This window comes from Mycobacterium sp. (assembly GCF_035623875.1).
GTDB lineage: Bacteria > Actinomycetota > Actinomycetes > Mycobacteriales > Mycobacteriaceae > Mycobacterium.
The window spans coordinates 1-45,749 of record NZ_DASPSP010000256.1 but is presented as its reverse complement, the minus strand read 5'-3'; the positions used below and the strand labels follow the sequence as shown (position 1 = coordinate 45,749).

Here is a 45,749-nt window from a genome sequence, read left to right as displayed (position 1 = left end):
CCCGGGCAGAGACTTCTACGTCCGACCGGCACCGGGCGCATCCACAACCACCGTGACCGCAACAACAGCGCACAACACCGCCGATCGGGTGCTGACCGGTGTGGCGTTAGAGGGGGCGCCACAGCGATTCACTCCGGTCGCGCTGGCGATACCCGCTGACGTTGCAATCCACTTCGACATCAGCTGGGATTGCGACTGTGAGCATCGCTGAGAACATCACGCAACTGATCGGAAGCACGCCCCTGGTCCGGCTGAACCGGGTTACCGACGGCGCCGGCGCAGACGTTGTCGCCAAGCTGGAGTCCTTCAACCCAGCGGCCAGCGTGAAGGACCGCCTCGGGGTTGCGCTGATAGACGCGGCCGAGGAAGCCGGTCTGCTCAAGCCGGACACCATCATCCTGGAGCCGACTAGTGGGAACACCGGCATCGCGCTGGCGATGGTGGCCGCAGCGCGTGGCTATCGGATCGTGCTGACCATGCCCGAGACGATGAGCATTGAGCGGCGAAAGCTGCTGCGCGCCTTCGGTGCCGAACTGATCCTGACCCCCGGTGCGGAGGGCATGCCGGGCGCTATCGCCAAGGCTGAGGAACTGGCGAAGACCGACCAGCGGTATTTCGTGCCTCAGCAATTCGAGAATCCGGCCAACCCGGCGATTCACCGTAAAACCACCGCCGAGGAGGTGTGGCGCGACACCGACGGCAAGATCGACATCTTCGTCTCGGGTGTCGGCACCGGCGGCACAATCACCGGTGTTGCCCAGGTGATCAAGGAACGCAAGCCTTCGGTGCAGTTCGTCGCAGTCGAGCCGGCCGCGTCGCCGGTGTTGTCCGGCGGCCAAAAGGGTCCGCACCCGATTCAGGGCATCGGCGCCGGATTCGTCCCGCCGGTACTGGACCTCGACTTGGTCGACGAGATCATCACCGTCGGAAACGACGATGCGGTCAACCTGTCCCGGCGGCTGGCCCGCGAAGAAGGACTGCTGGTCGGCATCTCCTCAGGCGCGGCCGCGGTGGCCGCTCTGCAGGTTGCTCGCCGCCCCGAGAACGCCGGAAAGCTCATCGTCGTCGTCCTGCCGGACTTCGGCGAGCGATATCTGAGCACACCGCTCTTTGACGACGTGGCCGACTAACCATGCTCGCGGCGATACGGCGTGACATAGCGGCGGCCAGGCAACGAGATCCGGCCACCCCCACCACACTGGAGGTGATCTTTGCCTACCCGGGCGTGCACGCAATCTGGGGCCATCGGATCAGTCATTGGTTATGGAACCGCGGCGCCCGGGTGGCCGCGCGGACGCTTGCGGAACTCACTCGCATCCTGACCGGGGTCGACATCCACCCGGGCGCGACCCTCGGCCCCGGCCTGTTCATCGACCACGCGACGGGTGTGGTGATCGGGGAAACGGCGGAGGTCGGCGAGGACGTGATGATCTACCACGGCGTCACCCTCGGCGGTAGCGGCAGGGACACCGGCAAACGGCATCCGACGATCGGTGATCGCGTGACCATCGGCGCCGGAGCAAAGGTTCTCGGCGCGATCAAGATCGGTGACGACAGCCGGATCGGCGCCAACGCCGTGGTGGTCAAGGAAGTGCCGTCCAGCTCCGTGGTTGTCGGGGTCCCCGGGCAGATCGTCAGCCGCCCTGGTCGAGGCACCGGGGACGACTCGGCGATGCCGGACCTCGTCGGCGTCAGCCTGCAGTCGTTGCTCACCCGAGTCGCCAAGCTGGAGGCCGAGAGCAACGGCACCCCACAGGCCGGCCGCGTCATCCGGCCGCCGGAAGCCGGGGTGTGGCACGGCGAGGACTTCTCCATCTGAGCCCGCCCAGTTAGGCGGCGCCGGCCTCTTGCCAGGCGCCGTAACCGCCCATCAGGTCGGCTACCTCATGGAACCCCGAAGCCCGAAGAAGACTCGCGGCGACCAGCGAACGGTATCCGCTGGCGCAGTAGGCGACTACCGGCGCCGTGTGATCGAGGCTTTCGATCGAATCGGTAAGGGCCGGCAACGGAATTTCACGCGCTCCGGGAATGATGCCGTCTGCCGTCTCCCCCGGGTTTCGCACGTCCACCAGCTGCAACCCGGGCTCCAAGCTGATCAATTCGGCAAGCTGCCCAGCCGTGAAGCGCAAAGCAGTGTCGAAGAGATCCGGCTGTTGCCTGAAAACACTTGCCAAATCACGCAATTGGCCAACTACCCGGTCAAAGCCGACCCGGGCGAGGCGGGTCTTGGATTCCTGCGCAAGCGCAGGATCGCCGACCAGCACGATGTCACGATCGGGCGGCAACACGATTCCGACGGATTCGGCGAAACGTCCCTGCAGGCCAATATTGACCGCACCACGCAGGTGACCGCGCGCAAACTCGGCCTCGTCGCGACTGTCCAGCAGAATGGCCCCCGCCCAGTTGCGCCGGCAGACGTCTTCAATGTCCAGCAGCGGCGGTGCGCTTTCATCCAGCAGCGGATGCTGCTCACGATTGCGGAGCGAGTCGAACGCGAAGTAGCGCGGTCGCGGGGGCTGGTCCGCGGTAACCGCGGCAACGAAACGCTCGGCGCCGACGATCTGTAGCGCGTAGTTGGTCCGGCGCTGGTCACCGATCGTTGAACTGGTTTCGCTCGACAACTGCTTGCCGCATGCCGACCCGGCCCCATGGGCGGGAAACACCCGCGTAGCATCAGGCAGCTTCAGCAGTTTGTCGTGCAGCGACCCGTACAGCGCCCGGGCCAACGTCTCCGCCGACAGGCCGGTGTCCGCAAGAAGATCTGGGCGCCCCACATCGCCGACAAACAGCGTGTCGCCGGTAAGCACGCCGTAGGGCACCTCATCGTCGGCGTGCTCGTAGACCACGATGCAGATCGACTCGGGAGTGTGCCCTGGTGTTGCGAGAACCTCTAACGTGACTTGGCCGAGCGAGATCCGCTGGCCGTCCCGCAACGGCTCGATCTCGAACTCGACGTCGGCGTCTTCGCCGTAGCAGATCAGCGCACCGGTGGCGGCCGCCAACTCCAAATGACCGCTCAAAAAGTCGGCGTGGATATGGGTTTCGATGACCCTTTCGATACGCAATTGGTGTTCAGCCGCGTCAGTCAAGTAGTCGTCAATGTCGCGACGCGGGTCGACCACGACCGCACGGCCGGTGGTCTCATCGCCGATCAGATAAGACGCTTGCGACAAGCAGTCCAGGTAATACTGTGTGAAGATCATCTCGTCCGTCCCAGGCCGTCCGACAATCACTCCTTATAACTGTTGCGCATCCTTCGGAGCCCCGCTGCGTTGGCGGCGATGTCTCCTCGGCGACTACCGCCGCAATTGCGCAGAACTGGGGTGGTTTTGCGGAAGTAGCGTTCGTCGTCGGCTTTGAAATCACGCTGAGTCTGACAGTTGCGCCACGGCGAGTCAGTGTTCCCGCAGGTCGATTTCATCGAATGAGTGGATCCAACGATGCGGGGGCCGCGGGGAATTCGGCTCCCCGGGGCGGTCGACACCAATCACCGACCAACCCGCGGCGAGGGCTGCGTCGAGTTCGTCAGGATGGTCGGACAGGAAGAGGATCCAATCGGGGGCCAGTCCGATCGTCTTGGCGATCGTTTCGTAGGACGAGCTTTCACCCTTGGCCCCTGCGGTGTTGAGGTCGAACCAGCCGCTGATCAACGAAGCCAGCTCTGCGCCGCGAGCGGTCGCGAACCAATCCTGTTGATTGCGAACCGAACCCGACGAGAATACGTGCAGCGTGATACCCATGTCGTGCCAGGCAGCCAGGGCTGCCGGCACCTCATCGAAGAATTCCCCGTGCAGTTCGCCACTGCGGAATCCCTCCGCGCAGATCAGGCCTTGCGCGGTTTTTAGTGGCCCGGCTTTGACGTCGGAATTCAGCCAATCGCAGAGGATTTGCGTCACTTCTGCCGGGCCGGCGCCGGGTTGCCCGGCCAATACCTGCGTTTCGGCGATCACCGAGTCCGCGGCACCGCCGTGGTTGTCAGCCAGCCACTGCCCAAGGTGCTGCCGGGTGTAGTCGTAGAGTTTCTCTCGCACCGAACTGGTCGGGCTGGTGGTGCCCTCGATGTCGATGACGATCGCCGCGATCATGCCGCGACGAGCTGATCGAGCGTTGGGAAGCGTTCACCGATGACGTCGCCGGTGAAGTCACCGATCCAGCCGTCCTCCTCCTGGAAGAACCGGATCGCTACGAAGTCGGGACGAGCGCCCATGTCGAACCAGTGCCGGGTGCCTGCCGGCACCGAAAGTAGGTCGCCGCCTTCGCACACCACCGCCAGCACTTCCGGCTCCAGATGCAGATAGAAGCAACCGCGGCCGGCGACGAAGAAGCGCACCTCGTCCTCTGCGTGGCGGTGCTCTGCGAGAAACTTCGAGCGAGCGGCGCTGGCCTTGTCATGCCAGCCGGGGTCGCGGTCGTCGGGCTGCAGCGCGGCGACGTCGATGTACTTGTAGCGGCCATCACTATTCAGTGCGTCGACGCGGTCAGCGTATTCGGCCAGGAGCTGGGCGGGCGGCCTGCGTATGTCGAGACCTTGCTTGATCGGCCAACGGTCGAAATCGATATCCCGGGTGGTGAGTTCAGCGCCGATTACGGCCGCATCGTCGGTGCGCAGCCGCACCTCGGTCGCATCGGTTTCGGCCATCACCTGCAGCAATGTCATCTCGGTTCCTCCCGGCTACGACGATGGCGTCGTCAGATCTCGCGGCGGCCGGTCAGCGTCGCCAACTCGCACATCGCCTCCAGGCACTCCGCGCGGTCACGGGCCTGGGCGAGGTCGGCACCCCAGGCCGTAATCCCGTGGCCGGCGATGAACAATACCGGTGGGGCATCGGGGTGCTCAGCCAGGTGTTGCTCGATGTCAGCGCCGATGCGCGACACGTCGGAGTGATTAACAAGAACCGGGATGTCGATTGTTTCTGCTGCGCCCAGTCCTTTGATCAGCTCGTAGCCACTGAACCGAAGCGCCCGCGACGCGCCGACGGACTGACCGGTCGCGTGCGGTGAATGTACGTGGACCACGGCTCCGGCGCTGGTGGCTCGGTAGATGGCAGTGTGGATGGCGGTCTCTGCCGATGGGCGGCGGGTGCCCGAAACCGGCTGGGAGTCAGCGACGGTCACCGTCACTGTGTCACCTGCGGCGAGCTCACCCTTGGACAGCCCGCTACCGGTGATCACCGCGTCTCCCCCGCTACGTACCGAAATATTGCCAGCGGTGCCCGGCATCCAGCCTCGTGCATACAAGCTGCGGGCGATATTGGCAATCTGTTGCCCCACAAGGGTATTCGCGTCAGCGGTCTTTCCGACCACGCCGTTCTCAGTGACAACTGCGGTGATGAGCTCCGGCGGAGTGACGTCGAAGGCGGGGTTGAAGACAGCGGTGCGCTCCGGGGCGGTGGCGACGCCGCCGACATGGGTGATCTCGACTGCCGCCCGCTCTTCCACGACGATCTCGTCTCCGGTCGCCGTAGTGAGGTCGCGAGTCGATTCGGGGGCGACCACGATGAACGGGATGCCGTGCCGATGCGCGGCCAGCGCCAGGGTGTAGGTGCCGATCTTGTTGGCGACCGAGCCGTCGGCGGTGACGCGGTCTGCGCCCACGAGGACGCAGTCGACCTGTTCGGTGGCCATCGCCCACGCGGCGGCGGAGTCGATCGTCAGCCGATGCGGGATCCCGGCCTCGGCCAGCTCCCAAGCGGTCAGCCGGGCCCCTTGCAGCAGCGGGCGCGTCTCGTCGACCAGCACGTCGGCGACCTTGCCGCGGGCGTGCAACACCCGCAGCGCGCCGATCGCGGTGCCGAATGCGGTGGTGGCCAGTCGACCGGTGTTGCAGTGGGTGAGAATACGCAGCGGCCGATCGGGACACAACTCCAGCACCAGGTCCGCGGCGTGAGTGGCGCAGAGCCGGTTGACATGAGCATCCTCGGCCAGCATCTGCTGGGCCTCGGCGAGCACCGCCTCTGAGCCCTCGGGCAGCTTGGCCAGTGCCCGCTGCACGCCCCATCCGAGGTTCACCGCGGTGGGCCGGGCCGACGCGATCCCCGCCGCCTCCAACGTCACCTTCTCGGCATCGCCGGCGTGCGCGAACGCCGCTAGCGCCACACCGAAAGCGCCTGCTACCCCGAGCGCGGGCGCACCCCGAATGGCCAGAGTCTTAATCGCGTCAATGAGCTCGTCGACGGTCGTGATCCGCAGCCGCCGCAACTCGTGCGGCAGCGCGCGCTGGTCGATGGCTAACAATGCGCCATCAGCCCAGGTAATCGAGCTTTCTGCGGGGTGCTCAGATCGCGACCCAACCGATGTCACAACCCACCATTGAAACGCGGCCCAGGCACGGTGACCAGGGTTTGACTCGACCAGACTCGATACCGGACTACGCCAATGAATCGGGCTCGACAGGACAATGGGGCTGATTTGGACAATGATGGTCCGATGCGACTGCACCTCATACTCGCCACCGTCGCCACCATCATCGGCCTGGCCGTGGCTGTGCCGGCGCTGGCCGACCCGAATGACCCCACGCCCGGCCCCGTTCCCGAAGATCCTGCTGCTGATGCAAACTTTCTCGCCTCGCTCAACAAAGCGGGCATGACCTACCGCAGCGGGCCGGACGCCGTCGCGGCCGGCAGAATGGCCTGCAACATGATGATCTCGGGGCGGTCGGAAATGGACGTCGTCAATGAGCTGGCCGTGCGCAATCCCGGATTGAACAACGGCGGCGCCATGAAGTTCGCTGCGCTCGCATCGAGCACTTACTGCCCTGATTACCTGAGTAAGTCGAGCGTGAAGACCACCCAGCCCCTTATCCCCGGTCTTGGTCCCCGACAACTAGGCCAGTGAGTAACGCAGCTAGTTAGATTGACCCCCGCACCATCCGAAACATGCTGCGCGACGGCCGTTTACAAGGCTGGACGCTTGGCCCGCGGGTGCTGCGGATTCGCTTGAGCGACCTCGACGCGGCACTGAGCCCGTACGGGGGGCAACTCCGCAGATATCCACCAGCCAGGCGAACAATTGCAGAGTAGCCGACCTGGTCGGCATCTCAACCGGGGCGGCGATCGCGTCGCAACAGGTGAGCTGGTGGGACGTCCACGAATTCGTCGCGCCGACGCTGGCCGCGGCCGGGTCCTGGCCGATGATCGGCACGCCGGCTAACTGCCTTGGAGAGGAATACACATGGGGTTGCTTGCCATCGCTGCCGTCGTCATCAAAAAATGTACGAGCTCTACACCCCCTTGTTGGCACGCTCCAAAGGAGCGGCGACCGGGGAATGACGGCGAGCATTCATCGAACTAAACTCTGAGTTCATGGACGCAGATGGCGTCCCGCCCGAGAAGACGGCACCCGCAGCGCCCTCGGACGAGACCGAGGCCATCAGCGCGTGGTCGTGTGAGGACGACGGGCCCGACGTCGCGCCCTTCCGGCCGTCCCGATCACGCAGCGCCCTCCTGTGGTGTGTCGCCATCGGCCTGGTGCTGGGGACGGGCGGTGCTGTCGCTTGGTTCGGGGTGAGCCTGTACGGGCAGCGGGGTATACCTGCCGCCACCGCCGAACCACCGTCACCGAGCACCGAGCCGCCGCCGCCGCCCACGCCTGACCAGCAGTTTCTTACGTCGCTGCGCCAAATCGGCGTTAAACCTGAAGCGGACGCCGACGCACTGATCGCCGACGGCCACCAGGTCTGTCAGGACCTCGGCCACCGCGAGCCGCTCAACCAGGTGGTCGCGGACATCCAAGCCAGGGCTTGGGTTAATCCCAGCCAGGCGAATATCGAAACCTCTCAGAAGTTCGCCATGGCCGCCATTGACGTCTACTGCCCGCAATACCAGGCTGGGGGGCCCCCGCCGCTGCTGCGCACCCCGCCGATACTGCTCAACCCGAAATAGGTTGGAAGGGGCTGGGCTTCGCCTGCGGTTGACGGCAAATGTTGATCTACCCACCGGAGTGTTGCTGAGGCATCGAGCCTGCACGGTCGACCAGACACCATCACCGCAGCTTCACATACCCAGCTGCCTACCAGTTTCCATCTGCAACAATTCCTGCTCCCCCGCCTGGACTCGAACCAGGAACCCTTCGGTTAACAGCCGAATGCTCTGCCAATTGAGCTACGGAGGACTGCCCTTTTCCGCGCGCGTGTGGGCGCGGATCGAGGGATGACTCTAGCGTACTGGCTTGCTGAGGCCCAACAGCAATAGATGGCCGACCGAAGGGCGTCTGCTCGCGAGAATGGGGCAGGATGGACTCATCGCACCAACGTCGGGAGGACCGCTTTGATCCGGTATGTCGTCGTGCTGGGACTGGGCTATGTGTTGGGCGCAAAGGCCGGCCGGCGCCGCTACGAGCAGATCGTCGGGACCTACCGCGCGCTGACCAGCAGTCCTGCCGCTAAGTCGGTGATCGAAGGGGGGCGGCGCAAGATTGCGAACCGGGTTTCGCCCGACACGCGGATGGTGACGTTGACCGAGATCGACAACGAAACCAGCGTCGTCGAGCCGCAAAAACCGCGCAGCGCACCCTGACTGCACGCTGCTCAGGCGGTGAGGCCGTCGCCGCTAACCTGCTGCAGCAGGCTGCCCCGATAGGCCTCCAGCGCGACCAGGTCGCCGAACAGGGCGTGGTACTCGTCACCCTGCTCCACCGGTGACATGCGCTGCAGTTTCGACTTGACCTCCGCGATCTGCCGGCCGACCCAGACCTCCTGCAGGCGGGCCAGCACCCCGGCGATGTAGCGCGGCAGCTTGTCGTCGTCGTCGACCCGCATGCTCTCGACGCCAAGCTCGCTGATCAGCCCGGCAGCCGCCGGCGACGGGGCCTTTTGGCGCACCGCATCGAGCCACTCCGCCCCGCCGATGCCGGTCCCGGTGCCGCCGGCCGCCTCGATGGCCGTGCACACCGCGGCGTAGCCGGGATGGGTGAAACTTTCGACGGTCAACGCGTCGAACACCGGCCCGGCCAGCGCCGGGTACTGCAACGCCGACTTGAGCGCCTCGCGCTGCGGCCACAGCGTGGGCTCTTGTGGGTCGGGACGAAGAGCAGCTGACTCGGCCGCGCCGGCTTCGGCTTGGGCTGCGGCGCTACGACGCGGCTTGGCACGGCCCTGGCTGGTGGGGTTCTTCGCCTCCTCACGCACTCGGCCGACGACCTGCGCCACATCCGACCAGCCGACCCAGCCCGCCAGTTGGCGCGCGTACTCGTCGCGCAACGTGGGATCTTTGATCTGGGCGACCATCGGTACGCAGCGGCGCAGCGCGGCCACCCGGCCCTCGGCGCTGTCCAAGTCCACCTCGCTCAGCGCCGCGCGAATCGCGAACTCGAACAACGGAGTTCGCCGCGCCACCAGATCCCGCAATGCGCCGTCGCCGGACGCCAGCCGCAGATCGCAGGGGTCCATGCCGTCCGAGGCGACCGCGACGAAGGACTGGCCCGCCAGATGCTGCTCGCCGCCGAACGCTTTGAGCGCCGCGGCCCGGCCTGCCTCGTCGCCGTCGAACACGTAGATCAGCTCTCCGCGAAAGAAGTTGTCGTCCATCATCAATCGGCGCAGCATCGCCAGGTGCTCGTCACCGAACGCGGTGCCGCAGGATGCGACCGCCGTCGTCACCCCGGCCAGGTGCATCGCCATCACGTCGGTGTAGCCCTCGACGACGACGGCCTGATGCCCCTTGGCGATGTCGCGCTTGGCCAGGTCGATACCGAACAACGCCGACGACTTCTTGTACAGCAACGTCTCCGGCGTGTTGACGTACTTGGCCTCCATCGGGTCGTCGTCGAACAGCCGGCGCGCCCCGAACCCGATCACCTCGCCGGCCGACGTTCGGATCGGCCACAACAACCTGCGGTGAAACCGGTCGATCGGGCCCCGACGACCTTCCCGCGACAGGCCTGCGGCCTCCAGCTCCTTGAACTCAAAACCCTTGCGCAGCAGATGTTTCGTCAGCGAATCCCAGCCCGATGGCGCGAATCCGCAGCCGAAGTGCCGGGCAGCGTCGGCATCGAAATTCCGCTCGGTCAGGTATTGGCGAGCCGGCTGCGCCTCCGGCGATTCCAGCGCCGCCGCGTAAAACTCCAACGCCGCGGCGTTGGCGGCGATGAGCCGGCTGCGACTGCCCCGGTCACGCTGGACACTGGTGGCTGCGCCGGTGTAGCTGATCGTGTACCCGATCCGGTCGGCCAGCACCTCGACGGCCTCGACGAAGCTGACGTGTTCGATCTTCTGAACGAAGGCGTAGACGTCACCGCCCTCACCGCAGCCGAAGCAATGGAAATGACCGTGATTGGGACGGACATGAAACGACGGCGTCTTCTCGTCGTGGAACGGGCACAAGCCCTTTAGCGAGTCCGCGCCGGCGCGACGCAGCTGGACGTAGTCGCCGACGACCTCGTCGATGCGGACTCGTTCGCGGATGGCGGCGATATCGCGATCGGGGATACGGCCGGCCATCGGCTCAGTGTAGAGCGCGCGCTGGCGCCCGGGACGCGAAGATTAACTGTCGGTGGCTAACCGGTGCCGATCACGCCGCACGCGATGCGCTTCTCGGCATCAGGACCATATTCCCCGCCGTGCACCATCAGGGCTGTCTTGTTGCCCGCCAACAGATCGTCCCTGGTGAACGCGTCGGTGGTGGTCACCAGGTATGCGGCGCCGTCCTTGCGCACCTCGAGCGTCGAGAGGTCACCGCTGGGGGGTTCCGCGGTGTGCCCCGGTGCCTGGTAGTGCATGCCGGCCGACATGAAGTCGCCGGGTGGACCGCCCATCGGGTCAACCGAGTTTGGCTCGCATTTGCCGATCTCGTGGACGTGCATGCCGTGCAGTCCGGGCGCCAGGATGCCGTTCGCGGTCGTCTTCACCGTGACAGTGGCATAGCCGTTGGCGAATTCGAAGGCGGCAGTGGCCACCGACCGACCGTCAGCGGTGTGCAGTTCAGCGCTGAGTGTTTGGGCACCGGCTGGAGCGCCGCTCGTTGCGGAGGGCGAGGTACTCGACTGTTGATGGGCGCTGCAGGCGCTGAGCGTGACGAGTGCGGACAACGTGGCGACAACAACCTTGGTGTGCTTGGACATGAACCGCAGCCTAATGCGGTCGGGGCGCGCCGACCATGGTCAAAGGACTCTTGCCTGGGTTGCGTCGATGCGTTCCAGGCGTCCCTCGGTGAACGAGGCGACCTGGTCGACGACGACCCGCAGCCGCTCACCGTCGTCGGCAGCGGAGTTGAAGGCCGGCACGAACACCGGGTCGAGTGTTCGGGGCGCCCCGGCCAGCAGCCACTGCGCCACTCGATGGATACGTTCCCGCTGCGAGCGTTGACGCTCCTGATGACGTGGATCGGACATGATGAACTGCAGCGCCAGTGTCTTGAGTACCGCGACCTCGGCGCGCACCACTTTGGGGACCTGCAAGTCGGTTTGGTAGCGGGCGAGCCGCCCGGGGCCGGCCGCCGCGCGGGCGGCCGCGATCGCCGCTGAGGCGAACCGGCCGACCAGTTCGCTGGTCAACTGTTTGAGCGCGACCGAGGCCGCCAGCGTGGCATCGTATTTGCCGACCGCGGCGACCACCGGTAGCCCGGACAGCCGGTGCGCGGCCGCGACCAGGTCGTCGGCGCGCACCCGGGCGACGTCGCGTTCCCCCAGCTTGGCCAGCGCGGCGGCTTCGTCGTCGTCGGCAAGCACCCGCAAGTCGATCCGGCCGGCCACGACACCGTCCTCCACGTCATGCACCGAATAGGCGACGTCGTCGGCCCAGTCCATCACCTGGGCTTCCAGACAGGCCCGATCTGCCGGCGCATGTTCGCGCACCCAGGCGGCGGCCTCGCGGTCGAAGTCGTAAAAGCCGAACTTGCGTCGATCCCGACCCCGCGTCCAGGGATATTTGGTGACGGCATCCAACCCCGCCCGGGTCAGGTTCAGTCCAACGCTATGTCCTTGCCGATCAAGGACTTTGGGCTCCAAGCTGGTGAGGATCCGGAAGTTCTGTGCATTACCCTCGAAGCCGCCGAATGCCGCCGCGAACTCATCGAGCGCCTGCTCGCCGTTATGCCCGTACGGCGGGTGCCCGATGTCGTGGGCCAAACCGGCCATGTCGACAAGGTCGGGATCGCAGCCCAGCCCGATCGCCATCCCCCGCCCGATCTGGGCCACCTCCAGTGAATGGGTCAGTCGCGTACGCGGGGTGTCGCTTTCCCTCGGCCCGACGACCTGTGTCTTGTCAGCAAGGCGGCGCAATGCGGCGCTGTGCAGCACCCTGGCGCGATCCCGGGCGAAGTCGGTGCGGTGCTGGCCCTCGGTGCCCGGCAGGCCGGCGGTCTTCGGCGCTTCGGAAACCACCCGCTCGCGGTCGAAATCTTCGTAGGGGTCTTGCTGACTCATCGACGCACAGTCTGCCAGTCCCTCCCGCTGGCGCCCCAGTGCGGATTAGATTGTCGAGCATGAGCACAGTCCGCTCGCTCGCCATGTTCATGGCGTTGCTGATCCCTGCATTACTAATGGCGCCGTCTGCCGCCGCGCAGCCGCCCTCCCGGCTGTCCACCTACGTCACCGACGACGCCGGGGTGTTGAACGGCTCGGGTCGCGCCGCGATCCAGTCGGCCACCGGCAAGCTCTACTCCGACCGCCATATCCAGATGTGGGTGGTTTTCGTCGACAACTTCTCCGGGCAGCCGGCCGTGAGCTGGGCGGAGAACACACGGTCCGCCAGCGACCTGGGCGACTTCGACGCGCTGCTTGCCGTCGCCACCGTCGATCATTCCTACGCATTCCTGGTGCCCAACAGGGTGCAGACGATCAACTCAAGTCAGGTCGACGATCTGCGGCGAAACCAGATCGAACCTGCGCTTCGCCGCGGCGACTGGAGCGGTGCTGCGGTCGCGGCGGCCAACGGGCTCGACCGGGGGCATGCGTCGACGAGCCGGAGCGCGCTGTTGATCGCGGCTGGCGTGATCGCGATCGTGGTGGTGGGTTTGCTTGTCGCCGAGGGTTACCGGCGCCGTCGGCGGTACGCGGCCGAACGGGCTGCCGCGCGCCGGGTCGACGCCACCGACCCTGATGCGTTGGCGGCGCTCTCGCTAGGGGCGCTCGACGACCTGTCCCGGTGGAAAGTCGTCGACGTCGACAACGCGGTTCGCACCAGCGCCAACGAGCTGGCGCTGACGATCGAGGAGTTCGGAGAACAGCGGACCGAACCGTTCACTCGTGCCGTCAACAACGCCAAAGCTGCTCTGGCACAAGCGTTCACCGTGCGTCAACAACTGGACGACGCGATACCCGAGACGCGGGCGCAGCGGCGTAACCTGCTGACACAGGTGATCGTCTCGGCGGCGCGGGCCGATCGTGAGCTGGAGTCGCAGCGGGGGGCCTTCGAAAAAATGCGTGACCTGGTGGTCAACGCGCCATCGCGCCTCGACGGCCTGACTCAGCAGATGGTCGAGCTGACGGCGCGCATCACCCCGTCCGAACAGCGAATGACGGAGCTGTACAACGAATTCGACCCTGATGCGTTGACTTCGGTGGCCACCAACGTCGCGACGGCAAAAGACCGGCTGGCATTCGCCGACCAAAACCTCAGCCGCGCGCGTGATCTGGCCGCTAAGCCGGTGACCGGCGAGCAAAGCGGCCTGGTCGATGCCGTACAGGCGGCTGAGTCGGCGCTGGGACAAGCCCGTGCGTTGCTCGACGCGGTGGACAACGCCGCCAACGACATTCACCACGCAGTCGCCACGCTGCCGTCGCTGATCGCCGACGTCCAGACCGGTATCGGGCACGCCGACGAGCAACTGCAGACCGCGCTGAAAACCAAAGCCGCGCACATCCGCGAATTGGCCACCGCCCGGGATGCGGCGAATAAAGCCCTGAACGCTGCCCGGGCGAGCGGTTCGGCCGATCCGCTCGGCGCGTTCACCCAACTGACCAAGGTCGACGCCGACTTGGACCGGCTACTCGCCACCGTCGCCGAAGAGCAGGCAGCCACCGAGCGCCTCAACCGTACTTTCGAGCAAGCGCTCTTCACGGCGCAGTCGCGGATCCACGCCGTCTCCGATTACATCGACACTCGCCGGGGCAGCATCGGACCCGAGGCGCGGACCCGTCTCGCCGAGGCCAGCCGGCAATTGCAAGCCGCCCATGACAAACGCGAGATCGACATCAACGACGCGATCACCCGTGCCAATACCGCAGCGACACTGGCCGCTGAGGCTCAGTCACTTGCCAACGACGATGTGCGATCCGCCCAACTCGCCTACACCGGACGCTACGGCGGCGGCGACAACATGGGCGCGATGATGGGCGGGATCATCATCGGCGACATGCTCGGCGGATCGTTGGGCGGAGGTTTCGGCGGCGGTTGGGGTGGCGGCTGGGGCCCCACGTCGTTCGGCGGGTCGACGGGCTCATCGGACGGCGGCTTCATGGGCGGCGGCGGGCGGTTCTGAGGAACCCGACAAGGGAAAGGCGCGACAGCTCACCACGCCCTAGTGTGCTGCCGCGCCAAGTCCTGAAACGCCGGCCGTCATAATCGTCCGCGTGGCTTGATGATATTGGCCATGTGAGTAACAGTCGATAACGTTGGCGAAAATTTTTTCGCACATTTTCTGCCCCAACTTTTAGCAGGCGCGCAGGCGCGATCCCAGATAATCGGCCACCGCATCGATGGCCACCCGCTCCTGCGTCATCGCGTCACGCTCCCGGATGGTCACAGCGTGGTCCTCGAGCGAGTCGAAATCCACCGTCACGCAATATGGGGTGCCGATCTCGTCCTGGCGCCGGTAGCGCCGCCCGATCGCGCCGGCGTCGTCGAACTCGACGTTCCAACATTTCCGCAACTCGGCGGCCAGATCGCGGGCCTTGGGGCTTAGATCGGCATGCCGGGACAATGGCAGCACGGCTGCCTTGACCGGAGCCAGCCGAGGATCCAGCCGCAACACCGTCCGCTTGTCCAGGCCGCCCTTGGCATTGGGCGCTTCGTCTTCGTGGTAGGCGTCGATCAAAAACGCCATGAATGAGCGGGTCAGCCCGGCCGCCGGTTCGATCACGTACGGCACGTACCGGGTGTCGGTGACCTGGTCGTAGAACGACAGGTCGACACCGGAATGCTTTGCGTGCGTGGATAAGTCGAAGTCGGTCCGATTGGCCACACCCTCCAGTTCGCCCCACGGGTTGCCGGCGAAGCCGAACTTGTATTCGATGTCGACGGTGCGGTCGGAATAGTGCGACAGCTTGTCCTTCGGGTGCTCCCACAACCGCAGGTTCTCGCGGTCGATACCGAGGTCGACGTACCACTGCAGCCGGGTGTCGATCCAATACTGGTGCCACTCCGGCGCTGTCGACGGCTCGACGAAGAACTCCATCTCCATCTGCTCGAACTCGCGAGTGCGGAAGATGAAGTTGCCGGGGGTTATCTCGTTGCGGAAGCTCTTGCCCACCTGAGCGATACCGAATGGCGGCTTTTTGCGAGCGGTCGTCACCACATTGGCGAAGTTGATGAAGATGCCCTGCGCGGTCTCCGGCCGCAGATAGTGCAGCCCCTCCTCGGTTTCGATCGGGCCGAGATAGGTCTTGAGCATCATGTTGAACTCACGCGGCTCGGTCCACTGGCCCGGCTCGCCGGTGTCCGGGTCGCGGATATCGGCGAGGCCGTTGGGCGGCGGATGCCCATGCTTTTGCTCATAGGCCTCGATGAGGTGATCGGCACGATAACGCTTGTGGGTGATCAGCGACTCAACCAGCGGGTCGTGGAAGACCTCCAGATGCCCGGAGGCAATCCACACCTCACGGGGCAGGATGATCGAGGAGTCCAGTCCGACGATGTCGTCGCGGCCGGTTACCACCGAGCGCCACCACTGCCGTTTGATGTTCTCCTTGAGTTCTACCCCCAGCGGCCCGAAATCCCACGCCGATTTGGTGCCGCCGTAGATCTCGCCGGCGGGGTAGACCAGGCCGCGCCGCTTGGCCAGGTTGACGACGGTGTCGATGACTGACGCCACGAGGTGCTGACTCCTGTCTTTCGATGCAGGGACGATCGCGCCGGCCCTGAGCCGGTGAGCATCCGTCATCGTAACGACCGACCCCCGAGCTCTTTGACATGCGTGATCACGCATGTGACAGTGGAACTAGTCGGCAGCATTTTCCAGCGATTCCCAGCAGCCCGCCCGAAAGTGACGGTCATGTCCCCCGCAGCATCAACGGAGAGCCACGGTGACATCGGCTCCGGTTTGAGTGAACGCCATGAGCACGGGGTTTCTGGCTTCACCGAGCTGCCGGCGCCGCCGCCGCGGGAAATTCTAGAGGCCGCCGGTGAGCTGCTGCGCGCGCTGGCCGCGCCGGTGCGGATCGCCGTCGTGCTGCAATTACGCGAGTCCCAGCGCTGCGTCCACGAACTGGTCGACGCGCTGGGCGTGCCGCAGCCACTGGTCAGCCAGCACCTCAAGATCCTCAAGGCCGCGGGCGTGGTCACCGGGGAGCGGTCGGGCCGCGAAGTGCTCTACCGGCTGGCCGATCACCACTTGGCGCATATCGTGATCGACGCCGTCGCGCACGCCGGCGAGGACAAACCGTGACCGCTCGCGCCGGCGAGCGGTCGACCCGACAACGGGCGGCGATCGCGTCGCTGCTGGACACGCTAGACGACTTCCGGTCGGCCCAAGAACTGCACGACGAATTGCGGCGCCGCGGCGAGAACATCGGCCTGACCACCGTCTACCGGACACTGCAGTCGATGTACGCCGCGGGCATGCTCGACACGCTGCGCACCGACACCGGTGAATCGGTCTACCGGCGCTGCTCGGAACACCATCACCACCACCTGGTGTGCCGCAACTGCGGGTCGACCGTCGAGGTAGGCGACCACGAAGTCGAGGCGTGGGCAGCCGAGGTGGCGGCCAGACATGGCTTCTCCGATGTCAGCCACACCATCGAGATCTCCGGCATCTGTGCGGACTGCCGCAGCTAGGCTTAGCCTGTCAGCGCCTGGCGGATCTCGGCGCCCTTGTCGAGCACCATCAGGATCAGCGTGCGCAGCGCGCCGTCGGTCAGGCCGCCGCCCGGAAAGTTGTAGCGCAGCACCACGTCTGCCGTTTTGGTTGAGTTGCGTTTGGCGGTCGGTTCGCCGACCTTCTCCACCAGCACCACCGATCCCAGCAGAGTATTGTGCGCCTGCGCGGCAACGCTGTCACGAATCTTCTTGGTCAGCAGCAGATCCCACGCCAAGATCTGCGTCAGTGACACTAGGTCGAGATCCTCGGTGATGGTCACGACCCGCAACGACGCGATAGTGCCGTCGTGCCGCACGGTCAGCGCTCCGTCGGATTCCTCCTCGACGGGCAGCACCTCGGAAAGCACCGTTACCAATCGCTCCTGCAACGAAGGCATCTAGGCCGTCCCGAATCGTCGATTTCGTGATGCGTACTCTTCGCAGGCTGCCCACAGATCGCGGCGGTCGTAGTCGGGCCAGAGTTTGTCCTGGAAGATGTATTCGGCGTAGGCCGCTTGCCACAGCATGAAATTGCTGGTCCGCTGCTCACCCGACGTCCGCAGTAACAAGTCCACATCGGGAATGTCGGGGCGGTGCAGGTGGCGCGCAACGGTCGCCTCGGTGACCCGCTCCGGATTCAGCCTGCCCGCCGCGGCTTCGCGCGCGATATCCCTTGCGGCTTCGGCTATTTCGGTACGGCCACCATAGTTCACGCAGTAGTTCACTGTGATGACGTCATTGTGCATCGTCATCTCCTCTGCGATCGCCAGCTCGTTGATGACACTGCGCCACAGGCGTGGCCGCGAGCCCACCCAGCGTATCTTCACTCCCATCTCGTTCAGGTTTATCCGCCGCCGTTGCACCACGTCGCGATTGAACCCCATCAGGAAACGGACTTCGTCGGCTGACCGCTTCCAGTTCTCCGTGGAGAAGGCGTAAAGGCTGAGCCATTTGATGCCGACTTCGATTGCGCCGCAAACGATATCGATGACGACGGCCTCGCCCATCTTGTGGCCTTCGACGCGGGCCAGTCCGCGCTGAGTGGCCCAGCGGCCGTTGCCGTCCATCACGATCGCAACGTGGTTGGGCAGCTGTGCCGCGGGGATCCGCGGGGCGGCCACCTTGGAAACGTGTTGTGGGGGCCGGCGCGGGCCGCCGCCGGGTGACGGCGGGAGCGCGGGAAAGACCACCGGCCAGGTGGACTTGTCGGGAAAGGTCGGGTAGTCGTCGGGGGCGGGCGGCAGCTGTGGAAAGTGGGTGGTCTTCCTCGTGCGCTCAGCCTTCCACTCTGAGCGACTCATCCGGCTCGTCCCCATGGGCCACATCCTGCCTGACCAGAGCTATGCGACGGTCGGCGAGGCTCTGATGGACGTGGTCAATCCGGCCCGTCCGCTCGATCAGCGGCAACGTTCGCAGCTGCCGCTCCAAATGCCATTGCAGGTGGGCGGCCACCAATCCGCTGACATGGCTGCGGGCCGATTGCGGTGCGGACTCCGCGGCCTCCCAATCGCCTTCGCGCAGCGCCGACATCAGATCCAGCACACCCAGCGGCGGTGTCGTCGCACCGGCGGGGCGGCAGTATCCGCAGACGCTGCCGCCTGCCGCGATGTGAAATGCCCGGTGCGGGCCCGGTGCAGCGCAGCGGGCGCATTCGGTCAGCACCGGGGCCCACCCGGCGATGCTCATGGCGCGCAGTAGATAAGCGTCCAGCACCAGCTCGCGGGGTCGGCGACCGTCGGCCACCGCCCGCAGCGCACCAACCGTGAGTCGGTGTAATTCCGGGGCCGGTGCCCGCTCCTCACCGGCGAGGCGCTCGGCGGTTTCCAGCATCGCGCACGCGCAGGTGTAGCGGCCGTAGTCGCTGACGATGTCGGTGGCGAACGCGTCAAGCGAGACGACCTGCGTGACGATGTCCAGGTTGCGGCCCGGGTGCAACTGCACGTCGATATGCGCGAACGGCTCCAGTCGCGCGCCGAACTTGCTGCGGGTGCGGCGCACGCCCTTGGCCACCGCGCGGACCAGTCCATGGTCACGGGTGAGCATGGTGACGATCCGGTCGGCTTCGCCGAGCTTGTGCTGGCGTAGCACCACCGCACGGTCTCGGTAAAGCCGCATAGATATCAGTTTGTCACCGCACTGCGACGGCACCTCGCGCACGCGCCGATAATGTCGATACCGATGAGTAACTCTGCCTATCGCCGCTTCCCCACCTTGACCGACCAGCTCTACCAGCTCGCCAGCGGTGAGGTGACTTCCGACGAGCTGGTCCGCCGCTCGCTGCACGCCATCGACCTGAGCCGATCGACACTGAACGCCTTCCGCGCGGTGCTCACCGAGACGGCGCTGGCCGACGCTGCCGCGGCCGACCGGCGGCGCGCCGCCGGGGACCTGGCGCCGCTGCTGGGTGTCCCGATCGCGATCAAAGACGACGTCGACGTCGCCGGAGTACCAACCGCCTACGGCACGTCCGGGTACGTTCGGCCCGCCACCCAGGACGCCGAGGTGGTGCGCCGGCTCAAGGCGGCCGGGGCGGTGATCGTCGGCAAGACCAACACTTGCGAATTGGGCCAATGGCCGTTCACCAGCGGACCCGGATTCGGCCACACCCGCAATCCGTGGTCGCGCAAACACACCCCGGGAGGGTCGTCGGGCGGCAGCGCGGTCGCGGTGGCCGCCGGCCTGGTCACCGCCGCGATCGGCTCCGACGGGGCGGGCAGTGTTCGCATCCCGGCGGCGTGGACCCATTTGGTGGGAATCAAACCGCAACGCGGCCGCATCTCGACGTGGCCGTTGCCGGAGGCGTTCAACGGCATCACAGTCAACGGCGTGCTGGCCCGTACCGTGGCCGACGCGGCGCTGGTGCTCGACGCGGCGTCCGGCAACGTCGAGGGCGATCTGCACAAGCCGCGACCCGTAGCAGTCGCCGACCACGTGGGCATCGCTCCCGGGCCGTTGCGGATCGCGCTGTCAACCGGGTTTCCGTTCACCGGGTTTCCGGCCCACTTACATCCGGAGATCAGCTCGGCGCTGGAGTCCGTGGGCGATCAACTTCGGCTGCTCGGCCACAGCGTGGTTTCAGGCAGTCCCGATTACGGGCTGCGACTGTCGTGGAACTTTCTGTCACGCTCCACTTCCGGACTACTCGACTGGGCCGAGCGGTTGGGTGACGGCGTGGAGCTGGACCCACGCACGATGTCGAATATGCGTATGGGGCGGCTGCTTTCGGAGTCGATACTGCGTGCCGCCCGGGCGCACGAAGCCGCCGATCAGCGCCGGGTGGGCTCGATTTTCCGCATCGTGGACGTCGTGGTGGCGCCGACGACCGCGCAACCGCCCCCGCTGGCGCACGCGTTCGACAGGTTGGGCGGCCTGGCCACCGACCGCGCGATGATCGCCGCCTGCCCGGTGACCTGGCCGTGGAATGTCTTGGGGTGGCCGTCGATCAACGTCCCGGCCGGCTTCACCTCCGAAGGCTTGCCAATCGGCGTGCAGCTGATGGGGCCGGCCAACAGCGAGCCGCTGCTGGTCTCCTTGGCCGCCGAATTGGAGGCACTCGGCGGCTGGGCGGCTAAGCAGCCGGAGGTGTGGTGGACCCCCGGCACCGACACGCCACCGATCTCCAGCGGACCACAGCTGCGGTGAGAGCCGAACCCCGCTAGTCATAGCTCAAAAGCCAAGCCGGCCAAGTTGTTTAGGGTCGCGCTGCCAATTCTTGGCGACTTTGACGCGTAGGTCGAGGTAGACCTTGGTGCCCAGCAGCTTCTCGATTTGGCCGCGCGCAGCGGTACCCACCTCGCGCAGTCGGGCGCCACCCTTGCCGATCACGATGCCTTTCTGGCTGTCGCGCTCCACGTAGAGAACAGCGTGCACGTCGATCAGGTCGTCACGCCCCTCGCGCTGATTGACTTCGTCGATAACCACCGCCAGCGAATGCGGCAACTCCTCGCGCACGCCCTCCAGGGCGGCTTCCCTGATGAATTCGGCCATCAGAATCTCCTCCGGCTCATCGGTCAGCTCACCGTCGGGGTAGTACGCCGGCCCGGGCGGCAACGCCGCGGCCAGCACGTCGATCAGCACGTCGATCTGCTCACCGGTGACCGCCGAGACGGGGACGATCTCGGCTTGACGGCCGTCGGAGATCCCGACCAGTTCGCCGACCGCGGCCAGCTGCGCGGCCAACTTGTCCTTGGCCACCTTGTCGATCTTGGTGACGACGGCAACCAGTGTCGTTGTGGGCGCAACGGATCGGATCTGCTCGACGATCCACCGGTCCCCCGGGCCGATCGCCTCGTCGGCGGGTATGCACAAACCGATCGCGTCGACTTCCGCATAGGTGTCGCGGACCAAGTCGTTGAGCCGCTTACCCAGCAGGGTCCGCGGCCGGTGCAGTCCCGGAGTGTCGACCAGGATGATCTGGAAGTGCTCCCGGTGCACGATGCCGCGAATCGTGTGCCGGGTGGTCTGCGGTCGGCTCGAGGTGATCGCCACTTTTGAGCCGACCAGCGCATTGGTCAGGGTTGACTTCCCAGTGTTGGGTCGCCCGACGAGACAGACGAAACCGGAATGGAATTCGGTCACTGCAGGACGTTGCCTGCGCCGTCGGCGATCATGACGGTCATCGTCGCCGATATTTCGCGAACGGCAGCCTTGCCGGCATCGTCGGACACCTCAGCCGTCATGGTTTACCTCCTGACCGTCGGGGTCGGCGCGGCTGAGCAGTACGGTGCCGATCCGCACCCGCCCCCGATGGTCCGGACCCCCTTCGGCATGCAACCGCAGCCCATGTGATACCACCTCGGCGCCGGGCAGCGGGACGCGGCCCAGTTCCAGCGCCAACAGGCCACCGACCGTGTCGACGTCGAGGTGCTCGTCGAATTCCACGCCGTACAGTTCGCCGACGTCTTCGATCGGCAGTCGTGCCGATACCCGGAACCTGTTGTCGCCCAGTTCTTCTACCGGCGCAACCTCGGCGGCGTCGTACTCGTCGGCAATCTCACCGACGATCTCTTCCAACACGTCCTCGATCGTCACCAGCCCGGCGATCGCGCCGTACTCGTCGACCAGCAGCGCCATGTGGTTGCGGCTCCGCTGCATCTCGCGCAACAGCGCGTCGAGAGGCTTGGAGTCCGGCACGAACACCGCTGGGCGCATGACCTGCGCAACGGTGCTGTCCCGGCCGTCAGGATTCGAGTAATACGTCTGCTGCACAATGTCTTTCAAGTACACCACGCCGACGACATCGTCGACGTTCTCACCGATCACCGGAATGCGGGAATGCCCACTGCGCACCGCCACCGATATCGCTTCGTCGGCCGATTCGTCGCTTTCGATCCAAATCATCTCGGTGCGCGGCACCATCACCTCGCGGGCCGGTGTATCACCAAGTTCGAATACCGACTGAATCATCCGACGCTCGTCGGCGGCGACTACGCCGCGCTGCTGCGCCATGTCGACGACTTCGCGCAACTCGATCTCGGATGCGAACGGCCCATTGCGGAAACCCCGGCCCGGCGTCAGCATGTTCCCCAGTACCACCAGCAGTCTGCTGATCGGGGCCAACAGGACCGAAATCGCTTGCAACGGTAACGCTGCCACCAACGCTATCGTGTAGGCGTTCTGACGGCCGAGGGTGCGCGGACCGACGCCGATGACGACGAAGCTGACGACCACCATGGTCGCGGCAGCGGCGAGCAGCCCCCATCCGTGGCCCAGGTTGTGGCGGAGATGCACCACCAGCAGCGCGGTTGCGGTGATCTCACAGATGATGCGGAGCAGCACCACTAAGTTGATGTAGCGGGGCCGGTCGGCCATCACCTTGGCCAGCCGCACCGCGCCCGGCCGCTCGTCACGTACCAGTTCGTGGACTCGTGCCACTGACACCGTGCTGATAGCGGCATCGACCGCTGCGAACAAACCGCCCAGACAGATCAACACGATCGCGCCGAGCAGCGGACCGGCCCCATTCAATTGTCGAAATACCTTGATTTATCCAGCAGCTGCTGGTCTCTCGCGCTCTGGCGTTCGTGGTGGTAGGCCGTGACTTGGTCAGCGACCCACTCTTCGAGCAGGCGGCGCTGCAGGGTGAACATCTCTTTTTCCTCGTCCGGCTCGGCGTGGTCGTAGCCGAGAAGGTGCAGTACCCCGTGGATTGTCAAGAGCGCCAACTCGTGGCCCAGCGAATGGCCGGCGGCCGCGGCCTGTTCGGCGGCGAATTCGGGGCACAGCACAATGTCGCCGAGCATCGCCGGTCCCGGCTCCGGAGCGTCGGGGCGGCCGCCCGGCTCGAGCTCGTCCATCGGAAAGCTCATCACGTCGGTCGGTCCGGGTAAATCCATCCAGCGCATGTGCAGATCAGCCATCGCCGCGGTGTCCAACAGCACCATCGACAACTCGGCGGCCGGGTTGACGTCCATCCGGGCTATGACGAACCTTGCGACGCTGATCAATTCGGATTCGGAGACGTCGATTCCCGATTCGTTGGCGACCTCGATACTCACGGCGCTGTCACCGACGGCTGCGTGCGTTCGACGCCCGCCGCGCTGCCCGGTTCATCGTCAGACCGGGTTCCTCGTACCGTGCGTAGGCATCCACGATTTCCGAGACCAGCCGATGCCGGACCACGTCGACGCTGGTCAACTCCGCGATGTGGATGTCGTCGATGCCCTCGAGGATGTCGACTGCGGCCCGCAACCCCGACCGGTTGCCGCCCGGCAGGTCGATCTGCGTAACATCGCCGGTGACAACGACTTTGGAGCCGAACCCCAGTCGGGTGAGGAACATCTTCATCTGCTCGGCGGTGGTGTTCTGCGCCTCGTCGAGGATGATGAACGCGTCATTCAGGGTGTTGTGGGTAAGCAGAAAATCCTCTGTGACATAGAGCGAGTCCGCCGCCGCGACCCTGATGCACACTGCCTCCTCCGTGCCGGCAGGCTCAATACGCTCGACAAACCGCATCGGACGACCGCCGCCACTGGCGTCGTACTTAGCGGCCTTGCGAGCCAGGCGGAACGGGACGACTCCCTCGGGGAGGCGGATATCGAGGATGTGTGCGTCAGAGCGATGGTGTACGTCTCGACCATTCGCCAGTCCCGGCTTGCGTCCAGCGGCCGGCCGAGTGCGCTGGTAGACGATGCCGCCGAGCGACTGCACCAGGAAAACCATGTGGTCACGCAGTTGATCCGAGACCGTCGTGAACTGGATGCGGCAGGTCCGGCCGGACTGAGTCACCGGACCGCCATCAGAATCGAGTAGACCCTGGAGCACCGCCAGTCGCACGTCGGACGAATTGAAAAGATAGTTCTCAGGAATGAACTTGGTGTTCGAGCGGGCGCCGCTAAGACCAAGTTCACGCATGGCACCGGTGACCGGGTTCGTGATCGTAATGACCTCGCCGGGGCGCCTAACCCGGTTCAGCACATAGTCGACGTCGGAGGTACGTCGAACTTTGATCCCAGGAATGAGCTGCTCCAGAGATGCAGCGAGTTCGGGATCTACCGTCGCGAAACTAGGTGTGGCCTGGCAGGAGAAACAGCCATCGCCTAATAGAAGACCAAGTGCGTAAGGATCGAGCGGCACCGGCCGCGGCGCAAAATGCACCGGCGCTGTCAAGAGCGGCAGCTCGTAGCGGTGATAGTGCGCTGCACGGAGATTGCCGATCATCTCCTTCGTCTGTAGCACCCGCGGCGGCCTGCTACGCCGCCGATCTGCACGGGTATAGACGGCCCAAAGGTGGTCACCAGAGGCGAGTGTGGAGGAACGGTCCTGAGTGTGGACTCGATAGATTTCCTTAAAGCCCTGCGGATAAACGCCAAGCACTTCGGTCGGGTATCCGTCTGAGCCGATAACTTTATCCCCGACTTGAAGTTCACCGATCGGTCGAAAGCCGTTGGGAGTCAATACCTTCGTGAACACCGGCTGCGCGCGTCCCCGCATGTACGCCAGCGGTGCCACCTCAATGACGCCAGACGCCATCAGCTTCGGGATCAGCTCGGGATCCATCATGTCGTGCAGCGCGTCGTAAAGCGGACGGAGATAAGGATCGATCTTCTCGCTCAGTGTGCCGGGCAGAAAACCAAGCCGCTCACCGGCTTCCACTGCCGGGCGAGTCAGGATGATGCGGGTGACCTGTTTGCACTGCAGCGCGTTGACCGCCTTGGCCATCGCCAGGTAGGTCTTGCCTGTCCCTGCCGGACCGATGCTGAAGACGATGGTGTGGGCATCGATGGCGTCGACATAACGCTTCTGGTTGAGCGTCTTGGGCCGAATCGTCTTACCGCGGCGCGACAAGATGTCCAGGGTCAGCACCTCGGCCGGCGACTCGTTGCCAGTGCCGACCAACATGGCGACACTGTGGCGCACCACCTCGGGGGTCAACGGCTGGCCACCGGCGACGATCGCGACGAGTTCGGAGATCACCCGTTCGGCAAGCGCGACATCGGCGGGCTCGCCGGAGACGGTCACCGCGTTGCCGCGCACATGCAGATCGGCGGCCAGAATGCGCTCGAGTGCGCGCAGGTTTTCGTCAGCGGAACCGAGCAGGCCCACGACGAGGTCGGGCGGAACGTCGATGCTGCTGCGGACTTGAGAGGTCGATGATTCAGCAGCGTTGGACTCGCGGGGCGTCACGTGGTTTCTGTTGCCTGCTTTCTGCGGTTTGTCCAGCGGGTTAGCGTCTCGAGTCTACCGCCGGGTGGTTACCCGACCCAATAATTAGCCGCTACGCGAACAAGACTTCACGCCGGCCAACAGCATGTCGAGGGCCCGGTGGAATTCCGTGAGCGCACTGGAGCGTTGGCTGGTCTGGGCCAGCGCCGCGAGCCGAGGATGTTCGGCGCCGGCCAGCCGGCCGATGTGCGCCGCCACCGCGACCTGCTCGATATCCCGGTCGGGCCCGGCCAGCGGCCCCGCAAGTTCCACCTGGGCGCTGCCCATCACCAGCGCGAGCACAGCTCGGAACGCAGCCAACAGATCGACGTCGTCGAGACCGCCACGGGCGAGCGCCTCGACGAGCCGCTCAGCGGGGGCGTAGCTCGACGACGACACGGTGCGCCGCGTCAGCACCAGTGGCACGACATTGGGGTGGCGGCGTACGGCCTGCCACAACGCCGTCGCGACAGCTCGTACGTCCTCCAGCCAATCCTGCGATGGCTCAGGTAATTCGACGTCGGAAATGACCGCTTCGGCGACCAGCTCTTCAAGCTGGCCGCGGTCGTTGACGTAGTTGTAGAGCGTCATCGGTCCGGTGCCCAAGGCCGCGGCCAACGTCCGCATGCTCAAACCGCCGAGCCCGTCACGATCAACGATCTCCAACGCACGCGCCGCAATCTCAGCGACGTTGAACCGCGCCCGCATGGTCTGTCCCGATCTCATCGCGTAGTTGACACGTACATCGTACGTATTGTACAACACGTACATCGTACGTTTGAGGAAAGTAGGCGAGGGTGGGACCAGGCACGACAACATCGACGTCATTTCGTTCGGGCGGTCAATGCTGTGCGGCGTGGCTGACCCTGCCGGATGGACCGGGGCCACACCCGATCGCGGTACTCGTACACGGGTTCGGCGCGAACCACAGCATGTCGCTCGGCCGCTACGAACAACACTTCGCCGCGGCCGGGATCGGGACGCTGGCCTTTGACTACCGACACCTCGGCGACTCGGAGGGCCTGCCGCGACAGCGGCTGAGCCTGCGCCGGCATCGCCACGACCTCAACGCTGCGGTCGATTTCGTGCGGGAACTCCCGGATGCGGACATCAGCCGGGTGGCGCTGTGGGGAACCAGCCTTGGGGCTATGCACGTCCTGAGGGTCGCCGCCGATCGGGCGGACATCGCTGCGGTGGTGGTGCAGTGTCCGATCGTGTCCGGCGTGGCCACCCTGCGACGACTCAGGCCCACCGCGATACTACGGTTGACACCCGCGATCATCGAGGACGTCGCTCGCGCGGCGATCGGTCGCGGCCGCCGGTATATCCCGATCGTGGGGCCGCCGGGAAGCCTCGCCGCCGTCACCGTGCCCGGGGCCGAAGACGGCTGGTATTCCACGGTCGATCCGGGCGGCGGGTTTGACAACCGGGTAGCGGCGGCGAACACGATCGGGATCGCGTTGACGAGCGCCAAGCGCGCAGCCCGCAGCATCTCTGCGCCGTTGCTGGTCTGCGTGTCACGCCGGGAAACGCTGATGGACCCGCGGCATGCCGAGGATGTCGCCCGCAGCGCTCCGCGCGGCGAAATGCGCCACTACGACGGCGACCACTTCGAGATCTACCACCGGCCGCTGCTCGATGACCTGCTGATCGACCAAACCGCTTTTCTACAAAGGCATCTTCATGTTCGACGCGCGTGAACAACTGCGGGCCAACGATCTTCGATTTCTCGCCTTCGCCCGCGACCTGTCAGATCGGGACTGGTTCCGCCCCAGCCTTTGTTCTGAGTGGAGCAATCACGAAGTGCTGGCCCATCTTGTGATCGGTTATCGCGCGTCACCGGCCGCGATCGCAGCCCAAATGATCAGGCATCGGGGATCGTTTGACCACTCCAACGCCGGGCTGGCGCGGACTTTGGCGGCACGTCACGCGCCCGCAGTCCTGATCGGCGAGTTCGCCGCGTTGGTCGATAGACCACGAGGCGTGGGCCGGGTCTTCCCCCGACGACTGCTATTGGGCGACCACGTGATTCACGAGCTCGACATCGCTTTGCCACTGGGACTGCGACCAACGGTCAGCCAGGAGGTTCTGGCCGCCGTGCTGGACACCCAAGTGCGGGTAGCCAATCCATTCGTGCCCGCGGCGGCCCGGGCCCGGGGCCTCACTTTGCGGGCGACGGATGTGGACTGGACCTACCCGGATGGCCGGCGCTGCGTCACGGGCAAGGCCGCGCACCTGGCTTCGGCGCTGGCCGGGCGTCCGTGGGCGCTTACCCACCTCAGCGGCGACGGCCTGGCGCAACTACGCGAACGCGTTTGACCGCCGGCGTCAGCGCTGCAGCATTGTGTTAGCCGGGAGGTCCTTGTCGAGGACCTTCAATGCCTGGTCAACGCCACTGACAGGCAGCAATTTCTCGTCCAGCAGCCCGATCTGGGCCAGCAGCGATGCCTGATCCCAGTAGATCCGTTCGTGGGCCACCTTGTCCGCCTCGAACCCCACCACGACCACCACCGCCAGCATCACGGCGCGGCCGGTCGGCGCAACGCCGGGAAGGAACGCCGGCATGGGGATGTCGTGGGTAAACGACATGATCATCTCGTCGACGAGTCGCTCTGCCCCAATAGTGCGACAGACCGGGATGATTCTGGTGTCAGCGGGCCAGTGCCCGATGAAGTACTTGTCGTAGAAATCCGTCAGCGCACTGACGCCGGCTCCGCCCATCATGGTGGGCACGTGGTTCACATATGGGTCCGCGGTCATCGTCGCCATAGTCGCGGCCACGTCCTTGGCGACGAACTCATCGGCGATGTGCTCGTCGAAAATCGCACTCAGATCGTAGGTTTTGTTACTCATCCGACACGCCCCTTTCGGCCCGGGTCGAGGATCGCACCTCAGTCGGCGCGGCGGATAAAAATCAGCAGGCCAGGACTTGACCACTACGACGCCCAGATCGACACCAGTGCGAAACGGCGAAAATGCGGCGCCGGCGGCGATCTCGATGCCAGGCTACGTCGCTGGGCGGTCCCACCGCGGCGTCAGCACGCCCAGCGCGCCCAACGCGACCGCAGCCGCCGTCGACGTTCGCAGCACGGTCGGGCCCAGTCGGACCGCCACGGCACCTGCGTCGGTCATCGCGGTGAGCTCGTCGGGAGCGATGCCGCCCTCGGGGCCCACCACCAACGTCACCGATTTCGCTTGCGCCAGGCCGAGATCCGTCACCTGACCGGCAGCCGACTCGTGCAGCACCAGCACCATGCCGCCCGACGCGACCAGGTCGCCGATCCGCCGGGTCAGCGCTGCGGTGGTCAGCACACCGTCGACCGACGGGATGTGCGCCCGACGGGATTGCTGTGCCGCGGCGCGAGCGACCGCGCGCCAGCGCCGGAGGCCCTTGTCGGCACGGCCCCCCTCCCAGCGGGCCACACAACGCGCGGCCTGCCACGCCACCAATGCATCAGCGCCGGCTTCGGTGGCCAACTCGATCGCCAGCTCGGCGCGCTCGGCCTTGGGCAGCGCCTGTATGACGGTCACTGGCGGCTGCACCGACGGCACCTGCCAGCGGTCCAGCACCCTGGCCTGCAGCCCGTCGCGGCCGGCCTGCTCGACCACGCAGCGGGCCACACCCCCCGCGCCGTCGCCCAGAACTAATTGCTCGCCGCATCGGATGCGCCGCACGGTAGCGGCGTGGAAGCCTTGGTCACCCTCGACGACGGCCAGCTCACCGGTCTCGGGCAGCGCGTCGATATAGAACAGGCCGGGCATCCGAACTCAGCAGCCGGTTAGCGCCCCGTGAAGCTCTCGCGCAGCCGGCTGAACAATCCGCCGGTGGCGGCGTGCGTCGACCGGACTTCGGCCACATCACGGTCGCGGCGGCTCTTGAGCTCACGCAGCAGTTCGGTATCGCGATGGTCGAGTCGATCCGGTACCACCACTTCGACGTGCACATGCAGGTCACCACGCGCACCGGAACGCAGGTGCGGCATCCCGTGGCCGCGCCGGATCGTCACCGAACCGGGCTGGGTTCCCGCGGGGATGGTGATTTCGGTCAGGCCGTCGAGGATCGCGTCCACGGGCACGGTGGTGCCCAGGGCCGCGTCGACCATCGGCACCGAGATCGTGCAGTGCAAATCGTCGCCGTCGCGGACGAAGATGTCGTGCGGCTGCTCGTGGACCTCGACGTAGAGGTCGCCCGCCGGTCCTCCCCCGGGCCCGACCTCGCCTTGAGACGCGAGCCGGACCCGCATCCCGTTGCCGACGCCGGCGGGGATCTTCACCGTGATCTCGCGGCGAGCCCGCACCCGTCCGTCGCCGCCGCACTGGTAGCACGGGTCGAGGATGACTTCACCGACCCCGCGGCAGGTCGGGCAGGGTCGCGATGTCATCACCTGACCGAGCAGCGAGCGCTGCACGGTCTGCACCTCACCGCGCCCACCGCAGGTGTCGCAGGCCACCGGTGCCGAATTGCCGTTGGTGCCGCGTCCCTGGCATCGGTCGCACAACACCGCGGTGTCAACAGTGACCTGCTTACTGACGCCGGTCGCGCATTCGGTGAGGTCCAGCCGCATCCGCAGCAACGAGTCCGAACCTGGGCGGACGCGTCCGGTCGGTCCGCGCGAGGTCGAGCCTCCCCCGAAGAACGCTTCAAAAACATCACCCAAACCGCCGAAGCCACCGAATCCGTTCGCGGCCGACGCCGCGTTCTCCAGCGGGTCGCCGCCCATGTCGACGATGCGTCGCTTATCCGGGTCCGACAGCACCTCGTAGGCTACGCTGATCTCCTTGAATTTCGCCTGGGCGACCTCGTCGGGGTTGATGTCGGGATGCAGCTCACGCGCCAGCTTGCGGTAGGCGCGTTTGATCTCCGCATCGCTCGCGTTCTGGTTCACGCCGAGCAGCCTGTAATAGTCGCGTGCCACGCCTGACCTTTCTTAGGCTCTTAGGCCATTCGAAGCCGCGTTACCACGGCCATCCATAAATTCTGCAACGAGTGCGCGTTCAACGGGCACCCAGCACTTCGCCGATATACAAAGCAACCGCAGCGACACTAGCGATAGTTCCCGGATAGTCCATTCGGGTGGGCCCGAGCACACCCATCCCGCCGTAGACGGTGCCGGTGGTGCCGTAGGTGGTCGACACCACTGATGTGCCCGCCATCTGCTCGGCCTCGGTTTCGTGCCCGATGCGCACCGTCACCTTGCCGGCCTCCTGCTGGGCGGCTAGCAGCCGCAGCACCACGACCTGCTCCTCGAGCGCTTCCAGAATCGACCGCAACGAGCCGCCGAAGTCAGCGGCGTTGCGGGTCAGGTTGGCGGTACCGCCCAGCAGTAGCCGCTCCTCGCTGTGCTCGACCAGCGACTCCAGCAGCACCGTCGCCGAGCGTCCGACCGCATCGCTGAGGCTCTTGGGCTGTCCCGCTCGGCCGTCGAGCTGTGCGGCAAGCTCCGCGACCGCGATCGATGCCGCCGAGAGCCGTTTGCCTTCCAGCGCTTGGCCGAGCATCTCGCGCAGCTGGGACAGCTGGTGGTCGTCGATGACATCACCGAGTTCAACGATGCGTTGGTCGACCCGGCCGGAATCGGTGATGACAACCATCAGCAACCGGGCCGGGGTGAGCGCGATCACCTCGAGATGCCGCACCGTCGACGTCGACAACGTCGGGTACTGCACGATAGCCACCTGGCGGGTCAGCTGCGCCAGCAGCCGCACCGCGCGTCGCAGCACGTCATCGAGGTCGACACCGGACTCCAGAAAGCCTTGAATGGCACGCCGCTCGGCCACCGACAGTGGCTTGACGTCATCGAGTCGGTCGACGAATTCGCGGTAGCCCTTTTCCGTCGGCACTCGTCCGGAGCTGGTGTGCGGCTGGGCTATATAGCCCTCGGCCTCCAGCACGGCCATATCGTTGCGGACCGTGGCGGACGAGACGCCGAGGTTGTGGCGCTCCACCAGCGACTTCGAGCCGATCGGCTCCTTGGTAGCGACGAAGTCGGCGACGATCGCGCGCAGCACCTCAAAGCGACGCTCGTCGGCACTAGCCATTCCAGTCCATCCGACATCCACCTTTCCGACCTGGCCCATTTTACGGTGATCACCAGCCGCTATCGCTTCCAGCACCCACACCCCACCGGCCGTTCCGCCCCGCATCGTCGCCGCACAAGCCAACGGCGCGGCTCCTCCTCGGGCCATTTCGCCCCGCATCGTCGCCGCGCTAGCCTTTCCTGCATGGCCACGTCCAACAGCGGCGATGCGCCGGAGACGATCCGCGGATGATCTTCAAGGGCGTGCGCGAGGGCAAGCCGTACCCCGAGCACGGTCTGTCCTACCGGGACTGGTCGCGGATCCCCCCACGGCAGATCCGACTCGACGAGATAGTCACCACCACGACAGTGCTGGCACTCGATCGCCTGCTGTCCGAAGACTCCACCTTCTACGGCGACCTTTTCCCCCACGCGGTGAAGTGGAAGGGCATCGTCTACCTCGAGGACGGCTTGCATCGCGCGGTGCGTGCCGCACTGCGCAATCGCACCGTGCTGCATGCCCGGCTACTCGATTTGGATGCGGTTACCCAGCAGGCTTAGCGCTCGGTCACGTTCTTGCGCCGCCCAGTGTCGAGGTAGGTAAGACCGCACAGAACGCTTTGAGGAGGCCGCCATGCCACGACTTACCGGAGTATCCGACCGCGACGCCGGACTAGGCGCCAAGATCGCTTACTTCTTCACCAAGCGGCGCTTCAAGCAGATGACCGGACTCGGAACCGCAACGATGCTGGAGCCGCTGCGGATGTACGCGTATATCCCCAAGCTGCTCAATGCTTATGGCCGCTTGGAACTGGCGGAGTCGAAAATGGACATGCTCAGCCCCCGGCATCGCGCGCTGGCCGAGCTGAAGTCGGCGACGACGGTGCGCTGCGAGTACTGCATCGACCTCGGTTCACAGATAGCGCGCGGCTGGGGGCTTACCGACGAGGAACTGCTGGCGCTGTCGGATTACCAGAACGCCAACTGCTTCTCCGACCTTGACAAACTGATACTGGAATACGCCACGGCGATCAGCCGCACACCGGTCGAGGTGACTGACGAGCTGTTCGACGGGTTGCGGGCACATTTCGACAACGCTCAACTCGTCGGACTGACCCACATCATCACGCTCGGCAATCTGCGGGGGCGCTTCAATCTCGCGTTGGGTATCGGGGCATCGGGTTTCAGTGACGGCAGGGTGTGCGCATTGGCCGACGCCGGTCGACGGTGACCGCAAACGCCGACCTGGCAGCACGTTTCCAGGCGGCGCGGCCGCATCTGGGCGCGGTGGCGTACCGCATGCTGGGCTCGGTCGACGACGCAGAGGATGCCGTGCAGGAGGCCTGGCTGCGGCTGACCGGCGGCGACCACCGGGATGCTCGGGAGATAGCCAACCTCGACGCCTGGCTGACCACCGTGGTGGCCCGGATCTGCCTGAACGCCTTGCGCACCCGCCGGGCACGACCACGCGAAGAACTCGTCGCCCGTCTGCCGGACCCGATCGTCGATCCGGTCGGCGAAGTCGATCCCGAGCACCAGGCGATGCTGGCCGACGCGGTGGGGTTGGCGTTGTTCGTGGTGTTGGACACTTTGCCGCCGCCGGAGCGGCTGGCGTTCGTGCTGCACGACGTGTTCGCGGTGCCGTTCGACCAGATTGCGCCGATCGTCGAGCGGTCACCGGAGGCCACCCGCAAGCTGGCCAGCCGGGCGCGGCGCCGCATCCAGGATGCCGCGCCCAACCCGGACACCGACCTGGCGGCCCAGCACGCCGTCGTCGACGCGTTCTTCGCCGCCGGACGTGCCGGCGACTTCGATCGGCTGGTTGCCGTACTGGACCCCGACGTGTCGCTGCGCGGCGACTTCGGCCCAGGCCCAGCCGGGCTGCGCTCGGTGCAGGGCGCGTCCGCCGTGGCCGGGCTGGCACGCGGCTACGCGGACCCAGAACGCGAGGTCCGCACCGCCGTCGTCAACGGCGCCGCCGGCGCGGTGATCTTCGTCGCCGGCGCGCCGACCGCCATCATGGGCTTCGTGGTACGCGGTGAGCGTATCGCCGCGATCGACGTGCTGGCCGATCCCGAGCGCATCGCGCGGATCGACTTGCGAGCGGTTACCGGCTAGCCGGCATCAACCGGTGGCCGCCTGCACCAGCGCGATCGCGGAGTCGTGCTGGATGACCCAGGTGCCACCTTGATCGATGAACGCGAGTTGCTTCGTGACCGGCCCGGCGAACTTAGGACCTGTGATGGCGACGTCAGCGCTGACCGCGTTCGGAGCAACCGGCTGAATGTTCGTGACGTTGAACTGCTCCGGGAATTTGCCGTCCCGGTAGGCCTTTCTCAGGTCGTGATCGGCCACATGGCCCTCGTCTCCACTGATGCCGTTTTCGACCAGACCGAACTTGTTCTCAAACGACACGCCAGGATCGGTGACCTGGGTGCAGAGGCTGGACAGCTGTTCGGGGCTCGGCGGAGGTGGCGCGCCCGGCGGGGGTGGCGGCGGGGGGTCCTGGGCGAACGGCACGCCCAAGGCTGCAGGCTGAACCTGCAGGGCGGCCGGGTGGCCCAACGTCACGCCGGCGGCCGCGGCTCCGATTGCGGCGACGGCTGCCGCCCCGGTGGCGAGCAATTTCACGGTCATGGCTGTCCCTTCGATTCGGACTTCGACATCGGTGTCATTCTGCTGGTCACGGCGTGTTCTGTAGCGATGTCGCTACGGGCGTGTCGTATTACTGGTTGTCTTACATCAAGCCACTCGTGTGCCGCGCTGACAAGGGGCTGATGGCTAGCCGGCATGGATCCGCCACTCGGCGGCGTCCTGCTGCTGTCGCCAGAATTCCGCGAAACGTCCGCCCGCGCTTAGCAACTCATCGACCGGACCATCCTCGATTACCCGACCGTTGTCGAGAAAAAGAACCCGGTCGGCATGACGAATGCTCGCCAGTCGATGGGCGACGATCACCCGGGTCCGCGATTGTGGATCCGCAGTGAGCGCATCCACCACGGCGGCCTCGTTCTCGGTGTCCAGCGCGCTGGTCGCCTCGTCGACCAGCAAAATCGGTGCGGATTTGAGCAGGGCACGCGCGATGCTGACACGTTGCCGTTCACCACCCGACAACGCCGAACCAGCCTCGCCGACGATCGACTCGCCACCGTCGGGCAGCCTGTCGGTGAGCTCGTCGACCCGCGCCAGAGCGACCGCCCGACTGAACTGATCGTCGGCGGCCGCAGGATCTCCGGCGAACACGTTTTCGCGGATCGTCCCGTGGAATAAGTAGGGGTGTTGGAACACCACACTGCTTGCGGCGCGCCGAGTTTCGGCATCGAGTGTCGCGGCGTCGACGCCGTCGAGCAGGACACGGCCGCGGGTCGGTTGGTGCAAGCCGGCGATCAGCGCCAAGATGGTGCTCTTGCCCGAGCCGGACGGCCCGACGATCGCTGTCGTAGTTGCCGGCTGCAGCGCGAAACTCACCCGAAAGAGCACCGGCGTGCTTGCGCCGTCGTAGCTGAACGCGACGTCTTCGAACTCGATACCTGATGCCGTGGCGCGGGCGCGCAGCGTCGCGGTACCGGCATCCACGACCGGCGCGGTGAGCACGGCACGAATGCGGTCGAGCGTGGAACGCGTGCTCTCCAGGGCAGGCGCCAGTTCACTGATCGTGGTGAAAGGCTCGAGATAACGGGCGATCACGACAATCAGCGCGATGGCCACAGGCACGCTGAGCCTGCCCGTTACCGTCAGCGCGGTGGTCGCACCGGCAAGCAGGATAAGGGCCAGTTGGCTGGCAATACTGAACAGGAACTGGCCCGGGATCTGCATGCCCAGCAACCGCATCGTCGCGCCGTGCTGCGCGGCCAGAGCGTCACCGACCAGGCTTCGGGCCGGCTCGACGCGCCGCGCGGCCCGCAACGCCTGCTGGGTACGGGCGAATTCGATAATGCGCTCGGTCAGCGCGGCGTTGGCCGCACCCGCCGCAGCATCAGCGCGGCGCGCAAGCCGTACCGAGGCCCACAACGCTCCCAACAGCAGTGGCACACCACCCATCGCGGCCATGCCAAGCTGCCAGGAGACCGCCAACAGCGCCAGCGCGATAGCTGCCGGCAGCAGGACTGCGGTGACGAGCGGCGTCAACAGGTTGACCACCAGGCCGACGAGTTCAGGCCCCGTTGCGGCGATCGCTTGTCGCGCCGTCGCGGTGTGGTCGGCGCTGAACCAATCCAGCCGCACATCCGGAAGCCGGTCCGCGACGTCATGCTGGGTGTGGTCGAGCACGGCGAAACCCAGATTGAAACCGATCCGCGCGGTCGCGGCGTCGATCACCCACCCGGTCACCGTCGCGGCGGTAAGCCAGGCCAACCACAACAGCGCGCGTTGCGGTGTGTCACTGAACAACGCCGCCACCAGTGGAACCAGCAGCACGGTGGCTATCGCCCGCACCGCCACGGAGACCAAAGCGAGCACGGTGTAAGCGATCACCTTGCCGCGGCGGTCGGCCGGGACCAGGCCTAACCAGGTGCGGATCATCGCGTCGCCTCCTGACCTGCTGCGAGAGTCACCGGTTCGCGATGGCCGCTTTCCCAAAGCCGTCGATATCGGCCATCCGCGGCGAGTAATGCGTCGTGGGTGCCGCGTTCCGCGATCCGGCCGTGGTCAAGCACGACGATCTGGTCGGCTCCGGTGACGGTGTGCAGTCGATGAGCGATCACCAGCACGGTGCGGTCCCGGGTCAGCCGGTTGAGTGCTTGCTGCACAAGGTATTCCGACTCCGGATCGGCGAACGCCGTGGCCTCGTCGAGGATAAGGACTGCGGTGTCGGCGAGGATGGCACGGGCGATGGTGAGCCGTTGCCGCTCCCCACCCGAGAGCCCAGTGCCCGCACCCAACACGGTGTTGTAGCCACCCGGCAATCGCATGATGCGATCGTGGATTTGCGCCTCACGGGCAGCAGCCTGGACTTGTTCGGCGGTGGCATCCGGGACGGCCAGCGCGATGTTCTCGGTGACGGTGCCGTGCACCAGCTGGGTTTCCTGCAGGACGAAACCGACTCGCGTGTAGACTTCGTCGGCCGTCATGGACCGGATATCTTGCCCACCAACGCGTATCGCGCCGTGCTGGACATCGTGGAATCGGGCCAACAGCGCGGCCAGCGTCGATTTTCCGGATCCGGACGGGCCGACGAGCGCGGTCACCGTGCCCGGCCGCAGCGTCAGTGAGACGTCCTTGATCACTGGTACGTCAGGGCGGTAGCCAAAGCTGACATGGTCGAACACCACGGTCGCGCGTGTGTCATCGCCTGACGCGTCACGCGGCTGTTCACGCACGGAGAGCTCCGGCTCGTCGAGCGTGATCTGCAGGCCGCGGGCGGCCAACATCCCGGCGCGGATACCACCGATGCCGTAGGCGATATTGAGCAGCCGCGCGCCGAATGTGGTGCCCAACAACATAAACGGCAACATGTTGACCGGATTCATCCGATTCGTGACGACCAGCAGGGTGCCGGTGACGGCGATGAGCCATAGGAAAGTCGCCGGACGGGTGGCCAGATCCATCAACGTTTTCTTGCCGGCCAGCGGACGCTGCCAGTCGACCAGGAATCGGATGTACTCGTCGAGCCGGCGCCGGAAGCTCGACGCGGCGGCGCCGCCGAACACGCGGATCACCGGCTGGCCTTCGAGGTAGGCGCCAGCTTCGCCGTTCATCTTCTCGGCCCAGCGTTGCGATTGCGGGATACGCGGCCCGGACTGGATCGTGATCGACGACGTTAAGACCAGGTAGAACAGGACGGGCACGAACAACACCAGCGCCACCCGCCAGTCGACGACAAACAGGTAGACAAGCACCGCGAGCGGGGCAACGACCGCGGCAACCGCGTCCGGGATGGCGTGGGTGACCAGATAATGCAGCGACAACGTGTCGTCCTGCACCAGCTGCTTGATCGACCCCGACCCGCGGGCGGTGAACCAGCCCAGCGGTAACCGCGACAACTTGCTCAACAGCCGCGACCGCAGGTCGCTGGCAAACCGGGCGTCGACAACGTGCAGCCACAGCGTAAGTGCGGCGCCGAGCACGGTACCGACCCCCAACAGCGCGACGGCCGCAATTCCGATCTCCCACAATCGTGACGCTTCGGCGCCGCCCGCCAGCAGCCGCGCCAACTCGACCAGAAGTACGAACGGCGCCAGCTGCAACAGCGTGATCACCGCCTGCAGCACACCGGAGGCGATCAGCGCCGAGCGCAACGGCGCGAGCAACCGGCCAGCGGCCTGGGCGCGCCAACTGCCAGGGGATATCGGCACCGGCGCAACCGGTTCCTGCTGCGCCACAGCGCTTTCCGGCTGAATTTCATCGGCCGCCAGCGCGACGTTTTCGGTGGCGTTCGGCTCGTCGCCGCGGCGGGTACCCATCGCACGCCCGGCACTCCAGTACGCCTGAGCGTGTATCTCGGACTTGGGAAAACCGAATTCGTCGCGCAGCCGTGTCCGCACGTGCTTGAGTGTTGTGGCCTCGGGTGTCGCCCAGGTGTACCAGTTCGACCAGTCCCGGTTCTCGATCGCTGCGGCGAGTGATTTCTCGTCGCGGCGCCTAATCCAGTGCACCTGCAACCGGGGGTGCTGCCCGAGCGGGATCAGCGTGTCGTTGTCGTGGTGCTGCTCGAGATACATCTCGATCGGGACATCGTCGGGGACAACCCCGATGATCCCGTTCATCCCCGGGATCGACGCCGAGTCACCGATCAGCAGATAGCCAGCGGGCTGCTCGTCGAGTATGTCGAAGCGCGACGAACCCATCAGCGACATCACGGCGATCGTCGCGCCGGGTTCGACAGTGCGCGCCCACGATGACGCCGGGCCGGCCGGGCCGTGCAGCAGGATATCGACCGCGAAGCGTCCGGCGGGCACGTCGGCCTCGGAAATCGTGTATGCGCGCTGGAATTCGGTCTTCGACCCTTCCGGGTCGGGAAACCAGAACCGCAGCCAGGCCGCGGGTTCGGCCTGCGCGTCTTCGAACAAGGTTGGGGATTCCATCCGTATCCGGACGAAATGCGGTGCGATCTGGACGGTTTCGATCACTGCCGCGGTGTGGTCGCGAGCACCGAAGCCCCGCAGCATCGCGCCCTGGAATCCGCGTGCCATCAGCGGCCCATCGCCTCGCGGAGGCTCTTGGGCCGGATGTCGGTCCAGAGCTCCTCGACATACGCCAAGCGCTCCGCACGACTTGCTTCACCGAAGACATTCCGCCAGCCCGCCGGAACGTCGGCGAACGTCGGCCACAGGCTGTGCTGGCCTTCGTCGTTGACCAACACAAGGAAGGCGCCGGTCTCGTCATCGAAGGGATTGGTGCTCATCATTTCTCCTAGTCGAGGGGTCGGTGTTGGGGCCCAGTTCGGCACCTAGCACCCGGTCGGACAGCAGTCCCAGACAGCTCAGGTTGGGGAATCCCGGACCCTGGTTGAGTCCGGCGAGGTTGGGCAAGAACAGCTTTGGAGTGACATCGATGACGGCGAGATCGTGCCCGATCGACTCCTGCAGGCGATCGTCGGTCAGCGGGCCGCCCAACCCCAGCTCGAGCAGGTCGAGTGCGTCCTGGCTGAACAGCGTGGTGAACCACAGCGGGTCGGCACCCGATCCGTCGATGACCAAGTCGAAACCGTGCACGGTCTCGACGTTCTCGCTGCCCCGGTTGGTGGACAGCGTCAGCCGGATCTGCTCATCGCGGCCCACCGCATGAGCAACCCGTCCGCGCAGATGACGGATGCGGTCGTCGGCCAGCAAGGCGTCCTGGACGTTCGACGAGAACACCCCGCGGTCGGTGCGGGCAATCGCGTCGCGGCGTTCGTCCCGTGTCAGGGCCGTCCAGTCGGTGGGGTCGGAGAACAGCGTGTTCTCAAAGAAGCTCTCACCACGGGTGAACAGCGTGACCTGTGGCGAGATCACGGTGATGGTCGAAACCCGGTGTCGGAAAAGCTCGTTGAGCATCGCTGCGGCGGTCTCGCCGCCCCCGATAACCGCGACCCGCTCGGCGCTGATCCGCTCGTGCTGGCCGGCACGATGCCAGAACTGAGCGATCGAGAGCACCCGCGGATTGCCGGGCAGCAGGGACCGTTCGGCCTGGCCCGGCCCGGTGATCATCAAACTGTCAGCGTGCAAGGTGTTTTCGTTGGTGTGCAGCGCCCAACGGTCGCCGTCGACGGCGAGCTGCTCGACGTCGCCGTACACCATTGTCATGTCGATCTGCTCGGCAACCCAGCGCAGGTACTGGCTCCACCGCCGGTGGGTGGGCGCCGGTCGGCCCCGGTCGATCCATTGCGCGAACTGGGCGGTGGCGATCAGATACGACTGCCAGCTGAAGCGAGTCATCCGCTCGTCGAGTTCGGCGTTGCGACGCGGCACCAGCGACGAGCGATACGGGAAGCCGACATCCTTCTCCGGGCTCGTCCCCAGCCGTTGCGCCCCGTCGGTCCAGCCGCCGCTGGACTGCCAGTTGGCGCCCACTCCGATCCGCTCGACGGCTACCACTTCGGGCGCGTCGACTCCCATCTGGCTTAGCACGTATGCCTTGGCGGCGACGGCCACCGCCTTGACGCCGGCACCCAGCACCGCAAGTGTGGTCATGTCACCATCTCCTCGAGCGCTTCCGTCCAAAGTGTCTGCAACGTACTGATATCTGAGTCATCGAGAATGCCGGGAAGCGCGCGCCACTGCGAGGCCAGCATCTGCCGATCACCGGCGCGCACAACGAGGGCCAGGATCGTCAGCTCGTGGCGCACCGCGAGTTCGGGCTCGGGCACCGGCGACATCCCGGCGAGTAGGTTGCGGTCCAGCCGCAGCCCGGTGCCGGACGAGTGAGCTGCGCCAAGATAATTCAGCAGCAGTTGCGGTCCAGGGAACGCGGCGAGCTGCTCAGCGGTATCGGTGCGCAGATAGCGCAGCAATCCGTAGTCGAGGCCGTCGCCCGGGATAGCGGCCCGCAGCTCCCCGACGCGTCGTGGGTCAGCCGAGTCCACCCGCAGCGGGTAGATGGAACTCAGCAATCCCACCGTGTCGCTGGTATCGACCCTCTGCACCAGCGCGTCGGCGCGGCCATGAGTTTCCAGCGCCAGCAGCGGTACAGGAGTGGGCTGGCCGCGTGCTTTTCGCCAGCGGGTCACCATCGCCGACGCCGCGGCGACGAGTAAGTCTGGCAACGGTACGCCACACTCCAGCAGCCTGGCGCTGATCTCGGCGTCGGTGATCGCCGTCCGCACGAGCAGATCACCGGCCCGGTCGCGGCCCTGGCGGACCCGTCGCGCGCCCAGATCAGGATCGTCGCCCGTCAGCTGGGCGCACCAGAACGGCGCTGTGTCAAGCTTGTTGGCTCGCTCAGTCAGGGCGGCTGCCCAGCGGCGGTAGCTGGTGTGCTCGCGCACCGCGGCGGGCGGGTGTCCGGTAGTCAGTGCTTGCAGCGCTGCCGCCAATTCGCCGAGCACCACCCGCCACGACGCCGGGTCCATCGCCAGGACATGCGCGGTGAGCAGCAACACGCTCTCGCCGACCGGAGGTCGCAGCCACAGCGCGGCCAACAGCACGCCCCGTTCGGGATCGAGGCTGTCGACGGCCGCCGCGGCGTGCACGGTGACCGCCGCTTGCAGATCGTCGGAAACTTCGACCTCGGTGAGGTATTCGGCAGCAGAGACGTGGTGCAGCGTCAGGGTGGCGCGATGCAGCCGGGTGTGCAGCACTTCGTGCCCGTCGACGATGCCGGCCAGCGCGGCGTGCAAGTGCTCACGGGTGACGTTTTCGGGCAACCGGATGGCTTCGGTCTGTGCCAGTCGGCGCGGCTCGCCGTATTCGTAGAGCCAGCGGCCGTTGGGCAGCAGCGGGATCGGGTCGATGGTGTCTTCCAAATCCCGGGTGATGTCGGCGGCTTCGGAGTCGATCGCCGCGGCAAGTTCGCGGATGTTTATGCACTCCAGGATCAGTCGCGCGCGGAGCGCTATCCCCCGTGCGCGCGCTGCCTGCACCACCGACAACGCCATGATGCTGTCCACGCCGAGGTGTAGAAAGTCGGCGGTGACGTCGACCCGCGCGGCGTCGGGGGTCCCGAGGACAGCTGAGATTAGTTCTGCGAGCGCTGATTCCGTGGCAGTTTCGGGCTCGGATTCACCCGAGACCTCTGCGGCCGGTGCAGCAGTGGGATCGGCGGCGGTCAGTGCGGCTTCGTCGAGCTTGCCGTTGGGGGTCAGCGGGATTTCGTCGACTATGACAATGCGCTGCGGAACCATGTAGCGCGGCAGCCTGTGCCTGAGCATGCTGCGCAGTTCGGCGGCCGACGGCTGCGGGCCCACCGCGTCGGTCGTCGCGACATAGCCGGTGAGCCGCGGAACTCCCTGACGCTGGTGCACTACGACGACCGCGTGCCGGACGCGCGGGAGCGACTCGAGTGCGGCGCCGATCTCGTCGGGTTCGACACGATAGCCGCGGATTTTCACCTGGGAATCCGCTCGCCCCACGTACTGCAGTGCGCCGTCGCGGTGGCGGCGCACCAGGTCGCCGGTTCGATACATCCGCTCACCCGCAGCGAACGGATTGGCGACGAAACGCTGGCTGGTCTCCGCCGGGCGGCCCAGGTAGCCACGAGTCAACTGGGCGCCAGCCAGGTACAGCTCACCGACTGCGCCGCATGGCACCAGCCGCAACGCCGAGTCCAGCACGTAGCCGTAGGTGTCCCGGGTCGGCCGCCCGATCGACGGTTCGCCGTGCTCGGCGATGGCGGCCACCACCGCCTCGACCGTGGTCTCAGTGGGGCCGTAGCAGTTATAAGCCGCCAGCTGGGCGCTGGCGCACTGGTCGCGGATGAATGCCCACGCCGCTCCGCCGACCGCTTCGCCGCCCAGTGCCAGCACGGCCAGCGGTACTGGATCCAGCAGACCAAACGACTTCATCTGGGCGAACATTGACGGGGTGGTGTCGATCATGTCGATGCGTTGCTCGGCGATGACTTGAACCAGCGCCTCGGCATCGGTCTGGGTGTGCTCGTCGACGACGTGCACTGTATGGCCGTCCAGCAGCGCAATCAGTGGCTGCCAGGCTGCGTCGAATGCGAACGACCAAGCGTGTGCGATGCGCAGCGGGCGGCCCAGGCTCGCGGCCGCGGGCCGCAGCACGTGGTCCAGATGATCGTCGGCATAGGCGCATACTGCGGCATGAGTCCCGATGACGCCCTTGGGTTCTCCCGTCGTCCCGGACGTGAAGACGACGTAGGCGGCCTGCTCGGGCGCCACGTCGACCGGGCGAAAGTCACGGTCTTCGTCTGCACCGGCCTTTAGCAACTGCTCGTCGACGACGATCGTCGCACCGCTTTGGCGCAGAATCGAATCCACCCGTTCCGGTGGCATCCCCGGTTCCAGCGGCACGCACATGGCCCCGACCTTGAGCACAGCGAGCATCGCAATGATGTACTGCGGGCTACGCGAAAGCTGTACCGCAACAGGAGTTTCGCGGGCGGCTCCGCGGGCGGCCAGCGCGGCGGCCAGTCTGTTGGCCGACACGTCCAGCTCGCGGTAGCTCAGCGTGCCACCCGCCCAGCTGATCGCGAGGTTGTCGGGCATCCGCTTCGCGACCGTCGCGAACCGCGCGTGAATGCTCAGCGCCGCAGGCGGTGTCACCGCGTCGATGGCACCGAGTGGCGACGCTTCGTCGTCGAGCAGCACGCTGACCTCACGCAGCGGGCGCTCCCACATCTGCAGCAGCCGCTGGGCGGTGGACAGCACCCGGCGACCCAGCGCCGCAGCCGTCGTGACACCCAACGCGCCGTCGGTTACTTCCATCTGCACAACGAGTTCGTTGCCGGCCATGTGGGCGGCGAGCACGACCGGGAAATGCGTCAGGCTTTCCAGCGCAGCAGGCCGGAAGGTTACTCCGGCACTGGTCAATTCGCCGCCGGCGGCCATCCCGCCCAGCGGGAAGTTCTCGTAAACCAGCAATGTGTCGAACATCTCGCCGACACCGCCCAACGCCCGCAGCTGCGCGTGCCCGAGGTATCCGTGGTCGCGCAGCATCGCCGAATCACGTTGCACGGCCCGGCATTGCTCACCGACCGCGATCGTACCGTCGAGCCGCACCCGCAGCGGCACGGTGTTGATGAACAGTCCGATCATGGTTTCGACGCCGGCCAGTTCCGCCGGCCTGCCGGACACGGTTACCCCGAATACCACATCGTCGCGGTCCGTCAACCGCGACACCACCAGCGCCCAGGCCAGCTGCAGCAGCGTATTGATCGTGACGCCCCGAGAACGGGCGCCGTCGACCAGCTGCGCGGTGTCCTGCGGGCCCATTCGCAGTTCGGTGCGCCGTGGGAGCCGGGTGGAGCCCGAATCGACCGAGCCCTCGTCGCCCAGGGCAGCCGATAGGAAAGTCGGGCCTGGCAGGTCCGCTAGATGTTGACGCCAGATCTGTTGACTGGCAGCTTGATCGCGGTTGGCCAGCCATCCGATGTAATCGCGGTAGGGCCGCGGGTTCCCGGGTAGCGCTTCGAGGTCTCCGCCGGCCTGGTACAGGGTCGTCATCTCGTTGACGAACACCGGCAACGACCACCCGTCGATCACGATGTGGTGGGCGGTGATCACCAAACGCCATTGTGCGCTGGGCAATTCGATCAGCAGGAAGCGGATGGCCGGTGCGCGTTCGAAATCAAACGGCCGTCGACGTTCCGCGGCCTCCAACATGTCGACCTCCTCGGGCGCCGCGGTGATGTGCCTCCACAGCAGCTCGACGCGCGACGGCACGATTTGCACCGGCCGCGCGATTCCTTGGCTGAAAAAGCTGGCCCGCAGGTTCGGGTGTCGTGTCAACATTTTTGCCGCGCAATCGCGGAGCAGGTCGGTGTCCAGCGCACCGCGGATGTCTGCGGCCATTCCGATCACATACGGATCGTCGGCGGGTTCGTCTAGGACAGAATCGGCGAACCCAGAAAGCACAGTCAGCGAGTACAAGCCCTCTTGCAGTGGGCTCAGCGCCATGACGTCCTCGATGTCGGGGGCGATGTCGGGACCAGAGCCGGTTTCGGTTCCAGCGGCTGTCATGACGCACCGTCGCGCGATGTTGACCAAAGCCGCGTAACGGCGGCCAGATCGGCAGGTGACAGCCCGGAGGTGCTCATCGGCTCGAAGCTGGTGTCGGCCGGCTCGGGGACCTGCGCGATCAGAGCGGCATCCTCGCCCAGTGCATCCAGCGCAGCCGCCAGCTGCTGTAGGGTCGGGTTCTCAAACACCATGCGCGGGTTGACCGCAAGGCCGGCCGCCCGTGCTCGCGCGGCCAGTTGCACCGACAGAATGCTGTCACCGCCGAGGGTGAAGAAGTCGTCAAAGCGACCGACTTCGGCGGTCGACAGGAGCTCGGCGAACACCGCGGCCAAAGCGCGCTCAGTATCGGTGCACGGTGGTTCGGTCGCGCCGCTGGTACTGACCGCCGGCCTGGGCAGCCCGGGCCGATTCAGTTTGCCCGAGTCGGTTTTTGGCAGCACGTCGAGCACGGTCAACGACGACGGCACCATGTATCCGGGCAGCGTCGCAGCGACCGCAGCCCGGACCGACCCCGCGAATGCCGCCTTCTGCGCCTCATCAGTGATCGGCCGTTGCGGCACAACATATCCGGCCAGCGTGCTGCTGCCCTGCAGCTCCCAGGTGCGGGCCGCTGCGGCGCCGACACCGTCAGCCGCCGCCAGTGCGGCCTCGACCTCGGCCAGCTCGACCCGGAAGCCGCGCACCTTGATCTGGTGGTCGGCACGTCCGACGAACTCCAGTTCACCGTCCTCAGTCCACCGGGCCAGGTCGCCACTGCGATACAACCGCGTACCCGGCTCGGTGGCATACGGATTGGCCACAAATCGTGAGGCAGTCAGGCCGGGCCGCTTCCAGTACCCCCGGGCCAACTGGTGACCGGCATAGTAGAGTTCGCCCACCACACCGACCGGCACCGGCCGCAGACCGTCATCGAGCAGATACGCATCCGCACCCGGCAACGGCTTACCGACCAGCGGGATCGGTAAGCTCAGCCGCCCGCGTGACACAGCGCCGGAGGTCTCGGTTGAGCCGATATTGTTCAGCAGCTCCGGGCCTTCGCCGGCATCATCGACACACACTGCGATCAGCCGCTGTAGTAGCG

40 protein-coding genes, 1 tRNA gene and 5 pseudogenes are annotated in these 45,749 nt (G+C 66.0%); 16 read left to right on the top strand and 30 right to left on the bottom strand.

The annotated features are described in order from the left end of the window. From VEI45_RS21080 to cysE, 3 genes and pseudogenes are all read left to right on the top strand, one after another. Positions 1-211, top strand: a pseudogene (locus tag VEI45_RS21080) (TQXA domain-containing protein); the annotation flags it as partial. After that, positions 198-1,130, top strand: a complete 933-nt coding sequence (cysK, locus tag VEI45_RS21075; protein ID WP_324856472.1) for a cysteine synthase A — start codon at positions 198-200, stop codon at positions 1,128-1,130. The pseudogene VEI45_RS21080 and the gene cysK, both read left to right, overlap by 14 nt. A gap of 2 nt (positions 1,131-1,132) precedes the next feature. Beyond that, on the top strand, positions 1,133-1,819 hold the full coding sequence (gene cysE, locus VEI45_RS21070) for a serine O-acetyltransferase (protein WP_324856471.1): 687 nt from the start codon (positions 1,133-1,135) through the stop codon (positions 1,817-1,819). Positions 1,820-1,829: 10 nt separating this feature from the next. Here cysE and VEI45_RS21065 read toward each other — a convergent pair whose 3' ends face one another. The 4 genes from VEI45_RS21065 to mtnA all read right to left on the bottom strand — a co-directional run bounded on the left by VEI45_RS21065 (position 1,830) and on the right by mtnA (position 6,300). Continuing rightward, positions 1,830-3,203, bottom strand: a complete 1,374-nt coding sequence (locus VEI45_RS21065) for an MBL fold metallo-hydrolase (RefSeq protein WP_324856470.1) — start codon at positions 3,201-3,203, stop codon at positions 1,830-1,832. Positions 3,204-3,395: 192 nt separating this feature from the next. Then, positions 3,396-4,085: an acireductone synthase gene (gene mtnC, locus VEI45_RS21060; protein ID WP_324856469.1), complete on the bottom strand. Its 690-nt coding sequence runs from the start codon at positions 4,083-4,085 to the stop codon at positions 3,396-3,398. Beyond that, complete coding sequence (locus VEI45_RS21055) at positions 4,082-4,657, bottom strand: cupin (RefSeq protein WP_324856468.1); 576 nt, start codon at positions 4,655-4,657, stop codon at positions 4,082-4,084. Before VEI45_RS21055 ends, mtnC begins: the two co-directional genes overlap by 4 nt. Before the next feature lie 32 nt (positions 4,658-4,689). After that, positions 4,690-6,300, bottom strand: a complete 1,611-nt coding sequence (mtnA, locus tag VEI45_RS21050) for an S-methyl-5-thioribose-1-phosphate isomerase (protein WP_324856467.1) — start codon at positions 6,298-6,300, stop codon at positions 4,690-4,692. 126 nt (positions 6,301-6,426) lie between these two features. Between mtnA and VEI45_RS21045 the strand changes: the two genes are divergently transcribed. From VEI45_RS21045 to VEI45_RS21035, 3 genes and pseudogenes are all read left to right on the top strand, one after another. Beyond that, positions 6,427-6,834 carry a DUF732 domain-containing protein gene (locus tag VEI45_RS21045; RefSeq protein ID WP_324856466.1) on the top strand — a complete coding sequence of 136 codons (408 nt, stop codon included), beginning with the start codon at positions 6,427-6,429 and terminating at the stop codon, positions 6,832-6,834. 220 nt (positions 6,835-7,054) lie between these two features. Beyond that, a pseudogene (locus VEI45_RS21040) lies at positions 7,055-7,147 on the top strand (DUF2742 domain-containing protein); the annotation flags it as partial. A 154-nt stretch (positions 7,148-7,301) separates the two neighbouring features. Continuing rightward, a complete protein-coding gene (locus VEI45_RS21035) occupies positions 7,302-7,880 on the top strand; it encodes a DUF732 domain-containing protein (protein WP_324856465.1) in 579 nt (192 codons plus the stop codon). Between the two features lie 156 nt (positions 7,881-8,036). Here the strand turns inward: VEI45_RS21035 and VEI45_RS21030 are convergent. Then, a tRNA-Asn gene (locus VEI45_RS21030) sits at positions 8,037-8,109 on the bottom strand. A 155-nt stretch (positions 8,110-8,264) separates the two neighbouring features. Between VEI45_RS21030 and VEI45_RS21025 the strand changes: the two genes are divergently transcribed. Next, positions 8,265-8,513, top strand: coding sequence for a hypothetical protein (locus VEI45_RS21025; RefSeq protein WP_324856473.1), 249 nt, complete (start codon positions 8,265-8,267; stop codon positions 8,511-8,513). Positions 8,514-8,524: 11 nt separating this feature from the next. Here the strand turns inward: VEI45_RS21025 and dnaG are convergent, their stop codons facing one another. The 3 genes from dnaG to VEI45_RS21010 are packed head-to-tail and all read right to left on the bottom strand — an operon-like array spanning position 8,525 to position 12,357. Beyond that, positions 8,525-10,435, bottom strand: coding sequence for a DNA primase (gene dnaG, locus VEI45_RS21020; RefSeq protein WP_324856464.1), 1,911 nt, complete (start codon positions 10,433-10,435; stop codon positions 8,525-8,527). Between the two features lie 56 nt (positions 10,436-10,491). Beyond that, positions 10,492-11,055 (bottom strand): superoxide dismutase family protein, encoded by a 564-nt coding sequence (locus tag VEI45_RS21015; protein ID WP_324856463.1) that lies wholly within the window; start codon positions 11,053-11,055, stop codon positions 10,492-10,494. A 39-nt stretch (positions 11,056-11,094) separates the two neighbouring features. Next, positions 11,095-12,357 (bottom strand): deoxyguanosinetriphosphate triphosphohydrolase, encoded by a 1,263-nt coding sequence (locus tag VEI45_RS21010; RefSeq protein ID WP_324856462.1) that lies wholly within the window; start codon positions 12,355-12,357, stop codon positions 11,095-11,097. Positions 12,358-12,416: 59 nt separating this feature from the next. Between VEI45_RS21010 and VEI45_RS21005 the strand changes: the two genes are divergently transcribed. Next, entirely contained in the window at positions 12,417-14,414 is a 1,998-nt protein-coding gene (locus tag VEI45_RS21005) for a TPM domain-containing protein (RefSeq protein ID WP_324856461.1), read from the top strand. A 171-nt stretch (positions 14,415-14,585) separates the two neighbouring features. On the opposite strand, the gene VEI45_RS21000 is transcribed toward VEI45_RS21005, so the two are convergent. Beyond that, on the bottom strand, positions 14,586-16,001 hold the full coding sequence (locus VEI45_RS21000; protein ID WP_414687548.1) for a glycine--tRNA ligase: 1,416 nt from the start codon (positions 15,999-16,001) through the stop codon (positions 14,586-14,588). Between the two features lie 144 nt (positions 16,002-16,145). Here VEI45_RS21000 and VEI45_RS20995 point away from each other — a divergent pair, with 144 nt between their 5' ends. After that, complete coding sequence (locus VEI45_RS20995; RefSeq protein ID WP_324856459.1) at positions 16,146-16,538, top strand: metalloregulator ArsR/SmtB family transcription factor; 393 nt, start codon at positions 16,146-16,148, stop codon at positions 16,536-16,538. After that, positions 16,535-16,930: a Fur family transcriptional regulator gene (locus VEI45_RS20990; RefSeq protein ID WP_324856458.1), complete on the top strand. Its 396-nt coding sequence runs from the start codon at positions 16,535-16,537 to the stop codon at positions 16,928-16,930. Before VEI45_RS20995 ends, VEI45_RS20990 begins: the two co-directional genes overlap by 4 nt. Positions 16,931-16,932: 2 nt before the next feature. Here the strand turns inward: VEI45_RS20990 and VEI45_RS20985 are convergent, their stop codons facing one another. The 3 genes from VEI45_RS20985 to recO are packed head-to-tail and all read right to left on the bottom strand — an operon-like array spanning position 16,933 to position 19,066. Beyond that, entirely contained in the window at positions 16,933-17,349 is a 417-nt protein-coding gene (locus VEI45_RS20985; RefSeq protein ID WP_324856457.1) for a hypothetical protein, read from the bottom strand. Further along, positions 17,350-18,252, bottom strand: coding sequence for a decaprenyl diphosphate synthase (locus VEI45_RS20980; protein ID WP_324856456.1), 903 nt, complete (start codon positions 18,250-18,252; stop codon positions 17,350-17,352). Then, positions 18,227-19,066, bottom strand: coding sequence for a DNA repair protein RecO (gene recO, locus VEI45_RS20975; RefSeq protein WP_324856455.1), 840 nt, complete (start codon positions 19,064-19,066; stop codon positions 18,227-18,229). The genes VEI45_RS20980 and recO overlap by 26 nt, the downstream gene beginning before the upstream one ends. Positions 19,067-19,129: 63 nt before the next feature. Between recO and VEI45_RS20970 the strand changes: the two genes are divergently transcribed. Then, complete coding sequence (locus tag VEI45_RS20970; protein WP_324856454.1) at positions 19,130-20,593, top strand: amidase; 1,464 nt, start codon at positions 19,130-19,132, stop codon at positions 20,591-20,593. Positions 20,594-20,617: 24 nt separating this feature from the next. On the opposite strand, the gene era is transcribed toward VEI45_RS20970, so the two are convergent. The 7 genes and pseudogenes from era to VEI45_RS20940 form a co-directional block, all read right to left on the bottom strand. Continuing rightward, a complete protein-coding gene (gene era / locus VEI45_RS20965; RefSeq protein WP_324856453.1) occupies positions 20,618-21,529 on the bottom strand; it encodes a GTPase Era in 912 nt (303 codons plus the stop codon). Between the two features lie 90 nt (positions 21,530-21,619). Further along, positions 21,620-22,918 (bottom strand): hemolysin family protein, encoded by a 1,299-nt coding sequence (locus VEI45_RS20960; protein WP_324856452.1) that lies wholly within the window; start codon positions 22,916-22,918, stop codon positions 21,620-21,622. Beyond that, positions 22,915-23,448 (bottom strand): rRNA maturation RNase YbeY, encoded by a 534-nt coding sequence (ybeY, locus tag VEI45_RS20955; RefSeq protein ID WP_324856451.1) that lies wholly within the window; start codon positions 23,446-23,448, stop codon positions 22,915-22,917. Before ybeY ends, VEI45_RS20960 begins: the two co-directional genes overlap by 4 nt. Positions 23,449-23,455: 7 nt before the next feature. Next, a pseudogene (locus VEI45_RS20950) lies at positions 23,456-23,794 on the bottom strand (PhoH family protein); the annotation flags it as partial. A gap of 264 nt (positions 23,795-24,058) precedes the next feature. After that, positions 24,059-24,304, bottom strand: a pseudogene (locus VEI45_RS26510) (LAGLIDADG family homing endonuclease); the annotation flags it as partial. A 567-nt stretch (positions 24,305-24,871) separates the two neighbouring features. Beyond that, positions 24,872-25,576: pseudogene (locus VEI45_RS20945) on the bottom strand (PhoH family protein); the annotation flags it as partial. Positions 25,577-25,660: 84 nt separating this feature from the next. Then, positions 25,661-26,356: a TetR/AcrR family transcriptional regulator gene (locus VEI45_RS20940; protein ID WP_324856450.1), complete on the bottom strand. Its 696-nt coding sequence runs from the start codon at positions 26,354-26,356 to the stop codon at positions 25,661-25,663. Positions 26,357-26,391: 35 nt separating this feature from the next. On the opposite strand from VEI45_RS20940, the gene VEI45_RS20935 reads away from it, so the two are divergent. Continuing rightward, the gene (locus tag VEI45_RS20935) at positions 26,392-27,294 is read left to right on the top strand and encodes an alpha/beta hydrolase (RefSeq protein WP_324856449.1); all 903 of its coding nucleotides are present in this window, start codon (positions 26,392-26,394) and stop codon (positions 27,292-27,294) included. Beyond that, complete coding sequence (locus VEI45_RS20930; protein ID WP_324856448.1) at positions 27,278-27,913, top strand: maleylpyruvate isomerase family mycothiol-dependent enzyme; 636 nt, start codon at positions 27,278-27,280, stop codon at positions 27,911-27,913. Before VEI45_RS20935 ends, VEI45_RS20930 begins: the two co-directional genes overlap by 17 nt. A gap of 9 nt (positions 27,914-27,922) precedes the next feature. On the opposite strand, the gene VEI45_RS20925 is transcribed toward VEI45_RS20930, so the two are convergent. The 4 genes from VEI45_RS20925 to hrcA form a co-directional block, all read right to left on the bottom strand. Next, positions 27,923-28,447: a hypothetical protein gene (locus VEI45_RS20925; RefSeq protein WP_324856447.1), complete on the bottom strand. Its 525-nt coding sequence runs from the start codon at positions 28,445-28,447 to the stop codon at positions 27,923-27,925. A 153-nt stretch (positions 28,448-28,600) separates the two neighbouring features. After that, a complete protein-coding gene (locus VEI45_RS20920; RefSeq protein WP_324856446.1) occupies positions 28,601-29,356 on the bottom strand; it encodes a 16S rRNA (uracil(1498)-N(3))-methyltransferase in 756 nt (251 codons plus the stop codon). 17 nt (positions 29,357-29,373) lie between these two features. Then, positions 29,374-30,510, bottom strand: coding sequence for a molecular chaperone DnaJ (gene dnaJ, locus VEI45_RS20915; protein WP_324856445.1), 1,137 nt, complete (start codon positions 30,508-30,510; stop codon positions 29,374-29,376). Between the two features lie 79 nt (positions 30,511-30,589). Next, positions 30,590-31,633, bottom strand: coding sequence for a heat-inducible transcriptional repressor HrcA (hrcA, locus tag VEI45_RS20910; RefSeq protein WP_324856444.1), 1,044 nt, complete (start codon positions 31,631-31,633; stop codon positions 30,590-30,592). A gap of 227 nt (positions 31,634-31,860) precedes the next feature. Between hrcA and VEI45_RS20905 the strand changes: the two genes are divergently transcribed. The 3 genes from VEI45_RS20905 (at position 31,861) to VEI45_RS20895 (ending at position 33,729) form a co-directional block, all read left to right on the top strand. Beyond that, positions 31,861-32,172 carry a type II toxin-antitoxin system VapB family antitoxin gene (locus VEI45_RS20905; protein ID WP_324856443.1) on the top strand — a complete coding sequence of 104 codons (312 nt, stop codon included), beginning with the start codon at positions 31,861-31,863 and terminating at the stop codon, positions 32,170-32,172. A gap of 73 nt (positions 32,173-32,245) precedes the next feature. Next, a complete protein-coding gene (locus tag VEI45_RS20900; protein WP_324856442.1) occupies positions 32,246-32,842 on the top strand; it encodes a carboxymuconolactone decarboxylase family protein in 597 nt (198 codons plus the stop codon). Continuing rightward, positions 32,839-33,729, top strand: a complete 891-nt coding sequence (locus tag VEI45_RS20895) for a sigma-70 family RNA polymerase sigma factor (protein WP_324856441.1) — start codon at positions 32,839-32,841, stop codon at positions 33,727-33,729. The genes VEI45_RS20900 and VEI45_RS20895 overlap by 4 nt, the downstream gene beginning before the upstream one ends. Before the next feature lie 6 nt (positions 33,730-33,735). Here VEI45_RS20895 and VEI45_RS20890 read toward each other — a convergent pair whose 3' ends face one another. The 7 genes from VEI45_RS20890 to VEI45_RS20860 all read right to left on the bottom strand — a co-directional run. After that, a complete protein-coding gene (locus VEI45_RS20890) occupies positions 33,736-34,248 on the bottom strand; it encodes a hypothetical protein (RefSeq protein WP_324856440.1) in 513 nt (170 codons plus the stop codon). A 144-nt stretch (positions 34,249-34,392) separates the two neighbouring features. Further along, a complete protein-coding gene (locus VEI45_RS20885; protein ID WP_324856439.1) occupies positions 34,393-36,132 on the bottom strand; it encodes an ABC transporter ATP-binding protein in 1,740 nt (579 codons plus the stop codon). After that, entirely contained in the window at positions 36,129-38,741 is a 2,613-nt protein-coding gene (locus VEI45_RS20880) for an ABC transporter ATP-binding protein/permease (RefSeq protein WP_324856438.1), read from the bottom strand. The genes VEI45_RS20885 and VEI45_RS20880 overlap by 4 nt, the downstream gene beginning before the upstream one ends. Then, positions 38,741-38,953: an MbtH family protein gene (locus VEI45_RS20875; protein ID WP_324856437.1), complete on the bottom strand. Its 213-nt coding sequence runs from the start codon at positions 38,951-38,953 to the stop codon at positions 38,741-38,743. Before VEI45_RS20875 ends, VEI45_RS20880 begins: the two co-directional genes overlap by 1 nt. After that, positions 38,931-40,220 carry an NADPH-dependent L-lysine N(6)-monooxygenase MbtG gene (mbtG, locus tag VEI45_RS20870; protein WP_324856436.1) on the bottom strand — a complete coding sequence of 430 codons (1,290 nt, stop codon included), beginning with the start codon at positions 40,218-40,220 and terminating at the stop codon, positions 38,931-38,933. Before mbtG ends, VEI45_RS20875 begins: the two co-directional genes overlap by 23 nt. Then, positions 40,217-44,668: an amino acid adenylation domain-containing protein gene (locus VEI45_RS20865; RefSeq protein WP_324856435.1), complete on the bottom strand. Its 4,452-nt coding sequence runs from the start codon at positions 44,666-44,668 to the stop codon at positions 40,217-40,219. Before VEI45_RS20865 ends, mbtG begins: the two co-directional genes overlap by 4 nt. Continuing rightward, positions 44,665-45,749 (bottom strand): AMP-binding protein (locus VEI45_RS20860; protein ID WP_324856434.1); only part of this gene is annotated, 1,085 nt, incomplete at its 5' end. The genes VEI45_RS20860 and VEI45_RS20865, both read right to left, overlap by 4 nt.

Excerpts from the sequence above, each read along its gene's own strand:
- VEI45_RS21015 (WP_324856463.1), bottom strand. The coding sequence starts at position 11,055 with ATGTCCAAGCACACCAAGGTTGTTGTCGCCACGTTGTCCGCACTCGTC.
- VEI45_RS21055 (WP_324856468.1), bottom strand. The coding sequence starts at position 4,657 with ATGACATTGCTGCAGGTGATGGCCGAAACCGATGCGACCGAGGTGCGG.
- VEI45_RS20905 (WP_324856443.1), top strand. The coding sequence starts at position 31,861 with ATGATCTTCAAGGGCGTGCGCGAGGGCAAGCCGTACCCCGAGCACGGT.
- hrcA (WP_324856444.1), bottom strand. The coding sequence starts at position 31,633 with ATGGCTAGTGCCGACGAGCGTCGCTTTGAGGTGCTGCGCGCGATCGTC.
- VEI45_RS21065 (WP_324856470.1), bottom strand. The coding sequence starts at position 3,203 with ATGATCTTCACACAGTATTACCTGGACTGCTTGTCGCAAGCGTCTTAT.
- VEI45_RS21045 (WP_324856466.1), top strand. The coding sequence starts at position 6,427 with ATGCGACTGCACCTCATACTCGCCACCGTCGCCACCATCATCGGCCTG.
- VEI45_RS20865 (WP_324856435.1), bottom strand. The coding sequence starts at position 44,668 with ATGACAGCCGCTGGAACCGAAACCGGCTCTGGTCCCGACATCGCCCCC.
- VEI45_RS20880 (WP_324856438.1), bottom strand. The coding sequence starts at position 38,741 with ATGGCACGCGGATTCCAGGGCGCGATGCTGCGGGGCTTCGGTGCTCGC.
- mbtG (WP_324856436.1), bottom strand. The coding sequence starts at position 40,220 with ATGACCACACTTGCGGTGCTGGGTGCCGGCGTCAAGGCGGTGGCCGTC.
- mtnC (WP_324856469.1), bottom strand. The coding sequence starts at position 4,085 with ATGATCGCGGCGATCGTCATCGACATCGAGGGCACCACCAGCCCGACC.
- VEI45_RS20885 (WP_324856439.1), bottom strand. The coding sequence starts at position 36,132 with ATGATCCGCACCTGGTTAGGCCTGGTCCCGGCCGACCGCCGCGGCAAG.
- VEI45_RS20900 (WP_324856442.1), top strand. The coding sequence starts at position 32,246 with ATGCCACGACTTACCGGAGTATCCGACCGCGACGCCGGACTAGGCGCC.
- VEI45_RS21010 (WP_324856462.1), bottom strand. The coding sequence starts at position 12,357 with ATGAGTCAGCAAGACCCCTACGAAGATTTCGACCGCGAGCGGGTGGTT.
- VEI45_RS20875 (WP_324856437.1), bottom strand. The coding sequence starts at position 38,953 with ATGAGCACCAATCCCTTCGATGACGAGACCGGCGCCTTCCTTGTGTTG.
- VEI45_RS20970 (WP_324856454.1), top strand. The coding sequence starts at position 19,130 with ATGAGTAACTCTGCCTATCGCCGCTTCCCCACCTTGACCGACCAGCTC.
- VEI45_RS21005 (WP_324856461.1), top strand. The coding sequence starts at position 12,417 with ATGAGCACAGTCCGCTCGCTCGCCATGTTCATGGCGTTGCTGATCCCT.
- VEI45_RS20930 (WP_324856448.1), top strand. The coding sequence starts at position 27,278 with ATGTTCGACGCGCGTGAACAACTGCGGGCCAACGATCTTCGATTTCTC.
- VEI45_RS20925 (WP_324856447.1), bottom strand. The coding sequence starts at position 28,447 with ATGAGTAACAAAACCTACGATCTGAGTGCGATTTTCGACGAGCACATC.
- VEI45_RS20890 (WP_324856440.1), bottom strand. The coding sequence starts at position 34,248 with ATGACCGTGAAATTGCTCGCCACCGGGGCGGCAGCCGTCGCCGCAATC.
- dnaG (WP_324856464.1), bottom strand. The coding sequence starts at position 10,435 with ATGGCCGGCCGTATCCCCGATCGCGATATCGCCGCCATCCGCGAACGA.
- VEI45_RS20980 (WP_324856456.1), bottom strand. The coding sequence starts at position 18,252 with ATGAGTCGCTCAGAGTGGAAGGCTGAGCGCACGAGGAAGACCACCCAC.
- VEI45_RS20985 (WP_324856457.1), bottom strand. The coding sequence starts at position 17,349 with ATGCCTTCGTTGCAGGAGCGATTGGTAACGGTGCTTTCCGAGGTGCTG.
- VEI45_RS20995 (WP_324856459.1), top strand. The coding sequence starts at position 16,146 with ATGTCCCCCGCAGCATCAACGGAGAGCCACGGTGACATCGGCTCCGGT.
- recO (WP_324856455.1), bottom strand. The coding sequence starts at position 19,066 with ATGCGGCTTTACCGAGACCGTGCGGTGGTGCTACGCCAGCACAAGCTC.
- VEI45_RS21035 (WP_324856465.1), top strand. The coding sequence starts at position 7,302 with ATGGACGCAGATGGCGTCCCGCCCGAGAAGACGGCACCCGCAGCGCCC.
- cysE (WP_324856471.1), top strand. The coding sequence starts at position 1,133 with ATGCTCGCGGCGATACGGCGTGACATAGCGGCGGCCAGGCAACGAGAT.
- VEI45_RS20920 (WP_324856446.1), bottom strand. The coding sequence starts at position 29,356 with ATGCCCGGCCTGTTCTATATCGACGCGCTGCCCGAGACCGGTGAGCTG.